Annotated in this window: 35 protein-coding genes (1 of these 35 cut by a window edge); 18 read left to right on the forward strand and 17 right to left on the reverse strand. The window is 68.5% G+C overall.

Annotation, left to right across the window (positions count from 1 at the left end; translation table 11 throughout):
- A protein-coding gene (locus IPG61_18005) for a DUF1684 domain-containing protein (protein MBK6735926.1) crosses the window boundary here: on the reverse strand, positions 1-276 show its start. It extends 282 nt beyond the left edge of the window; only the first 276 of its 558 coding nucleotides appear in the window; it begins with the start codon at positions 274-276; the stop codon falls past the left edge of the window.
- Positions 277-534: 258 nt separating this feature from the next.
- Between IPG61_18005 and IPG61_18010 the strand changes: the two genes are divergently transcribed.
- The 4 genes from IPG61_18010 (at position 535) to IPG61_18025 (ending at position 6,631) form a co-directional block, all read left to right on the forward strand.
- Positions 535-2,409, forward strand: a complete 1,875-nt coding sequence (locus IPG61_18010; protein ID MBK6735927.1) for a hypothetical protein — start codon at positions 535-537, stop codon at positions 2,407-2,409.
- A gap of 10 nt (positions 2,410-2,419) precedes the next feature.
- Positions 2,420-3,526 carry a mechanosensitive ion channel family protein gene (locus IPG61_18015; protein ID MBK6735928.1) on the forward strand — a complete coding sequence of 369 codons (1,107 nt, stop codon included), beginning with the start codon at positions 2,420-2,422 and terminating at the stop codon, positions 3,524-3,526.
- A 138-nt stretch (positions 3,527-3,664) separates the two neighbouring features.
- Positions 3,665-4,816, forward strand: coding sequence for an NAD-dependent epimerase/dehydratase family protein (locus tag IPG61_18020; GenBank protein MBK6735929.1), 1,152 nt, complete (start codon positions 3,665-3,667; stop codon positions 4,814-4,816).
- Positions 4,817-4,882: 66 nt separating this feature from the next.
- Positions 4,883-6,631 (forward strand): hypothetical protein, encoded by a 1,749-nt coding sequence (locus IPG61_18025; protein MBK6735930.1) that lies wholly within the window; start codon positions 4,883-4,885, stop codon positions 6,629-6,631.
- A 67-nt stretch (positions 6,632-6,698) separates the two neighbouring features.
- On the opposite strand, the gene IPG61_18030 is transcribed toward IPG61_18025, so the two are convergent.
- Positions 6,699-8,540 (reverse strand): retropepsin-like domain-containing protein, encoded by a 1,842-nt coding sequence (locus IPG61_18030; protein ID MBK6735931.1) that lies wholly within the window; start codon positions 8,538-8,540, stop codon positions 6,699-6,701.
- A 220-nt stretch (positions 8,541-8,760) separates the two neighbouring features.
- On the reverse strand, positions 8,761-9,597 hold the full coding sequence (locus IPG61_18035; GenBank protein MBK6735932.1) for a type VI secretion system tube protein Hcp: 837 nt from the start codon (positions 9,595-9,597) through the stop codon (positions 8,761-8,763).
- Positions 9,598-9,904: 307 nt separating this feature from the next.
- Here IPG61_18035 and IPG61_18040 point away from each other — a divergent pair, with 307 nt between their 5' ends.
- Positions 9,905-11,521: a sodium:calcium symporter gene (locus tag IPG61_18040; protein MBK6735933.1), complete on the forward strand. Its 1,617-nt coding sequence runs from the start codon at positions 9,905-9,907 to the stop codon at positions 11,519-11,521.
- A gap of 97 nt (positions 11,522-11,618) precedes the next feature.
- Here IPG61_18040 and IPG61_18045 read toward each other — a convergent pair whose 3' ends face one another.
- The 3 genes from IPG61_18045 to IPG61_18055 are packed head-to-tail and all read right to left on the reverse strand — an operon-like array spanning position 11,619 to position 14,024.
- Complete coding sequence (locus IPG61_18045) at positions 11,619-12,305, reverse strand: DUF4395 domain-containing protein (protein MBK6735934.1); 687 nt, start codon at positions 12,303-12,305, stop codon at positions 11,619-11,621.
- 44 nt (positions 12,306-12,349) lie between these two features.
- Positions 12,350-12,604 (reverse strand): (2Fe-2S)-binding protein, encoded by a 255-nt coding sequence (locus tag IPG61_18050; protein ID MBK6735935.1) that lies wholly within the window; start codon positions 12,602-12,604, stop codon positions 12,350-12,352.
- A 37-nt stretch (positions 12,605-12,641) separates the two neighbouring features.
- Positions 12,642-14,024: an MFS transporter gene (locus tag IPG61_18055; protein ID MBK6735936.1), complete on the reverse strand. Its 1,383-nt coding sequence runs from the start codon at positions 14,022-14,024 to the stop codon at positions 12,642-12,644.
- 262 nt (positions 14,025-14,286) lie between these two features.
- Between IPG61_18055 and IPG61_18060 the strand changes: the two genes are divergently transcribed.
- Together IPG61_18060 and IPG61_18065 are read left to right on the forward strand one after the other, a co-directional pair.
- Positions 14,287-15,168 (forward strand): hypothetical protein, encoded by an 882-nt coding sequence (locus IPG61_18060; GenBank protein ID MBK6735937.1) that lies wholly within the window; start codon positions 14,287-14,289, stop codon positions 15,166-15,168.
- A gap of 183 nt (positions 15,169-15,351) precedes the next feature.
- Complete coding sequence (locus IPG61_18065) at positions 15,352-15,993, forward strand: haloacid dehalogenase-like hydrolase (protein MBK6735938.1); 642 nt, start codon at positions 15,352-15,354, stop codon at positions 15,991-15,993.
- A 346-nt stretch (positions 15,994-16,339) separates the two neighbouring features.
- On the opposite strand, the gene pckA is transcribed toward IPG61_18065, so the two are convergent.
- The 3 genes from pckA to IPG61_18080 form a co-directional block, all read right to left on the reverse strand.
- The gene (gene pckA, locus IPG61_18070; protein ID MBK6735939.1) at positions 16,340-18,010 is read right to left on the reverse strand and encodes a phosphoenolpyruvate carboxykinase (ATP); all 1,671 of its coding nucleotides are present in this window, start codon (positions 18,008-18,010) and stop codon (positions 16,340-16,342) included.
- On the reverse strand, positions 18,007-19,227 hold the full coding sequence (locus tag IPG61_18075; GenBank protein MBK6735940.1) for an aminotransferase class I/II-fold pyridoxal phosphate-dependent enzyme: 1,221 nt from the start codon (positions 19,225-19,227) through the stop codon (positions 18,007-18,009). Before IPG61_18075 ends, pckA begins: the two co-directional genes overlap by 4 nt.
- 186 nt (positions 19,228-19,413) lie before the next feature.
- Positions 19,414-22,485 (reverse strand): CapA family protein, encoded by a 3,072-nt coding sequence (locus IPG61_18080; protein ID MBK6735941.1) that lies wholly within the window; start codon positions 22,483-22,485, stop codon positions 19,414-19,416.
- 42 nt (positions 22,486-22,527) lie between these two features.
- On the opposite strand from IPG61_18080, the gene IPG61_18085 reads away from it, so the two are divergent.
- The 4 genes from IPG61_18085 to IPG61_18100 are packed head-to-tail and all read left to right on the forward strand — an operon-like array spanning position 22,528 to position 24,234.
- On the forward strand, positions 22,528-23,115 hold the full coding sequence (locus IPG61_18085; protein ID MBK6735942.1) for a hypothetical protein: 588 nt from the start codon (positions 22,528-22,530) through the stop codon (positions 23,113-23,115).
- Positions 23,061-23,453: a hypothetical protein gene (locus IPG61_18090; GenBank protein ID MBK6735943.1), complete on the forward strand. Its 393-nt coding sequence runs from the start codon at positions 23,061-23,063 to the stop codon at positions 23,451-23,453. Before IPG61_18085 ends, IPG61_18090 begins: the two co-directional genes overlap by 55 nt.
- A gap of 18 nt (positions 23,454-23,471) precedes the next feature.
- Positions 23,472-23,861 (forward strand): fluoride efflux transporter CrcB, encoded by a 390-nt coding sequence (gene crcB, locus IPG61_18095; protein MBK6735944.1) that lies wholly within the window; start codon positions 23,472-23,474, stop codon positions 23,859-23,861.
- Positions 23,862-23,865: 4 nt separating this feature from the next.
- Positions 23,866-24,234 (forward strand): DUF190 domain-containing protein, encoded by a 369-nt coding sequence (locus tag IPG61_18100; protein ID MBK6735945.1) that lies wholly within the window; start codon positions 23,866-23,868, stop codon positions 24,232-24,234.
- Between the two features lie 10 nt (positions 24,235-24,244).
- On the opposite strand, the gene IPG61_18105 is transcribed toward IPG61_18100, so the two are convergent.
- From IPG61_18105 to IPG61_18125, 5 genes are all read right to left on the reverse strand, one after another.
- Positions 24,245-25,618, reverse strand: a complete 1,374-nt coding sequence (locus IPG61_18105; GenBank protein MBK6735946.1) for an NAD(P)(+) transhydrogenase (Re/Si-specific) subunit beta — start codon at positions 25,616-25,618, stop codon at positions 24,245-24,247.
- A gap of 19 nt (positions 25,619-25,637) precedes the next feature.
- The gene (locus IPG61_18110; protein ID MBK6735947.1) at positions 25,638-25,922 is read right to left on the reverse strand and encodes an NAD(P) transhydrogenase subunit alpha; all 285 of its coding nucleotides are present in this window, start codon (positions 25,920-25,922) and stop codon (positions 25,638-25,640) included.
- Positions 25,923-25,925: 3 nt separating this feature from the next.
- Positions 25,926-27,098 (reverse strand): Re/Si-specific NAD(P)(+) transhydrogenase subunit alpha, encoded by a 1,173-nt coding sequence (locus IPG61_18115; protein MBK6735948.1) that lies wholly within the window; start codon positions 27,096-27,098, stop codon positions 25,926-25,928.
- A gap of 98 nt (positions 27,099-27,196) precedes the next feature.
- The gene (locus IPG61_18120) at positions 27,197-28,978 is read right to left on the reverse strand and encodes an aminopeptidase P family protein (protein ID MBK6735949.1); all 1,782 of its coding nucleotides are present in this window, start codon (positions 28,976-28,978) and stop codon (positions 27,197-27,199) included.
- A gap of 127 nt (positions 28,979-29,105) precedes the next feature.
- Positions 29,106-29,636, reverse strand: coding sequence for a GNAT family N-acetyltransferase (locus IPG61_18125; protein MBK6735950.1), 531 nt, complete (start codon positions 29,634-29,636; stop codon positions 29,106-29,108).
- Between the two features lie 179 nt (positions 29,637-29,815).
- On the opposite strand from IPG61_18125, the gene IPG61_18130 reads away from it, so the two are divergent.
- From IPG61_18130 to IPG61_18145, 4 genes are all read left to right on the forward strand, one after another.
- Positions 29,816-30,931, forward strand: coding sequence for a 4Fe-4S binding protein (locus IPG61_18130; protein ID MBK6735951.1), 1,116 nt, complete (start codon positions 29,816-29,818; stop codon positions 30,929-30,931).
- A gap of 78 nt (positions 30,932-31,009) precedes the next feature.
- Positions 31,010-32,851: a response regulator gene (locus IPG61_18135; GenBank protein ID MBK6735952.1), complete on the forward strand. Its 1,842-nt coding sequence runs from the start codon at positions 31,010-31,012 to the stop codon at positions 32,849-32,851.
- A 102-nt stretch (positions 32,852-32,953) separates the two neighbouring features.
- A complete protein-coding gene (locus tag IPG61_18140) occupies positions 32,954-33,979 on the forward strand; it encodes an SGNH/GDSL hydrolase family protein (GenBank protein ID MBK6735953.1) in 1,026 nt (341 codons plus the stop codon).
- Positions 33,976-35,718: a hypothetical protein gene (locus IPG61_18145; GenBank protein MBK6735954.1), complete on the forward strand. Its 1,743-nt coding sequence runs from the start codon at positions 33,976-33,978 to the stop codon at positions 35,716-35,718. The genes IPG61_18140 and IPG61_18145 overlap by 4 nt, the downstream gene beginning before the upstream one ends.
- A 16-nt stretch (positions 35,719-35,734) precedes the next feature.
- Here IPG61_18145 and IPG61_18150 read toward each other — a convergent pair whose 3' ends face one another.
- Genes IPG61_18150 through IPG61_18160 form a run of 3 tightly spaced genes read right to left on the reverse strand, consistent with a single transcriptional unit; the run spans position 35,735 to position 38,303 of the window.
- A complete protein-coding gene (locus IPG61_18150; GenBank protein ID MBK6735955.1) occupies positions 35,735-35,899 on the reverse strand; it encodes a hypothetical protein in 165 nt (54 codons plus the stop codon).
- 11 nt (positions 35,900-35,910) lie between these two features.
- Complete coding sequence (locus IPG61_18155) at positions 35,911-37,755, reverse strand: carbamoyltransferase (GenBank protein ID MBK6735956.1); 1,845 nt, start codon at positions 37,753-37,755, stop codon at positions 35,911-35,913.
- The gene (locus tag IPG61_18160) at positions 37,752-38,303 is read right to left on the reverse strand and encodes a hypothetical protein (GenBank protein MBK6735957.1); all 552 of its coding nucleotides are present in this window, start codon (positions 38,301-38,303) and stop codon (positions 37,752-37,754) included. Before IPG61_18160 ends, IPG61_18155 begins: the two co-directional genes overlap by 4 nt.
- A 284-nt stretch (positions 38,304-38,587) precedes the next feature.
- On the opposite strand from IPG61_18160, the gene IPG61_18165 reads away from it, so the two are divergent.
- The 3 genes from IPG61_18165 to IPG61_18175 all read left to right on the forward strand — a co-directional run.
- Positions 38,588-40,648 carry a S9 family peptidase gene (locus IPG61_18165; GenBank protein ID MBK6735958.1) on the forward strand — a complete coding sequence of 687 codons (2,061 nt, stop codon included), beginning with the start codon at positions 38,588-38,590 and terminating at the stop codon, positions 40,646-40,648.
- Between the two features lie 26 nt (positions 40,649-40,674).
- Positions 40,675-41,454, forward strand: a complete 780-nt coding sequence (locus tag IPG61_18170) for an SDR family NAD(P)-dependent oxidoreductase (protein ID MBK6735959.1) — start codon at positions 40,675-40,677, stop codon at positions 41,452-41,454.
- A gap of 378 nt (positions 41,455-41,832) precedes the next feature.
- Positions 41,833-43,121 (forward strand): right-handed parallel beta-helix repeat-containing protein (locus IPG61_18175; GenBank protein MBK6735960.1); only part of this gene is annotated, 1,289 nt, incomplete at its 3' end.

A 43,121-nucleotide genomic window follows, 5' to 3' on the forward strand; every position in this document is an offset into this window, starting at 1 on the left:
CTTGCCGGCATGCGTGAAAGCGACCGAACCCTTGCGCACGTACTGCACCTGTTCGCCCTTGCGCTTGGTGAGCGTCACGGTGTCGGTCTTGGGTTCGGCCACCAGCGGCACGCGGAAGCGCAGCTCCGGCTTCGGGAAGTAGTAGTTGAGGCCCTCGAACGTCGGCAGCTTGTCCGCCGGCAGCGGCGTGCGCGCCGGGTCGGCGAACTCCTCGTTCTTGTCGATGCGCATCTCGACCAGGGCGATCTCCCAGGCTTCGTGCGCCGCGGTGTCCATGACGAGGGCCCCGGGCGCATCGGCCTGCGAACCGCAACCGGTCAGCGGGAAGGAAGACACGGCGAGCATCACCGTCAGGATGAATACGGGCAGCGGACGTCCGGAGGGCATCGGCATTCCTCGATGGATGGGGGTACGGGTCCAAGATGTCCAGTTCCCAGAGGAGGGCTCCAGCCATGATAGCATCAACGGGTTCGGGTTTCAAAACCCGACGCCAGCGGTTACCATGCGCGGCGAACCGCCCCGACCGGAGCCGCCGTGACCAGCGACCAGATTCCCGCAAATCCCGATCCCGGGCCCGCTCCCGCGGGGAACCCGACGCCAGCCACGGCGCCGGCTGCGAGTCGTGCCTGGCGCGACCGCGCCGGTCTGTGGCCTGCCCTGGCCGCTGCCCTGGCAGCCATTCTGGGGCACCTGCCCGTGCTGGGCGCCTGGTGGTGCCGCGACGACTGGGGACTGCTGGCGCGCGCCGCCGGACTGCTCGAAAGCGCTCCCGGGTTCCCCGCCCGCTGGCTGAGCCAGCACGCGTACTGGCAGGCCACGTGGCCGCTGTTCGGCCTGGAGCCGGCGCCGCACGCAGTCATCCGCCTGGCGCTGCACGCCGCCGCGTCGCTGCTGGTGGTGCGACTGGGCCGTCGCGGCGGGCTGGCCCCGACTGCCGCCGCCGTCGCCGGCTTCCTCTTTGCCGCCTCGCCGCTGGCCTTCACGCCACTCTACTGGGCCGCCGGCATCCAGGAACTGCTGGCCGCCACCCTGGCGCTGCTGGCGGTCGATCGCTGGCTCGCCGCACGCGAGGGCGGTCGTCGCGAGATCGCGGTCGCGACACTGGCGGCCGTCGGATCCCTGCTCGCCAAGGAAGCCGGGCTCGGACTCGGCCTGTTGCTCGGCGCATTCCTGGCGGCGGGGGCCGGGCCGCGCCGCACCGAACGCCCGTCGGCGATCGTGGCGCTGGCGGTGATGCTGGCGGCAGCCGGCGGGGCCGCGGTGCTGGCCTGGCGGCATTTCGACAGCAGCGTGGGCGCGCCGTACGAGACGGGCTCTGTCGGCGGCGCCCTGCTGAACCTCGCGTTCGCGGCGCGCTGGCTGGCCCTGCCCGGCCCGCTGGTCGACGCGACACCGTCGTGGGCAGCGGTCGCGCTCGGCGGCGCCCTGCTCGCGGCCTGGGCCGTGTGGGGAGTCATCGCCTGGCGGCGCGGACGGCGCCTGGTCCTGGCGTCCCTGGCCGGTTCGCTGCTGGCGCTGGCACCGGTGCTGCCGCTCAAGCACCACCTGGCGCCCTACATGGCCTACCTGGCCGTTGCCGGCTGGGCGCTGTTGCTGGCCACCCTGCTGCCGCAGCGCCTGCCCCGCCCCCGCGCCGCCATCGTGGCGGGCCTGGTCGCCTGCATCGCCTGGGGTCTGTTCACCACGCGCACCGTGCTCACGCGTCGCAATGAACTGGGGCTTCCCGCCGATGACATCGTGCGCGCCACCAGCCTGTCGTGGGAAGCGCGCAGCGTCCTGCGCGGCGTGGACGGCATGGGCGGCGGCCAAGCTGTGCGGCAGGTCGCCCTGCTGCAGGTGCCGGCCGGGCCGGGCGCGCTGGAACACGCGCAGCGCTACGGCGAACGCTGGGCCGGCCGCACCGACCTGCACGAAGCGCTGGGCGGCGACCTGGGCCCGCGGCTGATGGTGCCCGCCGGCGTGCAGGTGCGCTGGCTCAACGGACTGGTCACTGCGCCCGACAGCGCGCTGGTGCTCGTCGAGACCGGCACCGGCCTGCGCCCGTGGGGACGCACCGGCCAGGCAGCGCTCTATGCCGCCCTGACCGACGTGGGCCTCGGCAATTTCGAGCGCGCACGCGCGCATATCCTGCGCGCCGCCGGCCTGGGCGGCCGCGCGATGGGCTTCGCCTGCGACGAAGGCCTGCTGCCGATCCCGCTGGCGCTCGTGATGCAGCAGAACGAACCGTTCATCGACTGGACGGTGGGCCTGCTGGCGACCGGTTCATCGAGGATCGAGGTCGGCGGCATCCAGGACATCTACTTCAACCTGCTCTGCGCCTGCACGGGGCGCAGCGTGGAGGAACTGACCCGGGGCAGCCGCGTGCTGCTGCCGGGCGATCCGCCCGCGGCCGACGCGCCGCGGGACTGAGGGGCTCCCGATGGGCGACTTCCTGCAGCAGACCGCCGGACCGTGGACCATGTACCAGGTCTCGATCGGCTTCCTCCTGGCCGCTTTCGGCTTCATCGCGCGGCTGGTGCTCGGCTATGTGGCCAGCCACCAGCTGGCGAAGTTCACGGCGCGCACCGAATCACGCGCCGACGACCTGGCCGTCGAGGCCATCGTCAAGCCGCTGGGCGCCATCCTGCCGCTGGCCGGCGTGTTCCTCGGCATCCGCTACCTGGTCTCGCTGCAGCCGGAGTGGACGTGGCTCGCGACCCTCGACCGCCTGTTCCGCATCGTCTCCATCCTGCTGGTGACCTGGATGGCGTTCCGCCTGGCCGACGCCGGCGCCACGCTTCTGAGCGAGATGTCGGCCCGCACCGAATCGAAGCTGGACGACCAGCTCGTGCCGCTGGCCCGCAAGGGCGGCAAGGTGTTCATCGCCGTGCTCGGGCTCCTGCTGGTGGCGCAGAACCTGGGCTATTCGGTGTCGGGCCTGCTGGCCGGCCTCGGCATCGGCGGCCTGGCCCTGGCAATGGCGGCGAAGGACACGCTGGCCAACCTGTTCGGCTCGCTGATGATCATGCTCGACCGGCCCTTCCACGTGGGCGACGTGATCACGTTCTCCGGCGGCGAAGGCGTGGTCGAGGAGATCGGCATGCGCTCGACGCGCGTGCGCACTGCCGGCAAGACGGTGGTCTCGATCCCGAACCAGAACCTGGCCAACGCCACGGTGGAGAACCAGAGCCTGATGCCGCGCCGCCGCATCAAGTTCACGATCGGCATCACCTACGACGCTACCGCCGCGCAGATGCAGGAACTCGTGGAACGCATCGAGGCGCTGCTGCGCGGCAACCCGGACGTCGATCCCGAGCAGCTCATCGTCCGCTTCACGGAGTTCGGCGCCTCGAGCCTGGATATCATGGTGCAGTACTTCACGGTGACCACTGAATACCCGCGCAGTCTCGAGGTGCGCCAGCAGGTCAACCTGGCGCTGATGCAGCTGATTGAGGAGATGGGCCTGCAGTTCGCGTACCCGACCCGGACCGTGCACCTGCTGGGCGGGGCCGGCGAAGGGCGCCCGCAGGCTGCCGGTGAGGCCTAGGCAGGGCCTTTCGGTATTTTCGCGACCCGCTGCATCCCGAACGCGCCGCCGTCGTATATACTCCTTTCCCCTGACCGCCGGGCGGGCCCGCCGCGCCGCCCGGGCCGGACCGCGAACCACCAGCCCGGAGCGCACGCCATGACCCTGTCGCGACGCGATTTCCTGAAGACCTCGGCCCTGGTCGGCGCCACCGCCGCGGCCGCCGGCGCCCTGAATCCCTCGCCCGCCCGCGCCGACTTCACCGCCCTGCGCAGCAAGCGCCCGCTGAAGATCCTGATCCTGGGCGGCACGGCCTTCCTGGGGCCGTCGGTGATCCACGAGGCGCGCGCCCGCGGCCACGAGATCACACTCTTCAACCGCGGCCGCACCAACGCCGACATGTTCCCCGACCTCGAGAAGCTGCTGGGCGATCGCGACGGCAACCTGGAATCGCTCAAGGGCCGGAAGTGGGATGTGTGCCTGGACAACAGCGGCTACATCCCGCGCATGGTGAAGGACTCGGCGGAACTGCTGGGGCCGAACATCGGCCAGTACGTGTTCATCTCGTCGATCTCGGTGTATGCCGACTTCTCGCAGCGCGGGCTGAACGAGAAGTCGCCGGTGGCCGTCGTCACCGACGAGCAGCTCGCCGCCGCCAAGACGCAGAAGGACATCACCGGCGAGAACTACGGGGCCCTGAAGGCGCTGTGCGAACAGGCCGCCGAGAAGGCCTGCCCCGGCCGCACGTGCGTGATCCGGCCGGGACTCATCGTGGGGCCGATGGATCGCACCGACCGCTTCACCTACTGGCCCGTGCGCGTGGCGCGCGGCGGCGAGGTGCTGGCCCCGGGCACGCCGGACACGGTGACCCAGGTGATCGACGTGCGCGACCTGGCCGAGTTCGTGGTGCGCTGCCTGGAGCAGAAGACGATGGGCGTCTACAACGCCACCAGCGCACCCGGCGAGCTGACCATGGGCGAGCTGCTCGAGAGCTGCAAGAGGGTCTCGGGTTCCAATGCCACCTTCACCTGGGCGGACGCCGCCTGGCTGGAGAAGAAGGAAGTGGCGGCCTGGTCCGACATGCCGGTATGGGTGCCCCTCGAGGGCTCGGAAGCCGGCCACCCGTACATCGACGTCAGCCGCGCCATCGCGGCGGGGATGGTCTACCGGCCGATCAGCGAGACGGTGCGCGGAACGCTCGACTGGTGGGCCACGGTGCCGCAGGAGCGCAAGGATGCGCCGATGAACGCGGGGATCACGGCTGAGCGTGAGGCGGAGCTGCTGGCGGCCTGGCATGCGGAGCATCCGTAGGGCCTGTTAACGTGCCTTGCCCGGCGTGGGGCGCGCGGCGCGCATGGCGAGAGCGGCCTCGATCCAATGAGGATCGAGGCCGCTTTCAGATTCTCGCGCAACGATGGTTGGGCCGTGGAGGATTGCCTCCCCGAGCGAGGCCCTCCGCTCGATCTCGATCCGTTCCCTTCGCCGGCTTGCACGCCAGCGCGGCACGTGCCAGAAATCACACGGCAAATCGTCCACTTTCCAGCTTGCCGCGGTGATACAATGCAGACCTCGTTCGCCGCCCAAGGGGAGAGGAACTGCATGTCACAACGGAGCCGACCGCGGACGCCGCCACAAGGACGGCGTCCGGACGCGAAGAGCCCGGTTCGGGCAGCGTCCTCCACGGTTGGCGGATCGAGGCGCAGCCTGGGTCGTTTCGCCTTTCCGGTCGCCCTCGGAAGTCTGATCGCCGCCGGCCTCGTCCTGCGCTGGCTCCTGGCGGACCGCAATACCTTCCCGAACTACGACGGCGTCTTCTACATGGAACAGGCGCGAGCCCTTGTTAGCGAGGGGCGCCTGCCTTTCAGCACCTTCCCGCCGGGCTGGCCGTTGCTCTTCACCCCGATCCTGATGATTCTCGGGCTCGATGATCCGGCCGCGCCGCTGCGGGCTGCGCAGGCGCTCAATGTCGTCCTCGGGGCCGGGTTCGGCTGGCTGACGTACCTGGCGCTGGCCCGTGGATACGGGCGCTCGGTGGGACTCGCGGCGGCAGCCATCGTGCTGTTCCTGCCCCTGTCGCTTCATCTGTCCCGGATCGAGCTTTCCGACATGTCCGGTGCCTGCGCACTGACGGGGGCCTGGCTCTTCTGGGAACGAGGTCGCCGCTGGCTAACGGGCCTGCTGCTCGGCTACGCTTACCTGATCCGTCCGGAAATGCTCCTGGTCGTCGTGGCACTGCAGGTTCACGAATGGAAGCGTACGGGCCGCATCGGGTGGCGAACCGGCTTCGGCGCCATGATCATCGTGGTTCCGTACCTGTTGTTCCTCCGGGTTGCGACCGGGCAGTGGCTGCTCAGCAGCAAGGCCGTGTTCGTGCAGGAGGCGATCGCGGGCCTTTCGTTTGCAGCACTGGCGAGCCGCACGCTCCACAACGCCGGGGTGTTCTCGGCGCGGGCCGTGCAGGTACTCGGCTGGTCGTTGGCGGCGCTGGCCATCGTGGGGCTGGTGCGGCGACCCGGTCGTTGGCTCCTCTTCCTGGTTCCCGTCACGATCATTCCGTTCTTCTCCTTCAACATGGAACCGCGCTTCTGGCTGCCCTATTTCCCGTTTCTTCTATTGGCTGCCGCAAGCGGATTCCAATCGCTTCAGCAGTGGGCCCCATCGGTTGCCCGGCGGTACGTGACGCCGGCGGTGTCTGTTCTGGTGCTCGGCAGCGTGATCGCGATCCTGGTCCGGGATTACCCGCTGGTCGCCAACAACCAGGAAGCCTACATCGGCCTGAAGGAGGCCGGGCTGACGCTTCGTTCGCGTGTCACGCGCGATGCGGTGATCGCGTCCTACAAGCCGTACTCCAGCTTCTGGGCCTGGTGCGAATTCACGAAGATCCCGGACGGGGAATCTTTGCCTGCGATCCTTGCCGCCGTCGAGAACGCCGGCGCGCGATACCTGGTCGTCGACGCCAAGACGGTCGGTGACAGGCGTTCCGTCCTGCAGCCACTGCTCGTACCGCCGCTGCCGGACGAGTTCTCGCGACAACTTGCCCTGGTCGGCAGATTCACGTTTCCCGACGCGCCACTGCAGAATACGGCGATCTTCCTCGTTCGGGCCAATGAAGCGATGGGCCAGTGAGTCCCCGATGGAGGGATGGTTCTGATGTGCGTCTGGCCCAGGGGCCGAATGTCCTGCGGACCGGTAGTTACCGGCCCTCGATGATCGCGAAGCGCCCCCGCGCGTAATCGAAGACGAGCCGGCGGTCGCCGAAGAATCCGCGTCCGATCGCGCCGGCCACACCGTTGACGTCATCGTTCGGCGTTCCCGGGAACTTGGTCCGCACTTCCGGATCCGCGAATCGCCGACCGACCAGTTCGAGAAACGGAATGCGTGTCACGCGTTCGATGGTCGTTCCGGCAACGGTCTGGTTGTCGGCCAGGCCCAGGTCCGGCCCCGTCAGGAGGCCATGGTCCAGCGCGGCCTGGCTCGTGAAGCTGGCCGTGCCGGACTTGCCGGTGTCCAGAACGACGCGCGCCGCACCGGAAGCGAGTTTGATCTCCACGACCGGCCCGCCTTCCTCCTGCAACGGCAGCCATGAGGTGCCGGCGCCGGCAAGTTCAATGGGCAGCGCATCCGGAGCGAACACGCCCAGACGCCGGCCGATGTAATCGAACTCGACCACCGCATTCGCGAACACCGGGCCGCCGATGACTCCCGCGCGGTGCTCGCCGGCAGGGCTGCTCGCGTCCGACAGGTCCGCGACCATCACCATCAGGTCGCGCAGGACGAGTTGTCCGACCCTCAGTTCGTCCACGCGCCGGAACGAGCGCGGCCCTGCAGGGTGAAGCACCGCCAGGCCCAGCGAATCGGCGACGGACGTGTCGAGAATGACGAACGGCGCGCCGGAGTCGATGTGGAACCAGCCGACGTCGCGGCCATTGACCTGCGGGCGAACGAAGAGATGCCCGTAGTCGGGCGCGGTCCGGCCGGCGAGGTAGGGCGCCGCGGCCTGGTCCAGGACGACGTTCGCGACGACGGGCACCAGGGGGGCGTCGGCGCCGCTGCGGACCTCGACCGTTGTCCAGTTGCGCCCGTTGCCCCGGTAACTGGTCCGGCATTGCTGCGGGAAGAAGCCGCTTGCGCAGGATCGGTAGTCGCTGAATTCGAGGCGGTACGGTTCGGCGTCCCACTCAACTTCGGCGCTGACCGGCAGCCAGGTCCGCGGATCGATGAAGATGCGGGCCGGCACCACGCCGTGTTCCCGCCGCAGGGTGAGCACGGCCAGGCCGCTGTCCGGAGCGCCCGTCGCCAGGGCCTCGAACGCGAACGGCGACTCCGGCAGGAGCCAGGCGCCACTGCGGACGACGGCGGCCAGGAGGAGCTTCTCACCCATGCGGCGGTCGGACGAGACCCGACCAAGCGGCGCCCTCACCGTCCAGAGGCGGGAACCGTCGCTGCCGAGCTCCGGGACGCCGTCCTCCATCACGAAGATCCGGCCGCCCGGCGCTGCCCCGGCCAACCATGTCGGCTCAGCCTGTGGGTCGCCGGCCTGGGCGATCGTGAAACCGTCGCTCGTCGCCTCCGCGGTCAGGCGCATGGCGTTGCGGACCCGGGCCAGGATCTCATCCGCCGACAGCTCGTGGGACCGATAGCGGCGCATCGACCAGGTGCCCTGCGTGAGCACCTCAGCGCCCAGGCGCACCTCCAGCGAACCGGTGATGGTGTCGCCATCGCGGGCGCCCGCCAGCGCCACCGTGGCGCCGGCCAGATCGGCCACCAGGAAGAGGCTGTCGTCGCTTGCCGTGTAGCTGCCCAGCCGCAACTCCAGCCGCCGGCTGGCGTCCCCGACGGCCAGCCGCGGGGCACCATCGGGGGTGGTCCACTCCAGGGTCGCCATCCGCCACAGGTGCGGGGCGTTCCAGGTCCCGGACCAGGATTCGCCGGCCCGGGCGACGCTGGCGCACAGGGTGGCGACCACTAGAAGAATGAGTGTGCCCACGCACCCCTGGATGTGATGTAGCGGACGTCCGGCTCTCCTGCTGGGCATGGCGACTCCCTGCGCTTGTCGTGTTCCGATTAGTGTTGACGGAACATGGACGGCTGGGCAGTCCGAAAAGTTCGGTGGTGGGCCGAGGGTGAAGGTGTGGCGGCTCTCGCGAAACAGGTCCCCAGATGCGCCGGCGCAACCACCACTTTGCCGTGACAGTCGCGCCGGCGCGAGGTTTGTTCTCCGGGCTCCCTGCGGAGCCCGCTTCACGCCAATCGCCTCAGCGCAACACGGTGATGCGCTGCGTGATCTCGCGGCCCGGGTAGCTGAGCCGGGCCATGTAGACCCCCTGCGCCACCCGCTGGCCGTTCTCGTCCGTGCCGTCCCAGGCGGCGACGGTCGTTGCGCTCGACGTCAGCCCGTTGAACAGCTCGCGCACGCGGTAGCCGCGCAGGTCGAACAGCTCCAGGCGGGCGTTGCTGTCGGCCGGCAGCGCGAAGCGGAACTCGGTCTGCCCGTGCGTCGGGTTGGGTGACGGGGCCAGCACGATCCCCTTGTCCTCGGCCGGCGGCGTCGCCGCCGGGAAGGGATTCCAGGCGTATGTCGCGGTGGTGCCGGCGACGATGTCCGTGATGGTGACCTGCGAGAACGACAGGGTCATGTTCACGTCGAAGTAACCCCCGGCCTCGACGAATCCGTAGCTGAGGGACGAGATGTGCGCATCGTCCAGCACGAGCCGGGTCAGCGCCATGGGCATCTTGGCGGTGGGGTCGTCGATCAGGTCCACCGTGACGGACTGGAACGGCGTTCCGTTCGCCTGCGACTGGAACAGGCGCACCGTCGCCAGGTCCCAGGCCGCGGAAAGGGCCACGGCGCTGGGCTGTGCCGCGCCGGACGGCTGACCGTTCGCCCCGATGGGAACGGTGACGGAATGCTGCAGCGAGGACGTCTCGATCCAGCCCGCATAGCCGGGGATGGTCGATTCGCCGGCGATGGGGGTGCCGCCGGCATCGAGCACCCTCATGGCAATCTTCATGGCGGCCAGCGCCTGCCCGGGGAGTGCCAGGAGGGCGACGGCGAGGACGAGGCGGCTTAGGGATCGGATCGGGAAGCGCATGATGTCTCCAGGATTGCCAGGGGTTGTGGTTTTCGCGGCCGACCGGGGCGACCACCCAAACAGGATATCATGAATCCTGTATAGCGCAGGCGTGATTCGCGGTGGATCTTGTCCGTGGGCAACCGCCCTTGGAAGTGCGCCGGTTGCCTGCACCCGCCCCCCTGTGCTACGGTGCCGTCCTCATCGATGGCGGGCCCTGCAACAGCGGGCGCCCGCCTCGTCGGATCTGAGGACCCCCGTCCCGCCGAGGTGCCAGCGCATGGATTCGCGACCGGTGTCGCCACCCGACAACACCCGCGACAGCAAGATGCAATGGGGCACCCGCCTGGGCATCATCCTGGCGGTGGCCGGCTCGGCCGTCGGGCTCGGCAACTTCCTGCGCTTCCCGGGCAACGCCGCCGCCAACGGCGGCGGGGCGTTCATGATCCCCTACTTCATCTCGTTCCTGCTGCTCGGCATCCCCATCGGGTGGGCCGAGTGGGCCATGGGACGCTACGGCGGGCGCAAGGGCTTCCATTCGACGCCGGCCATCATGGGCGTCTGGGGCAAGGGCGCGTTCGCGCGCTACATGGGTGCCTTCGGCGTGCTGGTGCCGCTGGTCATCTACTTCTACTACGTGGTGATCGAGAGCTGGTGCCTGCGCTACGCCATTGCCTATGCGACCGGCGGCATCGGCGTGGATCCGGGCGCGGCGGTCGCTGCGCAGGTCGAGGCCTCGAAGGCGTACTTCGGCGAGGTGGCGTTCTCGGGCTCGAACGGCGTGGTGGATGCGAACGGCGTCCACCCCAGCCTCTGGTTCTGGGTGGTCACGTTCGCGCTGAACGTCTGGTTCGTGTTCCGCGGCCTGAGCAAGGGCATCGAGAAATTCTGCCTCTGGGCGATGCCCACGATGGCCGTCTGCGCGCTGATCGTGCTGGGGCGCGTGCTGACCCTGCCCGCCGATCCCACGAACCCCGCCGAGCAGAACGTGCTGGCCGGGCTGAATTTCATGTGGAATCCCGATTTCAGCGTGCTGCGCAATCCCCAGACCTGGCTGGCCGCCTCCGGGCAGATCTTCTTCAGCATGTCGGTCGGCTTCGGCCTCATCATCAACTATGCGTCGTACCTGCGGCGCAAGGATGACGTGGTGTTGTCGGGCCTGACGGCGGCGGCCACGAACGGGTTTTTCGAAGTGGCCCTGGGCGGCATGATCACGCTGACGGCGTCGGTCGTCTTCCTGGGCCTGGCCGCCACGCAGGCCAACAGCGGCGGCACCTTCAGCACCGGCTTCTTCGCGCTGCCGGTGGTGTTCGCGCGCATGCCGGCGGGCAATTTCTTCGGGGCCCTCTGGTTCTTCATGCTGTTCCTGGCCGCCATCACCAGTTCGCTGTCGATGCTGCAGCCGGCCAAGGCGTTCTTCGCCGAGACGCTGGGACTGCCCAACGGCCGGGCCACGGCCCTCACCGCCGCGATCTGCCTGGTGGGCAACCTGTTCGTGCTGTGGTTCAGCAAGGACCTGGTGGCCCTGGACACGCTCGACTTCTGGGTGGGAACGTTCCTCATCTTCGTCGTGGCCGGCACGCAGATCGTCTGCTTCGCCTGGATCACCGGGCTAGAGCGCGGCCTGAAGGAAGCGCATGAAGGCGCCCTGATGCGCATCCCGCCGTTCATCGGCTTCATCATGAAGTGGGTCTCGCCCATCTACCTGGCGACGATCTTCGGCTTCTTCTGCTGGCTCAAGGTGCCCGACTACGTGCGCACGATCACCGGCGGCAACGGCACGCCGCCCAACAAGGTCGCGCTCTACTCGTGGGGCCTGATCATCGCCACGATCGTGATGCTGCTCGTCGTGACGAAGCTCGGCGCCAGGCGCTGGCGGGCCGCCGGCATGGACCTTGACGGACGCTACCCGCCGGCCGACGACGAGCCCGGAGGTGCGCGATGACGACCCTGGCCTGGGTATTCATGCTGGTCTCGGTCGGCTACGTGGTCGGCCTGATGGTCTGGTGCTTCTGGAAGGTCCTGAAGCACCAGCGACGCGACTAGTCCGCCGCAGGCTCGGCCAGGGAGACTTCGTCGTCTCCACCGAAGAGGTTGTGCGGCGGCACGCGATACGTGTCGTGCAGCATGATCACGGCCACCGTCGCGCAGGCCACGAAGCCGAGGACGACCGCGGCCTGGGCCTTCGACGTCTTCTGGATCTCATGCCTGGCGCCCGGCTCACAAACCTCGCCCGGGCAGTGCTGCGCGCGCTGGCGATAGATCAGCGAGTACACCTTGCAGCCGATGCAGATGCCGAAAGCCGTCTCGCAGAACAGGAAGATGAGACAGATCAGGCAGATCAGGCCCGTGATCGGGCTGTACGTATTGAGGACGACCTGCAGGACGAACATGACCGAGGCCAGGAAGACGCCGATGATCCAGGCGAACTTCTTCTGCGCGGCGCCCACGTATTCGGGCGTCTGGTTGCGGACGATCAGCCGGCCGGTGATGAGCGACGGCGAGAGCCGCGGGCTGACCACGACGCGAATCAGGATGTCGGCCAGGAAGATCGTCACCGCGTACTTGAGCAGCAGGAAATCGTGCTTGAGCACCGCGACGAGGATCGCGACGAACATCATGACGAACAGGATCCCGGAGGCGGCCCTGATCTCCCGCTCGTTGAGGACGGGAATGGCGCAGCCGGCAACAATTTCACCGAACCTCGGTCCCTTGTTTTCGCGAGTCATCGATCTTCCTTCCCTGATCCGGCGCTGCGGCCGGTCGATTGTCTTCAGTCGAGGTCCAGCTTGACGTTGCCCTTGGTGATGCGGCACTGGCACATCAGCCGGCAGCCTGGCTCCAGCCCCATGCCCGTCTCTTCGGCGGTGGGGGGCGACAGGTTGTTCAGCCCGGACAGAATCCGCGTGGCGCACTTGCCGCAGACGCCGTTGTGGCAGCCGAAAAGCACACCGAGGTCGGCAGCAGCCTCCATGGAGCCGCCGGCGATGACATTGCGCTGCCGCGATCGGGTCTTGACGACCGGCATTGCGGGCTCCCGTATACGCGGCCTGGGGCCGCGGGTTTCAGTTGTCGTCGAGCACCGATTTCGGGAGCCAAGGTAGCGTCAGCAGCCCCGGCACGCCCAGCACCAGCACCAGCAGGAAGAAGTGACGGTAGCCGACCGCTTCCTGGATGGCGCCGCTGACCATGCCCGGGAACATCATGCCCAGGGCCATGAAGCCGGTGGCGATGGCGTAATGCGACGTGCGGTTCTCGCCCTTCGACAGGCGCATCAGCACCACCATGAAGGCCGTGGTGCCCAGGCCGTAGCCCAGCTGCTCGATGGCCACGAGCGGGAAGGCCAGCGCCGGGCCGGGCTGCGCGTAGGCCATGTAGAGGTACGCCACGTGCGGCACGTTGAGGGCCAGCGCCAGCGGCCACAGCAGCCGGCGCAGGCCGAACCTGGCGATGAGCCAGCCCCCTGTCACGCCGCCCAGCACCAGGCAGGCCAGGCCTACGGTGCCATACGACAGGCCCACCTGCTGCGTGCTGAAGCCGAGTCCGCCGGCTTCGCGCCCGTCCAGCAGGAACGGCGCCGCCAGCTTCAGCAGCAGAGCCTCGCCCAGGCGATAGAGCAGGATGAAGGCGATGACGACCGCGATGCGCGGCTGCGAGAACCACGCGCCGAAGACGGCCAGCCAGCGCCGCAGCGCCGACTCCGGCACCATGCCGGCGGCGGATTGGGCGGCTGCGGATTGGGCAGCGGCCGCTGCGGCGGCGGCGCGCGCCAGCGGCCGGTCCGACTCCGGACGCGGCAGCACCAGGCAGTGCCACAGCCAGAACAGGGCGTAGACGACGCCGGCCACGGCGAACGTGGTGGCCCAGGCCGCGGCCACGCTCGACATCCGGTTCTCGAAGCGGCCGGCCAGCGTCACGAGCAGGCCCGAGCCGAAGATCATCGCCGCGCGATAGAACATGGTGCGCACGCCGACAAACCAGGCCTGCTGCGCCGGCGACAGGGCGTGCAGGTAGAAACCGTCGGCCGCCACATCATGCGTGGCCGAGACAAAGGCCATCAACGCGAACACCGCCAGGCTGACCGGCAGGAACGACGGCAGGCCCAGCGCCGCCCCCACGCCCAACAGGCAGGCCGCGAGCACCAGCTGCGTGCCGAGGATCCACTGGCGCTTGGTCGCGCGCGTGTCGACCAGCGGCCCCCACAGCATCTTGATCACCCACGGCAGGTACAACCAGCTGGTGACCAGCGCGATGGTGGCGTTGTCCACATCCAGGCGCTTGTAGACGATGACCGAGACGGAATTGGCCAGGATGTAGGGCACACCCTCGGCGAAGTAGAGCGTGGGGACGAACACCCAGGGCGAACGGGTACGGATGGACACGCGGGCCTCCCTGCCGGCATGGGAACGGCGGCGATCTTGGCCGGTAGCGGCGATCGGGGCAATCATCATCTGGGTTGGGCCGCCGAAAATGCCGATCATCATCCCGGCGATGGGTGCCCCGGCGTACCATTGTGAGGGGCCGGTGTACCGGCAGGTACGCGGCACCGCGCTATCGGCCTGCCCCACATCCCTCCGCCTGGACCCATAACATGATGTCCCCATGATATTTAGGAAGACAGACGCACCGAGTGGCGCCGGTGGGCCGGGTCCTTGCAGCCTTATCCCCTGTTGCCCCCATGAGGACCACCCGAATTCCGAGGTCGAAGACATGAGAACCCGACAGAACGGCCTGACGCTTCTTGCCCTGCTCCTGACCCTTTCCCTGTCCGTCCTGCTGGCCGGCTGCGGCAGCGACGATCCCGCTTCCCCGATCGACACCACCGCGACCGTGAACGAAGACGCCGCGCAGGCGGTGGCCAGCGACGTCGCTTCCGACAGCGGCGGCGTCTCGGACCAGCTGGCCGACCTGTCGATGGCCATCGGCGGCCTGGGTGGCGCGAAGTCGGCACCCGCAGGCGAGTTCGTGCAGGGCCGCTTCCGCGAGTCGGTGTACGACGACATCACCGGCACCTGGACGATCACCGTGGCCCGTGAACAGGGCTTCCCCGAGGGTACGCCGTACCACGCGATGTCGCGCGTCTTCACGCTGCGCCTGCTCAATGCAGCCGGCCAGCCCCAGCAGTACCGCGTGGTCGGCGCCGACACCGCCGTGACTGCCGAGTTCAACATCGTCTCGGGCACCGGCATCCACCGCACGCAGCGGCGCACGCACAACCTGGACGAACTGTCCGGCGCATTCCTGGTGACGGGCGTCAACAGCGACATGCTGACCATCAACGGCACGTACCTGCGCGGCGCGTCGCACAGCCTCGAGACCCCGCGGTTCTCGCGCACCCTGGTCGGCGTGCTGGATGTCGATCTGATTGACGTCACCGTGCCGCGCATCATGGGCGCGAACTTCAACAGTGCCGTCTCCGGCACCATCACCGGCACCTGGGTGGCCGACATCACCGTCACGCGCGGCGACGACTACATGGAGCAGCACGTGGAACGCGAGATCACCATCGTGCTGGGCGACGGCGAGGCCGAGATCAACTGTGGCGGCGGCGCCTTCCGCGCGCTGCTGGGCACCGGCGAGATGCGGCGCTAGGCGCAGCTTCCCGACCCTGCGTTAGTGCGGACCGGCGGCCACGGGGTCGCCGGTCCTCCTTTTTACCTGGTGCTAAATGCGCTCCTTTGCGGTTGCCCTGCGCCGGCGCACGCACTTGATTGTCGCGACCGTCGCCGCGCCGGCGACCGCCACGCCACCCGCCACGCCAGGATCACCGTCGCCATGCCCATCCTCGTGACCGATTTCGACGGGACGTTCACCCGGCGCGATTTCTTCGACCTGATCCTCGAGCGGCACAACCCGCCCGGCGCCCGCGCGCTGTGGGACCGCTTCCTGGCGGGCGGGATGACGCCATTCGAGGGCATCGCCGGCGTGCTGGGCTCGCTGCGAACCGACGAGGCCGGGGCGTTGGAGCTGGTCGCGGCCATGGATCCGCCGCCGGGCGCCGCCGCGGCCGCGCGCGCGCTGCAGGCCGCCGGCTGGGAGATCGTCGTGGCCTCGGCGGGGTGCCGGTGGTACATCGAGCGCGTGCTTGCCTCGCTGGGCCTGTCGTTCAACGTGCAGGCGAACCCGGGCTGGTTCGCGCCCGCGCGTGGCGTGGTGATGGAGCTGGATCCGGACTCGCCGTACTTCCACCGCGAACTGGGCATCGACAAGCCGGCCGTGGTACGCGCGGCGCTGGCCCGCGACCCGGTGGTGGCCTTCGCCGGCGACAGCCCCCGGACCGACGGGCCGGCCGCCATGCTGGTCGCGCCGGACCGGCGCTTCGCCACCGGACCGCTGGCGCGGCGCCTGGCGGCCGACGGCACGCCGTACCGGGCGTTTGCGGACTGGACGGGGATTGCCGCCCAGCTGCTGGGCTAAGGCCTGCATCGGTGGGTGGGAATGGCTGGAGCAAAGGAAAGCCCGGGAGGCCCCGGGTTTTCGATAGCGTGGACGGGATCCGCGAGCTGCCGAGCCTGTTGCGTCGTCAGTGTCGCTCAACTACCGGGCGACAGTAGCCGAGGTCCTTCCTGCATCGTGCAGCCCGCAGGATCCGCTGGCCGCGTGGTCGCCCGGGTGTGGACCCGGGAACGTCCCACCACGGCCACATCCATACATAAAGTATTCTTTAATATTCCGCAAGGGCCATGGTGCGCAGGCATGAAAGAGCGCCCTACCGCCTGAAGCCGGCAGGGCGCCTACTGGTCAGCAACCCCCTGTGGGGCCGTTACTTACCCTTCTCCACGTCCTTCAGCCGCCGCGGCCCGGCCTTGACGATTTCCGCCGGGCAGCCGTCGAGGAACAGCTTGAAGTTCTCGCGGAAGCGGGCGGCCAGGGCGTCGTAGCGGCGCCAGTAGTCGTCCTTGTCGCCCCAGCTCGACGACGGATCGAGCACTTCCTCGGGCACGTCGGGGCACGTCTTCGGCACCTCGAACCCGAACAGCTTGTCCTCGCGGTACTTCACCTTGTCGAGCTTGCCCTCGAGGGCGGCGTTCAGCAGCCCGCGGGTGTGCCTGATCGAGATGCGCTTGCCGATGCCGAACGGGCCGCCGGTCCAACCCGTGTTGACCAGCCAGCAATTGGCGCCGGTAGCCTCCATCTTGGCACGCAGCATGTCGGCGTAGACGAACGGGTGGTGCACCATGAACGGCGCGCCGAAGCAGGCCGAGAACGCGATCTCCGGCTCGATGCCCAGCCCGATCTCGGTGCCGGCGATCTTCGCCGTGTAGCCGCTGATGAAGTAGTAGATCACCTGTTCCGGCGACAGCCGCGCCAATGGCGGCAGCACGCCCTGCGCATCGCACGTGAGCAGGATGATGTTCTTCGGGTGCGTGTCGACGCGCCCTTCCTCGAGCACGCCGTCGATGAACGACAGCGGGTACGAGGCGCGCGTGTTCTCGGTCAGCTTGTCGTCGTCCAGGTCCAGCCGGCGCGTGGTCGGGTCGTGGACCACGTTCTCGAGGATGGTCCCGAAGCGGCGCGTGCACTCGTGGATCTGCGGCTCGTGCTCGGCCGACAGGCGGATCACCTTGGCGTAGCAGCCGCCCTCGAAGTTGAAGATGCCGCGGTCGGACCAGCCGTGCTCGTCGTCGCCGATCAATTTACGTTTCGGGTCGGCCGACAGCGTCGTCTTGCCGGTGCCCGACAGGCCGAAGAACAGCGCCGGTTCCTTCAGCTCGTAGTCGACGTTGGCCGAGCAGTGCATGGCCAGCACGCCGTCGAGCGGCTTCAGGAAGTTCATCACCGTGAAGATCGACTTCTTGATCTCGCCGGCGTACATCGTGCCCAGGACCAGCGCGCGGCGGTCGGCGAAGTTCAGCGCCAGCACGGTCTGCGAGCGCGTGCCGTCGATGCGCGGGTCGCACTTGAAGTGCGGGCACGCGATCAGCGTGAACTCGGGCACGAACTCCTTGTACTCCTGGCGGCTCTTCGGCGAGATGAACATGTTGCGCGCGAACAGGCTCTGCCAGGCGTCCTGCGTGATGATGCGGACGGCGAGCCGGTGCTCGGGATCCTGGCCGCAGTACACGTCCTGGACGAAGATCTCCTCGCCCTGCAGGTGGCCCTGCACGCGGGCGAACAGGTTGGCGAACTTCTCGGGCGCCAGCGGGCGGTTGTACTCGCCCCACCAGACCTTGTCCTCGGTCTCGTGCTCGCGGACGATGTACTTGTCCTGCGCCGCGCGCGCGGTCCACTTGCCGGTCTCGACCAGCATGGCCCCGTGGTTGACGATCTGGCCCTCGCCGCGGAAGACGAACTCCTCGTAGAGCGCTTCCTCGGTCAGGTTCCAGTACACGCGCTTCAGCTCCATCAGCCCGTGGTTCTCGAGGCCGAAATCGGCCTTCAGATCCGTGCGATGATGGTCCGCCGGCGAGGCGATCTTCAAAGACTTCTTCATAGCCAGTCCCTCACCATCTTGCGCTGACCGATGATCAGTTCATTGGGTGAATTGGGGTCCAGGGCCCACTTCATCCGCTCGATGCCCTCGATGATCTCCTTCGACGTCCCGCAGGTGCTCAGGCGCAGGAAGCCCTCCATGCCGAACTCGACGCCCGGCACGGTGCAGACCATCACCTTGTTCAGCAGGAACTCGGCCAGCTTGGTGCTGTCCTTGTTGTACGTCGAGAAGTCGGCGAAGCAGTAGAACGTGCCGTCGGGCGGCGTCACCTTCACGCCGTCGAAGGCGCCCAGGCGCCGCACCATCACTCCGGCGTTGTTCTCCAGGGTCATCACCAGGTTGTCGACGCAGTTCTGCGTGCCGTTGATGGCCGCGATGGCCGCCTTCTGCAGCAGGCCCGACGGGCCGCTCGTCTGGTGCGACTGGATGATCGACATGACCTCGATCAGCTTCGGGTTCGCGATGGCCCAGCCGATGCGGAAGCCCGTCATCGCGTAGACCTTCGAGACGCCGTTGATGACGATCATCTTGCAGTTGTCGCTGCCGAAATCGCTGGCGCACCTGATCGGATTGGTGACCCGCTTGCCCCCGAAAACCAGGCGATTGTAGATGTCGTCCATGATCAGGTAGATGCCCTCCTTCTCGCAGAGGGCCACGACATCCTTGATGAACTGCTCGGGGTAGATGGCGCCCGACGGGTTGTTCGGGCTGTTGATCATGATGGCCTTGGTGTTCGACGACATCCGCATCGTGATGTCGGAGATGGTCGGGACCAGGCCCCCGTCCATCGGCTTGGCGGGCACCGGCACCGCGCCGCACATCTTGACCATCTCGGGATAGCTGACCCAGTACGGCGAGGGGAAGATGACCTCGTCCTGCGGGTTCAGGATCGCCTGCAGCGCGCACATGATCGCCTGCTTGGCGCCGCCCGAGGCCATCACCATGCCGAGCGTGGGCCGGTAGCCGTACTGGTCGTGCGTGTAGCGGATGATCGCGGCCTTCATGTCGGGCGTGCCGTAGGCCGGCGTGTAGCGCACCTCGCCCGAGTTGAGCAGTCCCGCAGCCGCGGTGAGCGCGTCCAGCGGGGGCAGGCTCTTCGGCTCGCCGCCGCCGAGATGGATGACGGGGTCACCCTTGGCGCGCATGATGGCCACGCGTTCGTTCATCTTCAGCGTGGCCGATTCCCGAAGGTCCCTGGCGATCAGACTGATGGTCATCGCGTGCCTCTCCTGCTGCCACGGCCGGCGCTGCGGCGATCGCCGGGCGCCCCCTGGTCGTGGAATGCCGATCCGCGAAAACTAAGCGGCGGGACGGGGAAAGTAAACACGGGGCCGCGCCGATCGGCGGCCCCGTGGATTGGCGGACAGGGCCGCTCCGGATAGCGGCACGGCTCCTCTGCAGGGCTAGCGCACGAGGGTCAGCTTCAGCGCCGGCGCGGCGCGGCCACCGGCCGTGGCCCGGCAGAAATAGACCCCGCTGGCCAGGGGCCGGCCGCGGTCGTCGGCCCCGTCCCAGCTGAGCCCGTGAAGGCGGCCGGATTCCAGCGGGCCGGCATACAGGATCCGCACACGCCGGCCGGCCAGGTCGTGCACGGCCACCTCGACCGGCACGGCGCCGCCGGCCGGGCCGGCCAGGGCCAGCTCGATGGTCGTGCGCGGGTTGAACGGGTTGGGGTGGCAGGCCAGGGCGAGGGTGGCGCCGGCCCGCGGCGTCCCGTCGTCGGGGCCGGGCCCGACGGCGCTGGCGGCCGGTCCGTACGTCACCAGTGACACGGACACTGTGCCCGCGTCCGCTCCCGCGCCCGCCCGCCGCACCTGCAGGTACCGGTAGTTGTGCGGGGCCGGCACCTTCAGCGTGCCGTCGAGCGGCTGCCAGGGTTCCCACTCGATGAAGGCCAGATCGTCGAACCACGCCTTGCCGGTGCCGACGGACGGCGGCTCCACCGCGCAGCGCATCTCGAACCAGGCGGCCGTCGCCGGCGTGGCGAGGTCCTTCCACTGGTGCACCCAGTCGGTGGTGCCGGTGAAGCGGGCTGCCAGGTCATAGTCGCCGAGCGCCGTCTCGGTGCTGCGCGTGCCGTAGAAGCGCGCCATGATGCGCGCCTGCGCCGTGTTGTCGGCCTTGAGCCAGCCCTCAGCCGAATGGCGGCGATCACCGCGGCACATGAGGTGCGCGATCAGGTCGGTGCCCGTCTGCCCGACCTGGCCCTGGCTGCGCTTGATGGCCAGGCTGCGCGCGCCGTCGTGGCTGGTCGAGGGGTCGAGGGTCTCGTCGTCGGTGTTCACGTCCCAGAAGGCGGCGCCCTCGTCCTCGAAACCCGTGTGCCAGAGCAGTTCGCGGCCCCAGGCCACTTCCCAGCCCGCGCCGCCGCCACCGGTCACGCCGGCGACAGCCGCCAGGAAGCCCTCTGCCGGCAGCCGCAGCGGCGGCGAGGTCACGTAGCCGTCCTGCTCCACGGCAGTGAAGGGCAGCTCGAGCGGCGTCACCGTGGAGTCGAGCGCCGCCCGCGACAGGTGCAGGCGCGCCTGCGGCGCCGGGCTTGCGGCCGGATCGGGCACCATCACGACGTTCATGGCGCGCGACTGGTCGGCCAGCCAGCCGAGGATCTCGCGGCCCAGGTTGCCGGTGGCCGGCCGCGGGATCCAGTGGTCGATGAAGGCCGGCGTGAAGCGGTACCCGTTGATTCCCGAGCTGTCGATCTCCAGCGTCAGCACGCCGGTGGGCATCGTCTCGACGTAGGACAGGTCGAAGACGAAGTTGCCCAGGCTGTGCGCGATCAGGCGGTTGTTGTACGACTCGAAGCCCTGCAGCACGTGCGGGTGGTGGTTGATCAGCACGTCAGCGCCGAGATCCAGCGCGGCGCGGCGCAACGCGCGCTCTGAGGGCGTGGGCTCGTTGAGGAAACGGAATTCGGGCGCGGCCTTGTCGACGGCCTCGACGTCGAAGCCGGCGATGACTTCGGCAGCGGTGCCGGCTGCCGACGGCGGCACCAGCGCATACTCGGCGCCGCTGTGCGTCTGGACGATGACGACATCCGCCTGCGCGCGCGTGGCCGCGATGGAGCCCTCGAGTTGCGGCGGCAGCAGGTACGCGAAACCGGGCTTGTCCCAGCCGGCGTCGAGGAACGGCTGGAAGTTCCACTCGCGTCCGGTGCGGTTGCACAGGCCCAGGAAGCCTAGCCGCACGCCGCCCTGCGACCAGAACGCGGGCTGCAGGGCAAAGGTCTCGTTGACGCCGGCGCCGCAGTACGGGATGCCCAGGCCGTCGAGCCCGGCCATGGTGTCGAGCATGCCGATCTCGCCGTAGTCGATGATGTGGTTGTTGCCGATCGTCACCAGGTCGATGCCGGCGTACGGCAGGCCGGCCAGGTTCTCCGGCCGGCTGCGGAACACCACCGACTTGGTGGGGTGCGGCGTGCCGCGCGAGGTGTAGCTGACCTCGAGGTTGGCCACGTTGACGTCGGCGGCCTGGCCGAAGATGGGCCGGGTCGGGGCGAACAGCGCCTCGATGCCCTGCGTGTCGATGATGCCGCCGGAAGTCTCGTAGCCCCGGCCCGTGAACACGTCGCCCACGAAGTTCACGGTGAGGCTGCCGTCGTCGGCGCCCTCGTGCACATCCACGCGGCAGGTGTCGCCGCCGGCCAGGTTCGTTGCGTCGCGCACGACCAGGCCCACCGTCCACGGGTGGCTCGCCGTGACGGTGAACGTGTGCAGCGGGTCGGGCAGTGCGCTCGCCTGGCCGTCGCCGAAGTCCCAGTGCCAGGTGAACTGGTCCGAGTCGGGGTCGAAGACCGTGGCCTGGAAGCGTGCCGTGACGGCCCAGGCGTCGGCGCGCACCTTCCGCTGGCTCTCGATCGTGTAGAGGATGTTGACGCGCGGTGCCACGGGCTGGTCGGCGGTGACGTCGGCGATCGCGTCGAAGCGCGTCGTGCCGGCGCTGCCGCTGCCCGACTCGTTGACGAAGAACACGCGGTCGATGAGCGGCTCGGTCCCGAAGGTGGAGCGCCAGTCGCGGCCCAGGGGCAGCAGGTAGGGCTGCCAGGCGCCCAGGTCGAAGGCGCCCTGGTAGACGGTGCGCCAGTTCGCGGCCGCCGGCAGGTCGCGGCCGGCAATCGTGTAGAACAGTTCGTTGGTGCCGTCGCCGAAACCGATGGCCTGCGTGCCGCCCCGGCTGGCCGCATTGGCAGCTACACGCCACACGGCATCCGCGTCGACGGCGCGCGGGGCGATGGAGAGCACCTTCCAGGTGTCGCCGGTCAGCTGCAGCGCGGCGGTCGAGCCGTCCCAGGCGCCGGCCACCAGCGACCAGGCCGACGGCTGGCTGTCCTGGCCCGGATAGGAGGCCAGGGGCGGCGGGCCGTCCTCGAAATCGATGATGGTGTCGGCAGCCGTGGCGACGGTTGCCGCCAAAGCCATGGCCAGGCACATGGCCCGGCCCAGCCCGCTTGCCGAACTCCTGCGTCTGCAATCGTGCATGCATCCCCTCCGGCATTCCCCCGCCGCGCCGGGGAGTATATCATGGGCCGGACTGCAGCGGCATTCCCAGTCCTCGACGAAAGCACGCACACCATGGCCCGGACAGCCTGGCTCATCGACGGCATGGCCTATGTCTTCCGCAGCTTCTTCGGCATGCGCCCCATGGCCGCGCCCGACGGCACGCCCATCAACGCGGTGTTCGGGCTGGGCATGACGCTGCAGAAGTTCCTTGTGGAGCGGAAGCCCGAGCTGCTGGCCTGCTGCTTCGACGCCGGCGCCCAGACCTTCCGCAACGAGCTGTACCCGGCCTACAAGGCCAACCGCGGCGAGCCGCCGGCCGACCTGATCCCCCAGTTCGACATCTGCCGCGAGCTGGTGGCGCACATGGGCATCGCCACCGTGACGGTGCCGGGCTTCGAGGCGGACGACCTGATCGCGACCCCTGACGGCACAACTGCGCGCCGAGGGGCTTTGAGGTGGTCATCGTCTCGGGCGACAAGGACCTGGCGCAGCTCGTGCGGCCCGGCGTGCGCATCTACGACCTGGCGCGCGACCTGTGGTGGGACGCCGACAACGTGCCGGACCGCATGGGTGTGCGGGCGGAACAGGTCGTCGACCTGCTGGCGCTGACCGGCGATGCGGTGGACAATATCCCCGGCGTGCGCGGGGTGGGGCCCAAGGCGGCGACGGCGCTGCTGCAGCAGTACGCCGACCTGGCGGCCATCTACGCCGACCTGGACGGCGTGGAGACGCTGCCCATCCGCGGCGCCCGCGGCCTGCGCGAGAAGCTCGAGGCGGGCCGCGAGAACGCCTGGTTGAGCCATCGCCTGGCCTGCGTGCGCTGCGACGTGCCCTGCGCCCAGGAAACAGGGCGGCTGGAATACCATGGCGCCGAGGGCGCGGCACTGGACGCGTTTGCCGAGCGCTGGGGCCTGCGCGCGGTGGCCGGACGCACACCGCGTCGGTGAGCCCGGGAAAGGACGGGGATGAGGACCGAGTTGATCAACCTGGCCCTGGTCGGCGGCGGCGGCGCGCTGGGCGCGATGGCCCGCTACGGCCTGGGTGGGCTCGTGCACCGCAACGCCGCCCTGGCCGGTTTCCCGTTCGGCACGCTGGCGGTGAACCTGCTGGGCTGCCTGCTGATCGGCCTGGGCGCCGGGCTGGCCGACGCGCGGCAGGCCTTCACGCCCGAGGCCCGGCTGTTCGTCTTCGTGGGCCTGCTGGGCGGGTTCACCACGTTTTCGTCGTTCGGCTACGAGACGGTCGCGCTGCTGCGCGACCATGAGCTGCTGCGCGCGGGGCTCAACGTGGGCCTCAACGTGTTCGCCGGACTCACATTGGTCTGGCTGGGCTATGCACTCACTGCCGGGAGGTAGCGTCATGCATCTGCCGAGTGAAGGACGCCTGCTGCGCGTGTACGTGGGCGAGTCGGACAAGCACGACGGACGTGTCCTGTACCAGTGGCTGCTGGAGCAGGCCCGCGCGCACGGACTGGCCGGCGCCACCGCCCTGCGCGGGCTGGGCGGATTCGGGGCCCACGGGCGCCTGCACACGGCCAAGATCCTGAGAATGTCGTCGGACCTGCCGGTCGTGGTGGAAATCGTTGATACACCGGAACGCATCGAGGCGTTCCTGCCGGTGGTCGATGCCGCCGTCGGCGAAGGGCTGGCCACCGTCGAGCGGGTCGAGGTGCGCTTCTACAGGGCGGGCGCGACCGAGGGATCGCGCCCGCCTGAAGGTATGGAATAGTGCCTGCGGCCTAGGTGTCCTTGAGCGCGGTCACCAGCTCGACCAGGGCCTTCTTGCCGTCGCCGAACATCATCAGGCAGTTGTCCATGGCGAACAGCGGGTTCGGGATGCCCGCGAAGCCGGGGCTCAGCGAGCGCTTCACGACGATCACCGTGCGCGCCTTGTCGACGTCGATAATCGGCATGCCGGCAATCGGGCTGTTCGGGTCGGTGCGCGCGGCCGGGTTGACGGTGTCGTTGGCGCCCACCACGATGCAGACATCGACCTGCGAGATCTCGTTGTTGATGTCGTCCATCTCGCGCAGCTTGTCGTACGGCACGTCGGCCTCGGCGAGCAGCACGTTCATGTGGCCCGGCATGCGGCCGGCGACCGGATGGATGCCGTACTCCACCACAACGCCGCGCGACTCCAGCAGGTTGGCCATGTCGCGCACAATGTGCTGCGCCTGCGCCACCGCCATGCCGTAGCCGGGCACCACGAGCACGCGCTGCGCCGTGTCCAGCATCATCGCCACCTCGACCGGGCTGGTCGACTTGACCTTGCCGCCGTAGACGTCGTCGGCGCTGGGACCCGAGGCCGCCCCGCCGAACTCGGCGAACAGCACGTTGCCCAGCGAGCGGTTCATCGCCTTGCACATGATCTGCGTCAGGATGATGCCCGAGGCGCCGACCAGCGAACCGGAGATGATCAGCACGTTGTTCATCAGCACGAAGCCGGTCGCGGCCGCCGCCAGGCCCGAGTAGGAGTTGAGCAGCGAGATGACGACGGGCATGTCGGCCCCGCCGATGGGAATCGTCAGCGTCACGCCCAGCACGCTGGACAGGACGACCACGACCCAGAACGCGAGCTGCGACGAAGGATCGACCGCCAGCCAGCCGATGGCGCCGAGGGCCAGCAGGCCGAGGAAGCCGTTGAACACCTTCATGCCCGGGAAACCGAGGCTGCCGCTCGGGATTTTCTCGGCCAGCTTCAGGAAGGCGATGAGCGAGCCGGTGAAGGTGACGGCGCCGATCAGCCCCGAAACCCCGGTCGCGATGGTCATCTGCAGCCCCGGCGCCTGCGCGGTCATGAAGGCCGCCCCGGCCACGAGCACGGAAGCCGCGCCGCCGAAGCCGTTGAACAGCGCCACCATCTCCGGCATCTGCGTCATCTGCACGCGATAGGCGGCGATGGCGCCGACAGCCGTGCCGATCAGGGCGCCGACCAGGATCCACGTGTAGCTGAGGCCGTTGGCGAGCAGCGCCACGACCACCGCCAGGAGCATGCCCCAGGCGCTGATGATGTTGCCGCGCACGGCGGTGCGCGGATGCGTCATGCCTTTGATGCCGATGATGAACAGCACCGAGGCCACGAGGTAGGCCAGGTTGACCCAGCCGAGGTCGATCAGGTACGTGACCACGCGCTCACCCCTTCTTCTTCTTGAACATGGCGAGCATGCGGTGCGTGACAAGGTAGCCGCCCACGACGTTGATCATGGCGAAGGCCACGGCGGCCACCGCCAGCACGGTGGCCAGCTTGGGATTGTCGGCGCGGGTCGAGATGACGGCCCCGATCACCGTGATGCCGCTGATGGCATTGGAGCCCGACATGAGCGGCGTGTGCAGCGTGGGCGGCACCTTGGCAATGATCTCGAACCCGATGAAGACCGCCAGCACGAAGACGGTGACGGCCGCAACCAGCATTTCCATGGCTCAGGCTCCTTCGGGGGCGCCGGCAGCGGCCGGCAGGCCCAGCAGTTCCCGCACGCGCGGGTGCACGACTTCGCCGCCGTGGGTCAGCAGCGTGCCGGCCACGACTTCGTCGGCCCGGTCGATCTTGAGCTCGCCCTTGGGCGCCAGTGCCTTGAGGAACGTCTCGATGTTCCGCGAAAACATCTGGCTGGCGTGATACGGCTTGCGCGAGGGCAGGTCGGTGGGTCCCAGGATCGTGACGCCGTGCGCGACAACGACCTCGTCGGCCCGGGTCAACTCGCAGTTGCCGCCGCGCTCGGCGGCCAGGTCGATGATGACCGAGCCGGGCGCCATCGCCGCCACCATGGGCGCCGTCACCAGCACCGGCGACTTGCGGCCCGGGATGGCGGCCGTGGTGATGACCACGTCGTTGCGCGCCACCACGGCCTGCATCTGTTCCTGCTGGCGGCGGATGAACTCGGCGCTCTGTTCCTTAGCGTATCCACCCTTGTCCTCGGAACCGGCGGTCTCGAGGTCGAACTCGACGAACTTGGCGCCCACGCTCAGCACCTGGTCCTTCACGGCGGGCCGTACGTCGTAGGCCTCGACCACCGCCCCCAGGCGCTTGGCCGTGGCGATGGCCTGCAGCCCGGCCACGCCCACGCCCACGACGAAGACCTTCGCCGGGGCCAGGGTGCCGGCGGCCGTCATCAGCATCGGGAACAGGCGCGGCAGGTGCACACCGGCCTCGAGCACGGCCTGGTAGCCGGCCACCGTCGCCATCGACGACAGCACATCCATGCTCTGCGCGCGCGTGATGCGCGGCACCAGCTCGAGCGAGAAGGCCGTGATGCCACGCGCCGCCATGGCGGCCGTGGCGGCAGGGTTGCCCAGCGGGTCCTGCATGCCGATCACGAGCTGGCCCGCACGGCAGTCGGACAGCCCGGCCTCGTCGGCGCCCAGCCCCGGCCCGTTGACCTGCAGCACGACGTCGGCGGTGGCGAACACCTCGCCTCGCGAGACCAGGCGCGCGCCCTTCTCTGCGTACTCGGCGTCGGTGAAGCCTGCCGCCAGTCCGGCCCCGGCCTCGACGATGACCTCGAGACCCGCCTTCACCAGGGCCGCGCACGACGCCGGCACCAGCGCCACGCGCCGTTCGCCGGGACGTCGTTCAGCGGATACTCCTGCGATCATCGCGTTCCCCTTTGCGGAATTGATCCATCCGCGATTTCAAGTATTCCGGCCGGGAAACGGCGCGACCACCGGGCCGCGCCGTTTCCCCCATGCCCCGGCTAGAGCGGCCGCGTGGCCTTCCTCAGCCAGGCCTTCTCCTCGCGACCCAGCGACGGCGCCAGCTCGCGGTACACGCGCTTGTGGTAGGCGTCCAGCCAGGCCACGTGGTCGCGCGTCATCAGCGACTTGTCGATGAGCTTGCGGTCGATCGGGCACAGGGTGACCGGGTGGAACCGGTACCAGGTGCGCGCGGCGGTCGACAGCTTCTCGTCCTTCGTCACGAAGGCCAGGTTCTCGATGCGGATGCCGAAGCGCCCGTCCTCGTAGTAGCCCGGCTCGATCGACATCAGGTTGCCCTCGACGAACGGCGGCGTCGGGATGTTCTTGAGGCTGTGCGGCCCCTCGTGCACACCCAGGTACTGCCCCACGCCGTGGCCCGTGCCGTGGTTGTAGTCGCGTCCCGCCAGCCACAGGTGCCGGCGCGCGAACATCTCGTGGCGCTGGCCGGTGGTGCCGGCCGGGAAGGGCGTCACCGTGCAGTCGATGTTGCCCAGCAGCACGCGCGTGAACATCTCCTTCTGCTTCGGCGTCGGCTTGCCGAAGGCCACGGTGCGCGTGATGTCGGTGGTGCCTTCCAGGTACTGGCCGCCGCTGTCGATCAGGTAGATGCCCTTCCGCTTCAGCTTGCCGTTGCTCTTCGGCGTGGCGCTGTAGTGGATGATCGAGCCGTGCGGCCCGAAGCCGCTGATCGTCGAGAAGCTGTTGTCCTTGAAGTTGCGGCCCATCCGGCGGAACTCGAACAGCTGGTCGGAGGCCGAGATCTCGGTCTGGTCGTTGCCGCGCACCGCGCCCTCGAGCCAGTGCAGGAAGCGCACCATGGCCACGCCGTCGCGACGATGTGCCTCGGTGATGGCCTTGATCTGCGTCGGGTTCTTGACCGCGCGCATGGCCACGATCGGCGAGACGCCACAGAACAGCGGCGCCTTCTTCAGCGCGTCGACGACACGGCGGCTGGTGCCGGCCGGGTCGACCCACACGCTGACGCGCTGGCGGCCGAGGGCGCCCAGGTCGGCCCACACGCTGCGGTACGGGGCCACCTTGGTGAACGGGCGCAGTTCGCGGATCATCTCGCGGCTCAGCTTCTGCGGGTCGACGTACAGCGTGCAGGCGCGGTCGGTGACGATCGCGTACGCGGTCACCACCGGCGTGTAGGCGATGTCGTCGGCCCGGATGTTCAGCAGCCAGGCCACCTGGTCCAGCGCGCAGACCACATGGGCCTTGGTGCCCGCCAGCTTCATCGCCGCGCGCAGGCGCGCCAGCTTGGACTGCGGCGTCTCGCCGGCGAAGCGGCGCGGGTGCGACGTGACCGGCGCCAGGCTCTCGGCCGGGCGGTCTTCCCAGATGGCGTCGATGGGGTTGCCGCGCAGGAACTCCACCTTGATGCCATGCGGCGCCAGGGCGTTCTCGAAGTCGGCGGCCGCAGCCATCGACACGACGCTGGCGTCAACGCCCAGCACCTGCCCGGGGCGCAGCTGCTTGACGATCCAGGCCGTCATCGTCGGCGTGCCCGGCTCGCCCATGCGCATCAGCTCGATGTCCGAGCCCGCCAGTTCCTTGCTTGCCTGGAAGAAATAACGCCCGTCGGTCCACAGGGCGGCCTTGCGCGGGCCGACCAGCAGTTCGCCCATCGAGCCGGTGAACCCGCTCAGCCACGCCCGGTGCTTCCAGGCGTCGGGCAGGTACTCGCTCAGGTGGGGGTCGGCGCTGGGTACATAGAGGGCGTGGATGCCCAGTTTCTTCAGTTCGCGGCGCAGGGCCGCCGTCTTCTCGCGCGCGTTCATCGCGATCCTCCCGCGGTTTTTTGGTCAGGAAGGCCCATCATAAGGGCATGGGCCGGTATTGGCACAACTGAAAAACGCCGCCCCGGGGCCGGGACGGCGGCAACGGCGTGGTACCAGGGCACCCGGATCAGTCCTGCGGCATGGGCTGCAGGGGCGGCAGGCGCTTCTCGAACTCGATCTCGTCGCGCACCGGGATGCCGTAGTAGCCGACCTTGGGCACGTTCGGCTTGAGCAGGCGGATTTTGGTCATGCCGCCGAGCCGGACCTGCGAGATCATGAAGCCGCGCTTCTGGAAGAAGCGCTGGGCGTCGAGGTTGTCGTTCGTGGTGATGGTCCAGATGCTCTCGCAGCCCGCGGCGCGGGCCACTTCCTCCACCTTGTCCAGCAGCATCGTGCCCACGCCCATGTACTGGCAGAGGGCGTCGATGGTCACCAGTTCACAGGCGCCGCCCCAGATGCAGTACGTGGCCAGGCCGACGCGCTCACGGCCTTCGGTGGCGATGAAGCCCGGCAGCTTGTGCGGGTCGTGCACCTCGCTGCGCGAGACAACGAAGTCGCCGCCGAACAGGAGCTCGGTCCGCTCCTGCACCCAGAGGCGATCGTCGTCTGTCAACTCGGTCACGCGCATGGACACGTCCCACAGGAAACGCTCGAGCATTGGTCTACCCGAAGGGGTGCTGGTCTTGGCGCCTGGCATCATGCGATCCAAAATGGGCGGCGACCGGGGGCCGCGCAAGAAGTCCGGCATCATCGGACGAGATCGGTCTGGCTTGCGTGGGTCGGGTTCACCATATTTCGGCCGTCGGCAGCATCCTCGCCCAAACGGAGGCTCCCGCAATGTTCGGCCGCAATCGCCCGCACCTGGCCCCCGAAGAGCGCGCCCGTCGCGCCCGCCACGTTTTCCGAGCCCGCCCCCGGCGTCCGCTGCGCGTGCGCCAGGCGGTCCAGTTCGGCACCTTCGCCGTGATCCTCTACGTCGGCTGGCGGTTCGTGCAGTGGGTGCACGGACTCGAGGCGGGCGTGGTCGACGGCGCGCGGTCGCCGGGCGTCGAGGGCTTCCTGCCCATCGCCTCGCTCATCAGCCTGCGCCACTGGTTCGAGACCGGGGTCTTCCACATGGTCCACCCGGCGGGCCTGGTCATCCTCTGCCTGGTCCTGCTCACGGCGCTGCTGCTGAAGAAGGCGTTCTGCTCGTGGCTGTGCCCGGTGGGCACGGCGTCCGAGTATCTCGCACGCCTGTCGCACAAGGTGTTCCGACGGCGGGTGAAGCTGCCGAACTGGCTGGACTGGCCGCTGCAGTCGCTGAAATACCTGCTGCTGCTCTTCTTCGCCAACGCCATCTTCGTGCTGATGAGCCGCGAACAGGTCGCCCAGTTCCTGGACCTGCCGTACAACAAGGTCTCGGACATCAAGATGCTCTACTTCTTCACCGACCCCTCGCCCACCACGCTCTGGGTGCTGGGCAGCCTGGCCGCCCTGTCGTTCGTCGTGCCCTACTTCTGGTGCCGTTACCTGTGCCCGTACGGGGCGTTGCTCGGCCCACTGTCGTGGCTGTCGCCGCTGAAGATCGTAAGGTCGCCCTCGGCCTGCACGAACTGCCGGCAGTGCGCCTCGGTGTGCCCCTCGTTCCTGGCCGTGGACCTGACGAAGACGGTGACCTCGGTCGAGTGCACGGGATGCCTGGAGTGCGTGGCGGCCTGCCCCGAGAACGAGGCCCTGCAACTGGCACCCGTGACGCCGTGGGGCACGCGCCTGTCGCGGCGCGGCCTGCGCCCGGCAATTTTTGCCGTGCTGGTCGTGGTCCTCTTCTATGGCGGCATCCAGACGGCGCGGCTGTCCGGGCGCTGGCGCAGCGAGGTCGACCAGCGGGAACTGGTCGAACGGGTGCGGCGCGGGCTGGAAGGGCCCGAGTACGACCATGTCGGCCGGCCGGCGTCCCGACCGGCGCCCTGACGGGGCTCAATTCCTCCTGAATGCTGCCGATCACTCCGCGGTACCGGTCAGGTCCGATCGCGGAAGGAATCGCCGCCCATGCCTCTCGACTTCGCCCAGCCGCTTCGCGAACACAGCGCTTCTGCAAACGCCGAGAATACCCGGCGCCTGGCTGCGCTTGATCGCCAGGCGGACCGCGAACTGGCGTCGCGAACACGGCGCGTGACCTTTGTCTACGTGCCGGTGCTGGTGCTGCTGCTCGCCATCACCGACCTGCGCGAGGAAGCCCCGTGGCTCACGGCAGCCGTCATCCTGATGTACGGCGCCACCGGCTGGCTGCGCCTGCGCCTGTCGCTGGGCTTCGAACCCGCCTACGACGCGGACCCGGCGCGCTGGCGGTTGCGCTTCTCCGTGGCCACGCTGGTGCCGGCCGCCATCTGGGGGCTGCTGCTGCCCGTGATCGGGCTGGAAATGGGCTTCGGCTGGACCTACCTGGTCTGCATGCTGGCGACGGCCGGCATTGCCGCCGGCTCCATCAGCAGCCTGTCGCCGCGGCTGCGCATCCTGCGGGTCTTCGTCTCGCTGCTGATGCTGCCCTCGGCGGCCACGCTGGCTCTGGCGGGCAACGGCCGCGAGATAGGGTTGGCCGCACTCCTGTTCGTCTACTGGGCGCAGATGCTGATCCTGGCCCGCTATTTCCACGCCGAACTGTGGTCGGGGCTGCGCAAGGGCGCCGAGCTCGAGCAGCGCGCGGTGGAACTGGCGGCCGCCAACGCGCAGGCCCATGCCGCCAGCCAGGCCAAGAGCGAGTTCCTGGCCAACATGTCGCACGAGATCCGCACGCCCATGAACGGCATCCTCGGGCTGACGGGCGTTGTCCTGGAGACCGACCTGTCGGCTGACCAGCGGGAGCTGTTGACGGACGTGCGCACGAGCGGCGAGACGCTCCTGCGCATCGTCAACGAGATCCTCGATTTCTCGAAGATCGAGGCGGGGCGACTGGAGATCACGGCCGCGCCTTTTTCGGTTGTCGAGCTCGTCGACCGTGTGATCAAGCCGCAGCAGGTGGCCGCATCCCGCCGCGGCAACGTGATCACGGCGTCGATCGGGGCCGATGTGCCCGGCTGGCTCACCGGGGACGAGCACCGCCTGTGGCAGGTCCTGACCAACCTGGTCGGCAATGCCGTGAAGTTCACCGAGAACGGGAAGATCGGCGTCGGCGTGGCGCTCGAAGGCCGGGTTGCCGGCGTGCCGATGGTGTCGCTGACGGTCTCGGACACGGGAATCGGCATCGAGCCCGCGGCGCAGCCGACCATCTTCGACGCCTTCCAGCAGGCCGACGGCTCCACGACGCGCAAGTACGGCGGCACGGGCCTCGGCCTGGCGATCAGTGCCCGCCTGACGTCGCTGATGGGAGGGCGATTGACGCTTTGCAGCACGCCGGGTGCCGGCAGCTCGTTCTGTGTCGTGGTTCCGCTGGCGGAGGCCGCGGCGCCGGCCATGGCGACAGTGATCGTGAACGATGGCCTGCAAACGGCGCCGGAACCGAACGCCGTCGTCCGGGTGCTCCTGGCCGAGGACAACGTGGTCAACGCAAAGCTGGCCCGGCGGCTGCTGGAGAAACTGGGCGCGGAGGTCACGTGGGTCGAGGATGGGCGCCTTGCCGTCGAAGCCTGCCGGAGCGGGACCTTCGACCTGGTGCTGATGGATGTGCAGATGCCGACCATGGACGGCTTCCAGGCCACGGCTGCCATCCGCGCCATGGAAGAGCGCGAAGGGCGGCCGCGCGCGCCCATCATCGCCCTGACCGCCCACGCCATGGACGGCTATCGGGACCGCTGCCTGCAGGGCGGCATGGACGACTACCTGACGAAGCCGCTGATCGCGGGCGAACTCGCCCGCACCCTCGAGGCCTGGCGACCCGCTGCCGGCGTCCACTAGGCCCGCCACGGTACGATTGCCCCGACGTCGCCATTCAGGTATAGTCGCCACCGTCCCGCCGGTGCCCCGGCCTGCTGCACCCGAATTCCGGACGTCCAGGGAATGATGCTGAAGAAGACCGTTCTGGCATGCGTCAGCATCGTGGTCTGCCTGCTGCTCGGGGAACTGGCCGTGCGGCTGCTTCACCTGGCGCCGGGCATCAACCGCATCCGTGTCGACATGGCCCATGGGAGCTTCGAGTCGAGCACGAACAGCGTCCTGCGCTATGTCCCCTCACCTGGCTCGAGCGGCATCAGCTCCTACGGCATCCGCGATCGAGAGTATCCCCGCGCGAAGGGCGCGAAGACGCGACGGATCCTGGTGATCGGCGATTCGGTGGGCTACGGCTTCTGCAACGACCGCGAGGTGCTGGCGGTCGATGATGTCTTCGCCAAGCAGCTCGAACGCGCCTGCGCGGGATCCGGGTCGCCGCTCGAGGTGATCAACCTCTGCGTCTCCGGCTACGATACCGTCCAGGAGGTGGAGTTCCTGGTTCGCAAGGGCCTGGCGCTGGATCCGGATGTGGTGCTGGTTGCGTACTGCCTCAACGATGATTTCGAGGCGTCGGCAGAGCTCAACAGTTTCCAGCGCAATCCGCAGTTCGCCCTCGAGAGCAGGATCGGGCGGCACCTTGTGCTGCGCAGCCACCTTGCCCGTGTGATCTGGCTCCGGCACGCCAAGCCGGAGGCGGCGCGCGCGGCCGCCGCAGCCACCACGACCGGATCGCGAACCGAGCGCGGGTTCGAGCGCCTGGCATCGCTGGCTCGCACGAACGGCTTCCAGCCGGTCGTCGTGGTGTTCCCGCTGTTCGAACCGGCCGCCTCGTACCGCTGGCATCCGCAGCATCGACGCGTCACCGAACTGGCCACGCGTTTCGGGTTCCCGGTCCTGGACCTTTTCGAGTCGTTTGCCCTCGCCAGTGAGGGCGACCTGCGTCGCCTGCAGGGCCGCTGCAGCCGCGAACATCCTGACGAGCGCGGACACCGCGTGGCCGCCACCGAGATCCGGACGTTCCTGGCCGCACGCGGCCTGATCGACGCCGGCCCGGGCGGCAGCGGCGGCGGCTCGCCGCGCGTGGAGACCCGATGACCAGACTGGAATCGCACCCTGCACGCCTGTTGCGCGAGTTCTGGTCGCTGGCCCTGGTGCTGGCCGTGTACCTGGCGACCCTCGCCATCATGCCGGCGCGCGGCCTCTGGATGGTCGACAACGAGAACCGGTTCATCCAGATCAGGGCCCTGGCCGACGCCGACCTGCAGGAGTACGCCATCCCCTGGGGCGGCCGCGAGCTGGACCCGGGGTTCGAGATGAACCCGCTTCGCTTCAATCCCGAAGGCACCTTCGAGGAGTTCAAGGACGGGCAGCTCATTTCGGTCTTCCAGCCTGCGTTCCTCGTCCTGGGCGCCGTCTTCCTGAAACTGTTCGGTACCACGGGACTCAACCTGCTGCCGATCGCGGGCGCCGTGCTGATGCTCACGGCTGTCAGTGTCCTGGCGGGGCGCCTCGCCCTGGCGGAACGCGATCGTCACCTGGCGGTCGTCCTGGCCGGCCTGGCGACACCGGCCTGGTTCTACAGCCAGAACCTGTGGGAGCACACACTGGCGGCCGGGCTCTGCCTGTGGGGAGTCGTGGGCCTCGTCGACTTCCTGCACGAGCGGCGCACGCGCCCGCTGGTGCTCGCCTGCGTGAGCCTGGTGGCGGCCGTTGTCGTCCGCGATGTGCTGGGCATCCTGGTCCTGGTCCTGATGGGGTTGCTGTTCGTGCGGATGCCCGGCGAGCGACGGCGCCTTGTGCTTGTCGGCGGCGGCGTGCTCGGTGGCGGGGCACTGCTGCTGGCGGCCTTCCAATGGGCGGTGGTGGGCCAGCCCCTCGGCTTCCATGCCGGGACCCTGGCCGGCGGCGGCAGCCTGGTCGAGCACCTGGCCCGGCGGCCCCGCATCCTCTACCTGTACCTGGTGGCGGCCCACCCGCAGCAGGTCCTGTCTTTCGTCCTGGCGGCTCCGTTCCTGGCGGCGTTCGTGTTCAGGCCGCGCCTGGGCCCGGCACGCACGACCTTCGTTGTCCCGCTCGCGGCGCTGGCCGCCGCCGCCGCCGGCGCCGTCTTCCTGGCCGGCTTCCTGAATGCGCAGAACACGCCGCGCCACCTGCTGGCGGCCAACAGCTTCTTCGTGGCGGCGCCCATCGTCATCCTCGGGCTGCTGCGGCCCACGCCTGAGCGGCGGCGCGATGCCGTCTCCGGCGCGCGCGACTACCTGGTCACGGCGGTGTGCCTGTACCTGGTGTGCTATTGCCTCGTGGCGCCGTGGGCCGGGGCCGTCAGCCTTCACTGGGGCGGCCGCCTGCAGTTCTGTCTCTATCCCCTGTTGACGGTCCTGGCCGTGCGCACATTCGCCGACTGGCGCGAGAGCAGTGCGCCGCGCCGCGGCTGGGCCTGGGCCGCCGTCTCGGGACTGGTTGTCGTCAGTGTTGCCGCGCAGGCCTACTCGGTGACGATCGTGCGGGAGAAGAAGCTGTACTCCGAGCGCCTGGCCGTCGCGATGGAGCGCCTGGAGCCCGAAGTCGTGATTACCGACGTCTGGTGGGCGGGGCACGAACTCTATGAAGCGTTCCGCGAGCGCACCATCTATTTCGTCCGGAGCCAGGCCCAGCTCGAGTCGCTGGCGGGCCGGCTGAGTGCGCGCGGCGTCACGAGCTTCGTCTTCGCCACGCGCCCGCGCCCGGGGCCGGCGCCCGCCGGGACTGTGCGCGTCCTCGACGGCGGCTGGGACTTCTATTCGCTCGACCTGCTCGTGTCGCCGATCCGTTCCGGCAACGCGCAACAGCGCTAGCCCGGCGCGGCCCGGGCTAGAAGAGCGTGTAGATGAACGGCGCGGTGGCCTGACCCGTGAAGATCAGCAAAGCCAGGACCAGCAGCACCACCACCATCGGCACCAGCCACCAGGCCTTGTGGCGCGCGGCGTAGCGTCCGATCTCGGCCAGCAGCCTCGCCAGGTGCGTCAGACGATGCACGGGAACTCCAGTCAGTCCAGTTGGAACTCGCGGCGCCAATCGGCGTTTTCCGCGGATTGCGCCTGTTCGGACTTCACCAGCACGTGATTGCCCATGACGAGCGTGTCCATCTCGGTCCGCATGAAGCAGCGATAGGCGTCCTCGGGCGTGCAGACGATCGGTTCGCCGCGGACATTGAAGCTCGTGTTGATGATCGTCGGACAGCCGGTGAGGTTCGCGAATTCGGTGATGATGCGGTGGTAGCGTGGGTTCGTCTCTTCATGAACGGTCTGGATGCGCGCCGAATGATCGACGTGGGTCACGGCCGGGATGTCGGATCGCACCTGGTTGACGCGGGCCACGACGTCGGTTGGCCGGTTCGCAGGCCGAGCGTCCGCTGCCTCCGGAGCCAGCCATCTCTCCCGCGCCACCGGGGCGACGAGCAACATGTAGGGCGAGCCGGTCCCGAGTTCGAAGCACTCCCTGACCCGCTCCGCCAGCACCGACGGCGCGAACGGCCGGAACGACTCGCGGTACTTTATCTTCAGGTTCAACTGCGACTGCATGCCGGGCGACCGGGCGTCGCCGACGATGGAGCGGTTGCCCAGCGCGCGCGGGCCGAATTCCATGCGCCCCTGGTGCAGGCCGACGACCTCGCCCCGGGCGATGCGCCGGGCAACTTCGCGCTCGAGGTCGCCGTCGGCCAGTGTCCGGTAGGCGTGCCCCTCGTGCTCGAGCCAGTCCGCGATCTCCTGGTCGGTGTAGGCGGGCCCGAGGAACGCACCGGCCATGCGGTCCCGCCCGTCGAGAATCCGCGCGCCGTCCGCGTACATGTGCCAGGCGTACAGGGCGGCGCCGACGGCGCCGCCAGCATCGCCGCTTGCCGGCTGGATCCACAGGTCGGCAAACGGCCCTTCGCGCAGCACCCTGCCGTTCGCCACGCAATTGAGGGCCACACCCCCAGCCAGGCACAGGTGGCGCTCGCCGGTCACCCGGTGCGCGTGGCGAGCCATGCGCAGAACGACCTCTTCGGTGACTTCCTGGATCGAGCGCGCAAGGTCCATTTCCCTTTGCGTGATCTCCGCCTCACCCGAGCGCGGCGGCCCGTCGAACAGTCGGGCAAAACGGTCGTTGGTCATGACCAGGCCGTCGATGTAGCCGAAGTAGTCCAGGTTCAGGCGGAAGCTGCCGTCCGAGCGGAGATCGAGGAGATGGTCGTAGATCCGCTGGACGTACCGCGGTTCGCCGTACGGCGCCAGCCCCATGAGCTTGTACTCGCCGCTGTTGACCTTGAAGCCCGTGAAGTACGTGAACGCGGAATACAGCAGCCCGAGCGAATGGGGGTAGTGGATTTCCTCGAGGATGCGAAGGCGGTTGCCGCGTCCCTGGCCCAGGCTCGACGTCGCCCACTCGCCCACGCCGTCGAGCGTGAGGATGGCCGCGGACTCGAACGGCGAGGCGAAGAACGCGCTGGCGGCATGGGATTCGTGGTGCTCCGTGAACATCAGCCGACCCGGGCGGCCGGCGCCGGCCAGTCGCAGTTCACGCTCGATCTCCGCCGGGATCCACAGCTTGTCCCGCAGCCAGACCGGCATCGCCTGCAGGAACGGGCGCAGTCCACGCGGCGACACGGCGAACGCGCTCTCGAGGATCCGCACGAATTTGGTGAGCGGCTTGTCATAGAAGACGACGGCGTCGAGCTGGCCGGGGCCGACGTTGCCTTCACCGAGGCAATAGCGCATGGCCTGCCGCGGAAAGCCGGCGTCATGCTTGCGGCGCGTGAACCGCTCCTCCTGCGCAGCCGCCACCACGCGACCGTCCTGGACAAGGCACGCGGCGCTGTCGTGGTAGAAGGCGCTCAGGCCGAGGATGTTCACGACGCATCCTCTGCGGCCGTCGACGCCGGGCCGGGCCAGGCGCGATCCGAGGGACTGCCCTCCGGCCGTCGCACCAGGCGGGCCGCGCGGTCCTCGACCATGAACTGGCGCATGAGCGACTCCGTCGCGACATCCTGGCGCCGCGGAATCCAGCCGGTCTTCCCGGCCTCCAGCGCGCCCCGCGACAACGGATCGCGCCCGCGCAGGCGCAGGAGAATGCCGCCCGGCACGATGAAGACGAGGAAGAACGGCACCAGCAGGAGCCAGGTCAGGGCGACACCCACGGCCCGGCCCAGGGCCGCGCCGCCGCGCCGCAACGGTACGAGCAGGTGCGGGCGAAAGAGCGCCGCCAGCAACATCAGGACACCGGCCACGAACGCGATGTCCGCAAGCGTGCCCCGCCGAAGCCCGAATCTCAGGACAACGGCGACGGCAACCACGAACAGGCCCTGGAGCAGGCCGTGGAGGCGCGCGCGTCGGTCGGCGCGCGCGAGCTCTGCACTCCGTCCGCGCCAGTTCCAGGTGTCGTTGCCGGGGGATGCGGCCACGAAAACGCCTCCATCGCGGGATCCGATCGATGCCGCCAGCGCCTGTTCAAGGGGAGAAATCGGTCTCGGTTCAGTATCCTGAAATCGCCGGATCGGGGCAAGCGGAACCTGCCCGGGCGCCGTCGACCCGGCGGGGCCGCGCCAGGGACGACTCGAGGTGGCGTCACGCCACCGCAGCAGGCTATAATACCCGCCAACCGCCGATTCCGCGTCGTCGATCACCCCCACGTTCCCCCGGAGGTCCAGACTTGATGCTTCGGTCAGCACTCTACTTCGGCCTCGGCCTGCTCCTGTCGGTCATGGCGGCGGGCAGCCCCGTGTCGGCCGAAACGCATCCGTTCTCGATCCACGACATGCTGGCGATGGACCGCCTCAGCGACGCCCAGGTCTCGCCCGACGGCACGCAGGTCGCCTTCACGGTGCGCGTGACCGACGTGGCCGCGAACAAGGGCCGCACCGACGTGTGGGTGGCTGCGGCCGACGGCTCGCGCGTCCGGCGCCTGACCACCCACGACGCCAACGACTGGAACGCCCGCTGGGGCGCCAACGGCGTGATCTATTTCCTGTCGACGCGCAGCGGCTCGCCGCAGATCTGGCGGCTGGACACCAGCGGCGGCGAAGCGGCTCCGGTCACGACCCTGCCGTTGCCGGTCAATGCGTTCGAATGGGTGCCGCAGACGCGCTCGTTCCTGTTGGCAATGGATGTCTTCCCCAAGCTGGGTATTGCCGGCACCGTCGAGCGCGACGCCGCCGACGCGAAGAAGCTCACCACCGGCAGGGCCTACGACGAGCTGATGTTCCGCCACTGGGACACGTGGGAAGACGGCAAGCGCAGCCACCTGTTCCTGCTGGCCGATGCGCCCGGAGCCGAGCCGATCGACCTGATGCCCGAACTCGATGCCGACGTGCCGACCAAGCCCTTCGGCGGGCTCGAGGAAACCGCCGTCTCGCCCGACGGCGGCACGGTCATCTTCACCGCGAAGATCCTGCCGGGCAGCGAAGCGGCCTGGAGCACCGACGCCGACCTCTACGCCGTGCCCGCCGATGGCTCCGGCAACCTGCGTTGCCTGACCGAGGCCAACCAGGCCGTCGATACCGAGCCCGTGTTCACGCCCGACGGCCGCTCGCTGTGGTACCTGGCCATGGAGCGCCCGGGCTACGAGGCCGACCGCTACCACTTCGAGATCATGGACTGGGCGACCGGCAGCACGACGCGCCTGGACATCTCCTATCCGACCACCGAACTGGACCGCCCGCTCGACCTGAGCCCGCACGGCCTCAAGTTCAGCGCCGACGGCAAGAGCGCCTACTTCACGGCCGGCTGCCTGGGCCAGTCGCCGGTCTTCAAGCTGGACCTGAAGTCCCGCAAGGTGACGCGCCTGCTGGCCAAGGGCAACGTGACCGACGTGGGCCTGCTGAAGAAGGGCCTGCTCATCGGGATGCAGAGCCTGAAGTCGCCCACCGAGTTCTACACGATGTCGGTGGAGGGCAAGGACCTGAAGCCCATCACCGGCTTCAACGGTGCCAAGCTGGCGCAGGCAAAGATGGGTGAACCCGAGCAGTTCACGTTCAAGGGCTGGAACGACGAGACGGTATTCGCCTACGTGGTGAAGCCGTTCGACTGGACGCCGGAAGCCGCCGCCTCGGGCCGCAAGTGGCCGGTGGCCTTCCTCGTGCACGGCGGCCCGCAGGGCAGCTTCGGCAACGACTTCCACTACCGCTGGAATCCGCAGGCCTACGTGGGCGCCGGCTTCACGACGGTGGCCGTCGACTTCCACGGCTCGACCGGCTACGGCCAGGCCTTCACCGACGCCATCAACGGCCACTGGGGCGACCGCCCGCTCGAGGATCTCGAGAAGGGCCTGGCCGCGGCCCTGGCGCAGTATCCCTGGATGGACGGCGGGCGCGTGGTCGCTGCGGGCGCCAGCTACGGCGGCTACATGATCAACTGGATGGCGGGCCAGCCGTTCGCCGACAAGTTCAAGGCCTTCGTGTGCCACGACGGCAACCTGGACGAGCGCATGGCCTACTTCGACACCGAAGAGCTGTGGTTCCCCGAATGGGAGCACGGCGGCACGCCCTGGGCCCAGGGCGGCGACTACGGCAAGCACAACCCGGTCGACTTCGTGAAGAACTGGAAGGTGCCCACGCTGGTGGTGCACGGCGGCCTGGACTACCGCGTGGTCGACACGCAGGGCCTGAGCACGTTCACGGCGCTGCGCCGCATGGGCGTTCCCGCCCGGCTGCTGTACTTCCCGGACGAGAACCACTGGGTGCTGAAGCCGCAGAACTCGATCCAGTGGCATGAGGAAGTCATGGGCTGGTTCAAGCGCTGGACGAAATAGCTTCACCGAAGGGACGGGAGCGCGCGATGACATTGAAGGACCGGTTGGTGATGATCACCGGCGCCAGCGCCGGCATCGGCGAGGCGTGTGCCGAGGCGTTTGCCGGCGAAGGCTGCCGCCTGGTGCTGGCGGCCCGGCGCAGGGATCGCTTGCAAGGCCTGGCGGCGAAGCTGGCGGCGGCACACGGCACGAAGGCGCACCTGCTGGAACTGGACGTGCGCGACCGCCTGGCCGTGAATGCCGCCGTGGAAGGGCTGCCCCCCGCCTGGCGCGACATCGACATCCTGGTCAACAACGCCGGCCTGAGCCGCGGCCTGGACCGCCTGCAGGACGGCGACCATGCGGACTGGGACGAGATGATCGACACCAACGTGAAGGGGCTGCTCTGGGTCAGCCGGGCCGTGCTGCCCGGCATGGTGGCGCGCGACCGCGGCCATGTCATCAACGTGGGCAGCATCGCCGGTCACCAGGTCTACCAGGGCGGCAATGTGTACTGCGCCACGAAGTTCGCGGTGCAGGCCCTGACCCGGGGGCTGCGGCTGGACCTGCTCGGGACCATGGTGCGCTGCACGACCGTGGACCCGGGCATGGTGCAGACCGAGTTCAGCGAGGTGCGCTTCCACGGCGACCGTGAGCGCGCCGACAAGGTGTATCGCAATTTCCCGCCCCTGCAGCCGGCCGACGTGGCCGACGCCATCGTGTTCTGCGCCACGCGGCCCCCGCACGTGGCGGTGCAGGAACTGGTGCTGATGCCGCAGGACCAGGGCGCCGTCTACGCTTCGCACCCGCGGGGCGTGGCGGACTAGCCGCCAATCGACAAGATGCCGGGACCAGCCCGGCCGTGCCCTGGATCCGGGGTGCGGCCGGGCTTCGTTTCGCCCTCTGGACGGGTCTGATTGCCTCGCCATTCACGGTATCGCACCGTTGTGCCTCTCAGGCCAAAAGACGCCGTGACATAGCTTCCGGGGCATGCGGCGAGGGCTCTTGGTAGAGCAAGCCAGCTGGGCCTTCTTCCTGGAGGCCAAAGCGTTGCAACTTGTCGATCGCATCGATGCTCGAGACGGTGGCATGGGCGCTCGTCTCGACCCCTTGCCGATCTCAACTACCGCATTTATGTCTAATACCTAGATGTACGGCCTCAACTGCTTTCTTGGCACAGCGCCACGCAGGAGGGAATAGAAATAATGCAAAGCCTCGCCAAGGTTCCGTACCGAACAATCAAGATGATGCTGTGCTGCGCCGTGACGACGGCTTCCCTGGCCGAAGCCGCCCTGGCTGCGACGCGGTCCGTGCCCGCCCAGTACGGGACGATCACAGCCGCACTTGCTGCAGCAAGCAGCGGCGACACGATCCTTGTCGGCGCGGGGACATATGCACCCTCCACCAATGGCGAAGTATATCCATTGACGGTCGACCTTGATGACTTGGTAATCCTCGGCGAGGGCTCTGAGCAGACGGTTCTCGATGCAGAGGAAAGCGGCAGCGTCATCTTCTGGCAGGATTCCGTGGGTGGCCGTCTGAGCGGATTCCGGATAACGGGCGGCCAAGCAGACAACGGCGGCGGCATCGACATGCGCGGAGGGAATCCGGAGATCGATCACAACTTAATTATCCACAATACGGCTACATTACGTGGCGCCGCTGTCTATGTCATTTTCGATGCATCGCCCTGGTTCCACCACAACGTTGTCTGGGAGAACTTTGATTTAGTTCCAGAAGACGAGGCAGATCCCCATGGGATAATCCTGTCGGGAACAACCACGGCGCTCGTCGAACACAATCTTATCGGCCGCGCCGACGGCAACGGCCTGCTAATCAGCAATCAGGGCGATCCCATAATCCGGTACAATATCTTCTACGAGAACGGCCGCACAGAGCCGACGCGGAGGGGACGTGGAATCTGCGATTTCAGCGCGGTGCCTGTCCCGAAACTGCAACACAACCTGTTCTGGGGAAACGAGATTGCGGCCCTATTGTATCCAGTGGGAGGCGGCAACATCGCCTCCGAGACCGCCAATGAACTGGCTACGGATGACACGATTTTCGGAAACATCGATGCTGACCCGTTGCTAACTGCTCCCGATATGCTCAACTTCGCGCTCCAATCGGGTAGCCCGGCGATCGATGCCGGATCGCCTAGCGTGTTCTCCGACCCGGACGGCACGATCGCAGACCTCGGACCATTCTACTACGACCAGAGCCTCTTTACGGTCGCGGACGTCGCACGATCACTGGTCATCGCGTTCCGAAACGTACCGAATCCGTTCAATCCCAGCACCCGAATCCACTTCGATTTGAGACGCGAATCCTTCGTGACACTGCGTGTCTATTCACCCCGCGGGGGACTAGTGCGCGAACTGTGTTCCGGACACTTCCCGGCCGGCGCGCATGCCGTCTCGTGGGACGGTCGCGACGCGCGAGGGGCGAATGTCGCCTCAGGAGTATATCCATACAGGATCGTCACGGACCAGGG

The sequence above is a fragment of the bacterium genome, from assembly GCA_016703265.1.
In the GTDB taxonomy this organism is placed as follows: domain Bacteria; phylum Krumholzibacteriota; class Krumholzibacteriia; order LZORAL124-64-63; family LZORAL124-64-63; genus CAINDZ01.

What these genes read in the sequence shown, in the direction of transcription:
- IPG61_18015 (MBK6735928.1), top strand. Translation starts at nt 2,420, where the DNA reads ATGGGCGACTTCCTGCAGCAGACCGCCGGACCGTGGACCATGTACCAG.
- IPG61_18020 (MBK6735929.1), top strand. Translation starts at nt 3,665, where the DNA reads ATGACCCTGTCGCGACGCGATTTCCTGAAGACCTCGGCCCTGGTCGGC.
- IPG61_18025 (MBK6735930.1), top strand. Translation starts at nt 4,883, where the DNA reads ATGAGGATCGAGGCCGCTTTCAGATTCTCGCGCAACGATGGTTGGGCC.
- IPG61_18030 (MBK6735931.1), bottom strand. Translation starts at nt 8,540, where the DNA reads ATGCCCAGCAGGAGAGCCGGACGTCCGCTACATCACATCCAGGGGTGC.
- IPG61_18035 (MBK6735932.1), bottom strand. Translation starts at nt 9,597, where the DNA reads ATGCGCTTCCCGATCCGATCCCTAAGCCGCCTCGTCCTCGCCGTCGCC.
- IPG61_18040 (MBK6735933.1), top strand. Translation starts at nt 9,905, where the DNA reads ATGCAATGGGGCACCCGCCTGGGCATCATCCTGGCGGTGGCCGGCTCG.
- IPG61_18045 (MBK6735934.1), bottom strand. Translation starts at nt 12,305, where the DNA reads ATGACTCGCGAAAACAAGGGACCGAGGTTCGGTGAAATTGTTGCCGGC.
- IPG61_18050 (MBK6735935.1), bottom strand. Translation starts at nt 12,604, where the DNA reads ATGCCGGTCGTCAAGACCCGATCGCGGCAGCGCAATGTCATCGCCGGC.
- IPG61_18055 (MBK6735936.1), bottom strand. Translation starts at nt 14,024, where the DNA reads ATGATTGCCCCGATCGCCGCTACCGGCCAAGATCGCCGCCGTTCCCAT.
- IPG61_18060 (MBK6735937.1), top strand. Translation starts at nt 14,287, where the DNA reads ATGAGAACCCGACAGAACGGCCTGACGCTTCTTGCCCTGCTCCTGACC.
- IPG61_18065 (MBK6735938.1), top strand. Translation starts at nt 15,352, where the DNA reads ATGCCCATCCTCGTGACCGATTTCGACGGGACGTTCACCCGGCGCGAT.
- pckA (MBK6735939.1), bottom strand. Translation starts at nt 18,010, where the DNA reads ATGAAGAAGTCTTTGAAGATCGCCTCGCCGGCGGACCATCATCGCACG.
- IPG61_18075 (MBK6735940.1), bottom strand. Translation starts at nt 19,227, where the DNA reads ATGACCATCAGTCTGATCGCCAGGGACCTTCGGGAATCGGCCACGCTG.
- IPG61_18080 (MBK6735941.1), bottom strand. Translation starts at nt 22,485, where the DNA reads ATGCACGATTGCAGACGCAGGAGTTCGGCAAGCGGGCTGGGCCGGGCC.
- IPG61_18085 (MBK6735942.1), top strand. Translation starts at nt 22,528, where the DNA reads ATGGGCCGGACTGCAGCGGCATTCCCAGTCCTCGACGAAAGCACGCAC.
- crcB (MBK6735944.1), top strand. Translation starts at nt 23,472, where the DNA reads ATGAGGACCGAGTTGATCAACCTGGCCCTGGTCGGCGGCGGCGGCGCG.
- IPG61_18100 (MBK6735945.1), top strand. Translation starts at nt 23,866, where the DNA reads ATGCATCTGCCGAGTGAAGGACGCCTGCTGCGCGTGTACGTGGGCGAG.
- IPG61_18110 (MBK6735947.1), bottom strand. Translation starts at nt 25,922, where the DNA reads ATGGAAATGCTGGTTGCGGCCGTCACCGTCTTCGTGCTGGCGGTCTTC.
- IPG61_18115 (MBK6735948.1), bottom strand. Translation starts at nt 27,098, where the DNA reads ATGATCGCAGGAGTATCCGCTGAACGACGTCCCGGCGAACGGCGCGTG.
- IPG61_18120 (MBK6735949.1), bottom strand. Translation starts at nt 28,978, where the DNA reads ATGAACGCGCGCGAGAAGACGGCGGCCCTGCGCCGCGAACTGAAGAAA.
- IPG61_18125 (MBK6735950.1), bottom strand. Translation starts at nt 29,636, where the DNA reads ATGCTCGAGCGTTTCCTGTGGGACGTGTCCATGCGCGTGACCGAGTTG.
- IPG61_18130 (MBK6735951.1), top strand. Translation starts at nt 29,816, where the DNA reads ATGTTCGGCCGCAATCGCCCGCACCTGGCCCCCGAAGAGCGCGCCCGT.
- IPG61_18135 (MBK6735952.1), top strand. Translation starts at nt 31,010, where the DNA reads ATGCCTCTCGACTTCGCCCAGCCGCTTCGCGAACACAGCGCTTCTGCA.
- IPG61_18140 (MBK6735953.1), top strand. Translation starts at nt 32,954, where the DNA reads ATGATGCTGAAGAAGACCGTTCTGGCATGCGTCAGCATCGTGGTCTGC.
- IPG61_18145 (MBK6735954.1), top strand. Translation starts at nt 33,976, where the DNA reads ATGACCAGACTGGAATCGCACCCTGCACGCCTGTTGCGCGAGTTCTGG.
- IPG61_18170 (MBK6735959.1), top strand. Translation starts at nt 40,675, where the DNA reads ATGACATTGAAGGACCGGTTGGTGATGATCACCGGCGCCAGCGCCGGC.